The organism is Rhodococcus koreensis (genome assembly GCF_017068375.1).
GTDB lineage: Bacteria > Actinomycetota > Actinomycetes > Mycobacteriales > Mycobacteriaceae > Rhodococcus_F > Rhodococcus_F koreensis.
In genome coordinates, this window is the sequence record NZ_CP070610.1 from 805,870 (window position 1) to 863,540 (window position 57,671).

Sequence of the window (57,671 nt, forward strand, 5' to 3'; positions counted from 1 at the left end):
CGAGTGTCGATCCAGCCGCCCTCGACACCGGCAGCTACGCGACCAGCCCAGCCCCGGAGTTCGGGCGGGCCACCCAGGAAACCATCCTCGACGTCGACGGGCAGCGGCTCGCCGAGTTCACCGTCGTTCCCTTCGAGATCGACCCGGAACTGACCTCGGTGAAGATGCCCACGATGGTGATGCGCAGCGGCAAGAACCTCGGTGTCGTCCTCAGCGACGCCGCCGGGGACATCGCCCACAACCACCAGATGCTCTACGGCTACGTCTCGACCGCCGCCACCCCCACCACGAAGACGACCGATCCGTCCCGGTCCGTCGTCCAAGCAGTGATGCGGTTCAACAATCCTGAGGACGCCGCCGCGACCGCCCGCGAGATCCACCAGAACCTGCTCACCGTCGACGACGGCACCGGCCTCGAGACCGCCGAGAACATCGACATCCTGCCCAACACCCTGGTCTCGACCGGACAGACGAATTTCGATGCCGGACCCGAGGTCTCGGTCAACGCGTTCACCCCCCACGGGGACTACCTGCTCTACACCTGGGCGAAAGCCCCCGCCGCCGACAAGGACTGGACCGCGAAGGCCGTCGCGAAGTCCCTCCAACTGCAAGAACCGCTGATCGACCAGTTCCCGGCCACCCCGACCCGCGCCCAGAACGGTGGACAGTCCGCGCAGCTGCCCATGATCGACCAGGACAAGGTCCTGATCTACGCCCTCCCCGAAGAAGACGCCCAAGCCCAACTCGGCGACGACATGGCCGCCTACGGGCCCCGCGGGATGGCGCACCGCTCCACCAACCCGCCGCTGACCTACAAGATCCTGACCGACGCCGGATCCGACCACAACGCCGTCTACAAGACCACCGTCTACCGGGCCAAAGACGATGCCGGCGCCGAGACGATCCTCACCGAGTTCTACAACGACCTTCTCGCCGAAGGCTTCACCGCAGCCCCCACCCCGCAGGGCCTGCCCGACGCGAAATGCGCCACCAAGGACACCGTCAACGGCACCCAGGACTACTGCATGGTCGCCAACGGGCGTTACGTCGGCGAAGCCAGCGGCACCGACAACAAGAAGGACGTCGATCAGCAGATCTCCGCTCAGTACCTGATCCTCGAGCACGCCGACCAGAACGCCGAATAACCAACGCTGGATACAGCTGACACCGCACCCTGTGACTGTGGCCTCGCCGACAACGGCGAGGCCACAGCCACACTCATCCGACGGGCGTCGCGAAACAACGTCAAGATCCGCGATGGAGACCTCCGGATGCCGATCGCCGTCAAGGACGCCCACTGACCACGGTCTGCCCCCGGCAGGCCCGGACGCTGCAGAAGTGGGGCCCCACCCAGATGCCCCGGCACGTGTCCGTCAGTACCGTCGACCAGGACTGATCTCTCAACGTCTCTTGCTACCGTCTGACAGTGCGCTCATTTCTCAGCAGTCGTGGCCCGTTGTACTGGAACCGGATCCAGCAAGAAGCCAGCGACCGGTGGCTCACCGACGGCAGCCGCGGATTGCGCGGCATGACACGCACACCGCCACCGCTGAGCGACCATGAGTGCGCAACCCTGGTTGCGGCGCTGGTCGAAACAACGGGCGGCAGGTGGCCGGCCACGCAAGCTCGGATCGCCCGAGTCCTCACCAGGCTCGACATCGACGGCAACGCACCGGAAATGGCACGAACAATCCACACGTTGATCGCCGATCCCGACTGGCCCGCCCACGCTCTCGAGATCGAATCCAGCGCCACCGAGTGGTGGCTTCAGGCATCCCCGCTGATGTGACAGCCCGACCAGGATTCCCGATGGTGGGCATGTCCGTCGTCGTAGCGGACAATTGCGGGAATTCCCAGGTTGAGATCGGCGCACTACTGCATATAGGTGCGAGCCGAGTTCTTGCCGATGCACTCCCCCGCCATGGCTGAGACCATCCCCACTCAACGGTGTATCTGCAGTAGGAATTGTCGTCCGTGGCCGCGGGTCTGGCGCTGAATCGAGAACAGAAACAGGATGCAACCTGGTGATCACCCCAGCGATCGCACTGATCACCCTGCAGTGTTTCCGAGCAATAAGACACGGCCAGCCATCGGCAAGAGGGATCTGTTCCAGCAGCGCATCCCCCTACGTTTTATTCGATAATCCTGCTTTCTTGCAGAATCGTCAAACCGATTGACATACTTGAAATAATGACAAGTTCGAAGACGTGCAACGGTTTTCGGAAGGATGCGATATCAATGCGCGCCACCCAGTCCGCAGCCTCTCCCCTGCAGCTCTACCGCATTTTTCGGTGTCAACATCCTCGCACTGCGATCCCGGCCGCTACGTCACCGAAGACGGCTTCCGACTGGGGCGTTGGCAAGAGCGCCAGCGGGTTGCCCGAATGCTCGGCACCCTGCCGCCCAACGCATCCAGCAACTCGATGCGATCGGGTTCATGTGGAGCGATAACGACGATGTCCCAGTTCCGGCTGTGTCACGTGCCGACAGCAAGCGGCGGCGGATGCTCACCGAAATCGCTGCGTACCGCGAAGAGCACGGCAACGCGCTGGTGCCCGCGAACTATGTCACCGCCGACGGCGAACAGCCGCTCTCGGGGTCTCCCCCGGTCCACGGTCGCAGGGTCCACGAACGTCGGCACAGCACACCGGAGCGGGAGTCCATCGCCGCACCCGGCGGCTTTCGGCTCAGGCGCGGAGTTGAGCGCGAATCCGCTGGCTGCACATCCATTCCCGCAGATGAACTAGCGCTCTCCTACGTCGGGGGCAGCGATGGTGTCCACCACTGCCCCCGCGGCCCGAACCCAGGGGTGGGTGTCGTTAGCAGGAGTGCAGGACCTGGCTCATCGCGTCCTTCTCGGCCTGGGTTACCCACAGCCGGTACAGGGCCTTGACGTCGATCTGCCGCGAGACGTAGGTGCACCGGTAGCTCTTGTTCGGCGGCAACCAGGATGCGGCGTCGGAATCGGACTTCTGCGAATTCGTGGGCCCGTCGACCGCCTGCAGGTTCCGTGGGTCGTTGGCCAGGTCGCGGCGCTGCTCCGGGCTGAGTTGCTGGGCACCCTTCTGCCACGCATCCGAGAGTGCGACGACGTGGTATCCGGTACTAGGAGTGTTGTGCCGTTCACATCATCGACATGGGTGTAGTTCATTGGCCATCCTCGTCACTGGTACGCGTATCGGACATTGGCATGCGATGCCGACGACATCGCTGACACACCGGACGGCAATCCCGAGACCGAGGCGTTGAGCGCGTTAGCGTGGTCACGTCGAAGGAGACCAGATGGCGTCCACTCAACGTGTGATGACCGGTGGAGAGACGACGTGGACGGTGGTGTCCGATTCCCACACACTCGTCGAACCGATCGAGCAGTATCTGGAATTCGCTCGTCAATCGGAGTTCTCTCCAAACACCATCAAAACGTACGCGCGTGGTCTAGCGCTCTGGTGGTCCTACCTGGAGAAGTCCGATCGGCAGTGGGATACGGTCCAGCTCAGCGACTTCGGCCATTTCCTGATGGCCGTGCGCACCGGCCAGTTCGACCCGTTCGTCCGGCAACTTCATCCGGAAGCGACTGTCACAGAAGCGACCGTGGCGATCCGCATACGACCGGTGATGAGCTTCTACCGATACCATGCCGCGTTCGGCGTCGATGCCGCATCGTTCCTCTACGAGCACGTGCGATCACGACCGGCTAGGTATATGCCGATTCTCGAACATATTGCTCGTCGAAATGCTCAGCGACGGACAGCTATCCGCGTGAGACTCCGAAACCGGCAGACTCCACTGCTGGAGCCGGACTCCATCGATGCCCTGATCGCAGCCGAGGCATCTTGCGCGCCGACCGGCGACTGGTCAGGAGATCTGCGGTACCGATTTCTCTGGACCTTGCTGGCCGAGACCGGCATGCGAATCGGTGAAGCACTCTCACTTCAGCATCGAGACTGGAACACCAGCCGTGGAGACACGGCATCGGTTGCCATCGTGCCACGACCACACCCCCACGGACTGATACCGAAATCCGGCTACCGCAAGGTCTTCGTCGGCAGCCGCCTCGACCGCCTCTACGGCGATTTCGTGTGGTGGCTCTGCGAGCACGGCGCAGACGGTGTAATCGACGACTGGGACAGTGGATACATCTTTTGCAACACCCGACGCGAACCGCTCTACGCACCGCTGCGCGGCGAAAGTGTGTATGCGCACCTGCGGGCGATGAAACGGAAGGTGCCGCAGCTACCGGAGGCGATGACGCCGCATTGGTTCCGTCATTCCCACGCCACCGCACTGCTGCTCGCGGGAACACCTCTGCATGTGGTCAGCAGGCGCCTTGGGCACCGAGACGTGCAAACCACGATCAACAGGTATGGGCACGTCACCGAGGACGCTGAGCTGGAAGCGCTGGCGAACTGGCGCGACGTCGTATCGGGATGGGAGACGAAAACCGATGTCCCGTAGCCCAAGACGCGAGCCCAGGCCAGAACCTAAACGTCTCGAAGGCCGCGACCTGCGGCTGCCTGTCTCGGAGATGTTCGACCCCCTTCGGGCACGGCAGCTGTGGGATTCACTGCCCGAGCCATGCCGCAGCGATCATTTCGACAAGAAGAACATGCCCGACATCTACGCCCCCGCGGTCGCCGAGCGCAGTGTGGGAGGAGGACCATGGACGTCGGTAGCCCTGAACTTTCGCTCGCTGCCGGAACCGATGACCTGGGAGCTGGCCTGGCTGATCCACCGGGAGGTGGAATTGGGCAGAATTATCCACCCGACGCACTTCAACGCCACCACAGGAATCCTGCGCGCCGCTACTGGCTATGGCGGGAAGACTGCCCGGTCAGCGGAGTCATTGCTGCACCTCACCCCCGAACAGTGGCTGAGAGAGGCGCAGCGGGCGCAGTTGCGCGGCCTGCAGCGCGGGACCAGCAACGACAGCAAGGCTCTCCACCGTTTGCGTCGCCTGCAGGACATTCTCGTCTACCCCTACCATCAGGGCCCGTGGTGGCAGCTGAACCTGTGGAATCCACAACTCGACCCCCGCGTTCCCCAGCGTGAACACGAACCGATGAGCCACCACACCGCCAACTTCAGTCGACTGAGCAGTGACTGGCTCCGTGAGGGAGCCAAACTATGGCTCTCGGAGAACCTCGAGAACGGCCGCTACAGCTGGAGCACGATCAAATCGCGTCTCGACGCACTCAAATGGCTTCAACGCCATCTCGACACGGTCGGCGACGCCGGCCCCACCCTGACCAGCGACCCCTCCGCTTTCCGGCCGTTCGTGCGGGGATTCTGCGAGATGCTACGCACGCACACCGTCACCACCGGAAAGAACAAGAACCAGCTCCTGGGCAAGAATCCGCGCCGAAACATCATGACCGCAATCGAGCAGTTCTACCAATGGATGTTTGACCATCGCGACGAAGCGTCCCACACGCTGGGCCAACCCGAATGGCGGCTGCTGCGCCCCGAGCACTGCGTGTTGTTCCGGCCCGAAGACAAACCACGCCTGACCAACAAGCGACACGACGATGACATGGTCCTCGAAGACGCGGTGGTCACCAGAATCGCCGCCGGCGCCGAACTGCTCGCGAAGCCACGCACCGAGGGTGGCCTCGGTGACATTCAGGCCTTTCACATATTGATGCTCCTCATTCGCACCGGACGCCGAGTCAACGAGATCCTCATGATGGACTTTGACCCCTTGATCCCACTCCAGAGGACATCGAAGTCGCCTCCCGACACGGTCGACAGCGCAGACTTCGTGGCCCGCCTGCGCTACCAACAGACGAAGATCGAATCCGCACACCCCGCCTCGATCCCGGTCGACGCCGAAATCGTCACCGTCATCAGGGCTCAACAACAGGTCGCGCGAGAGCACATGGCGCGAGTCGGCAGACCAGATCAGACCCCCAGATACCTTTTCCTGAGACGTATTCAGAACCGCAACGGCACCGCGTCCTACCCGATGCCCACGTTGCATACGCACCTGGCCGCACTCGCGGATCGCTTGGCGATCACCGACAGTGCCGGACACCCGGTAATGATCAGTAAGACACACCGCTTCCGACACACGGCCGCCACCAACCTGCTCAACGCGGGCGTTCCATTGCACGTGGTGATGAGATACTTCGGACACGTCAGCCCGGAAATGACCATGCATTATGCGGTGACGCTGTCGGAAACCCAGGAGCGTGAATTCCTGCGCTACAAGAAGGTCACCAGCGACGGCCGAACCCCGGGGATCGACACCTCGGATCTCTACGACTTCCTCAAGCTCGACAGCCGGGCCGATCGCGTTCTGCCGAACGGTTGGTGCACCCTCCCACCGAGGCAATCCTGCGACAAGGGAAACGCGTGCTTGACCTGCCCGAAGTTCGTCACTGATGCCACCCACGCCGCCGAACTCTCCCGGCAACTCGAGGAAACCCAGCGGCTCATCGAGATCCGCAAGGAGACATTTGCGGCCCGCTACGGAACGCAGATGAGCGAGGACAACGTCTGGCTACAAGGCCGCACCGACGAGGTCACCTCACTCAACCAGATCCTGCTCGCGATCACCGACACCGCCGACCAACACGGAATCCGCGGCGCCGGAGTCCGAGACCAGACCGCCTGATAGGAGTCGACATGTCCGAACACCTCCAGCGAGCCGCGCGCCTCCGACACGACCAGGCCATGGCACGCGCCACCGACGCACTCCGCGAGCTCTCCGCCGCGGGCCAGCAAATCACCTTCGTGAGTGTCGCCCGCAGGGCCCATCTCTCGACCGACTTCCTCTACAAGCACAGCGACCTCCGCCGAAAGATCGAAGACCTTCGCACCTCGACCGGTCACCGCAGCACGGGCCCCGACGCAGCACCCGACGAGCAACCGACCACATCCTCCGCAGTCCGCGCACTGGCCACCCAGCTGAAGGAAATCCGCAGCCGCCACCACGCAGAAGTGCTAGCGCTCCGCCAAGCCCTCGCCGCCGCCCACGGCGAGAATCTCACACTCCGCCGCGAAATAGCCCAGCTCAGACCGCTCTAACTACACGGCGGTCATACGGCCCCCATCGGCCAGGGCAATGCCTCGATGCCGCGCTTACCTACGACCGGTTCCGGCGTCATCGGCATGTCGATGACACTATGACCTGGGCTTATTCGGGGATATATCGTCGAAGTGACGGATACGACGTGATCGATCTGCACCGCCGTGGAGGTGTCCTGACCCCGGACGAACGCGATCGTGGTGCCGGTGTAGGTGTCGTTGACTATGAAGCCGCATCCCCGTGTGTCAGGGTCCACGATGTCAGCTCAGTGTCACTTTAACGAAGGACGGGCACGACTACGCCGAGGCGGATCTGCCTCAGATCGATGGGGGTCGGAACCCGCGAATGTGTCAGGATTGTGATCGTGCCGTGCGGTCTCACAGGGGCTGGAACTTACTTGACGGATTCCGGGTCGTTCGAGCGTGCCCTCACCTAGCCGTCCGAATCTGGGCTGGCTGCATGGCCAGTCTTTCACGGAGTGCGCCTATGTGCTTGTTCTGCGCTTCGATGACAAGCGTCAATTCGGCGATCGTGTCGAGTAGTTCCTCGACCGCGCCGAGGGGGTCGATCTTGATTGGATCATCTGGCGTGTCGTCGGTGTTCGGCTCGGGGTTTGAAGGCTTCGCAGCTGCCTCCGCAATTCGCAGGGCGCGCGTGACCTCCGGGTAGTCGTTGACGATCCGGTAGAAGGTCTTGGCGGAGACACCGGCCGCAGCAATGATCCGGGCCTTCCGAGGCTTCGTTCCCTCGCACTCTCGGTAGACGAGTTCGATCGCGTTGAGAACTCGCTCGACGTTCTCCTCAAGCGCCATCAGCGTTGTCCTCTGTTCGTAGTTGGGCGTCGATCTGCCCGATGGCGCGCTCGAGAATCGCTGACTGGGTGGACGAGATGCCCGGAGTAGCCAACCACTGTCTCGTCTGTTCGCGGCGTGCTCGATAGACCGCTGAGTGTTCTGGTTCGAGGAGCACATTCGCGCACGTTTGCGGATGGCACATCCCGAGATTGGGCTCGGCGTTGTTGGTGCACTCCATCTGCTGGGTATAGCGAAGGCAGTGGCAGATCGTGCCTGGATGCAGGAGCACAGCTGTAGATCGAATGGCTGCGGCAAGCTCTGGAATCTGGACGACCTGGGTGGTGAACTGGTCGACCTGCGATTCTTCGCTGTGGGGGTCGTACTCGTCGAGCGGAAGATCGTCGAGGAGGTCGCGCACGGTGCGGGTCAACTCTCGCCCGGCATGACCAGCCAGTTCAGCTTCACCGGTCCAGACCCCCAGATGGAGGTCGAAGGCTTTGGCGCTTCGCTTGTCGGCCTCGGAGTCGAGGACCGTGTTGAGTATGTCGTTCCAGTTCCGTGTTCCCGAATTCGCCTGATACGAGTGGCTCATCGCGACTTTCGCGTGCTTTGCCTGCTGCTGGAAAGCTACGTCACCGAGTGCCACGAAGTTGCTGATGGATGCGAGCGTGAAGCGGAACCTGTGGGGACTGATTGTGGGCAGTTGGTCGTTCTTCTGCTGGTCCTTGTGCCCAGTCTTGCCCCACCCGGCGCGAACGGGGTTGAAGCCATGCAGCGAGGGATCGGTGTTCACCCGGCGCACGAATAGTTGGACACCGTCCCAGACAGCGCCGTCGATTTCCTTGCGTTTGCCCGGTTCGACGCCTTTCCTCACCCCTCGGTGGTCGAACAGGTAGTCACCTCGGGCGAGTTGCTCGAGGATCTCGCAGGCACGAATGACGGGCGGTGTGGCCCACCATTTCATCGGCTCACCCCACGCGTTTTTGACAAGCGGCGCGGTAATCGCGTCGGCGCCCATCCATGTTGTTCGCCAGCCGGAACGGGGAATCAGCTCCATCTCGGATACACGCATCGCCGTGAAGGCCATGATCACGATCTTGCAGGCGAAGCTCAGCGTCTGCGCCTCGATGTCGATTGAGTCCCAGCAGAACGGGTCTCGCCAAGGCCCGGATGTTCCGTCCGGGCGGTCGATGACCGCCACCGGCAGTGGTAGACCGCCGGGAACCAGTGGCGTGCCAGCGCGGAGTCTGGCGTCGATCAACGGTCGCGTGAAGTCCTGGCTGGCCCCACGGGACTTGGGATTGAGCCCGGCGGCAGCATGCAAGGTGCGTCGGCAGTATCCCCCGATGCCCCCGCCGCGTCCTGTGCTCGATGCGACTGTTGCCGTTGGGATTCCGCCGATTCGTTCGAGCGTGTCGTGCAGAATGAGGGCTCGTTGCGAGTTGACCTCGGGATGCTGCATCCGAACGGGGTGATCCAGCGCGAGTGCGCCGAGAGCCATGGTTGTGGGCGTGTAGGCGTCCTTCCAGCCGGCAGCTCTGAGGATGTCATCTGAGCATTTGTCGATATAGGTGAGGGCATTGCCAACGACTTGTTGAAAGACCTGCGGCTCCAGCGCTTTGGAGGTCCGGTCCCGGTTGATTGCGGTATCCCCGGACCATCGGGCTGTTCCCATCTCCAGTGTCGGATCATGGCTGAGCCCACCCAATGTGAGGACGTCCCGCATCTGATGCAGCACGCTGACGATGTTCCCGTAGTGGGCGTTTGGGACGTTGCCGCGGATGTAGTCGCGCAACATTTCAGTCTCGTTCGAGCCCCATCGTGACGGCAGCCCGATCCCGAGTGTCGCCGACATCTCGGCTACCCGACCGAGCATCATGCGCCAGGTGAAGATGGTTACAGCCTTGAACATGCGTTGCTGTGACCGCGGGGACCGGATGGTGAAGCGGTGCCGCGCCTTGTCGATGTTGGCTCGCCAGTAGATCACTTCACGGGCGATGAGACCCCATTCCGGGGTTAGATCTGTGAAGTCAATCCGCCACGTGGATCGAGTCTGGACGGGGTCGCGCCCAGTGAGGTTCCAGACGGCGTCGCCGAACCTCGGCTGTGGGTCTCGGCTGAACCACATCCCGGTGAACACGGGTTCGTAGTCGGAGATGGATTCGCTCTTGAGCCATCCGCCAGGTGCGGCGATGAGCGGTCTGGTGGCGTCCTGACGCATAGGTGTCGTCATGCTGGTGACGCCTCAAGGCCCAGGTCGAGTACTCCCGGCGCGGCGATCGCCGTGGCCTCCCAGTTCGAGTCCATCTGCGGCATCACGTGGTTGATCCAGCGAACGGTGCGCCCCCAATGCAGAGCCCACTCGGGTGGAGACATCGCCGCAGCCGCGCTCTCTGCCAGCAGCAGGAATGCTTTCATGAATGGGATGTCATCCGGCGAAACAACACTGTTCGGGCAGAAATAGCAACCTCGGTTAGCGGACTTGCAGAGTCGTCCGGTGGATTCTCCGGGCAACGGTGAGTCGTAAGGGTCCCGACAGCTGCTCATACCTACGCGCCGTTCGCCGCGTGTTACCGCCGCGACTTCATCGTCGTCGAGCTCGAGACCGCTGACGACAGCGCCGTCATTGTTGATTGCCGTCGGCCGGAGTCCACGAGCAACCTCCTCGGCCATCCCGGGGATGTCTTGCCAGGCTTCCGCGATATCACGCATGGCGACTTCGGAGTTGAGGTAGTGAGCAGCCAGTGTCTCGATCGTGTTGTCGTCCACCAACTCCGACAGGAGCATACCTTTGCCTGTGGCAGTGAACCGCGCCCATTTGGCGGCCGGACGTATCGCCCGGTAGTGCAACGGATCCGGCGATTCTCCACGAGTGAACTTCGTCGGAATCGAGAAATCCAGGCCCGGTTTGCGCGGATGCTGGCACCACGCCAGAAACGTCATCTTATTCTTGCCCTCATCGAATACAGCGCTGACCTTTACTGCTCTCCTGCTCGCCGTTCGCGCGACGACCAGCCCAGACACTGCTCCCACGCCACGTGGGTCGATCACGTCGGTACATATCCAGGGATGGGCACGCCACTCGGTCGGCGCGACCGATCGTGTAGCTGATGTGGCAGCGCGCAGGCGTCGCAGCAGTGAACCTGCGCGCCATTGTTTGTCAGCGAGGAACGTTTGGACGCCTTGGCGGCCCCCTCTGTTCTTGAACCATCGGACATCCACTCGTGGATGACCGTCGTGCCAATCGAGAACGGCGACAGGCTGACTGCTGTCGAAGGACAGCATCCGGATCACATCAGGAGACTGCCCCCACTCCATGCAGAGAAGCACGTAGAACGCAATAGTCTCGTGTCGACGGATGAACGCACCCAGGGGCGGCGGGGACTCACCGTCCCACGCTGCCTGTTCAATCCGGCGTTCGCACTGGGCGACATCGCGCATCGCCGCACGCAGAACATCCCGCAGCAAGGCTTGCGGAAGCGCCTCCGTGGGTACCACGCGCCGCTCGGCGACACGCGGATTGGACTGCACAAAGATGGCGACTTCCGCAGCCAACCGCCCATTGGTCGACGTGCCGGGAAGCGACCGCAGGACATCCCAGATGAACCGAGCTTGGCCGCGCTTCGTGCACTGACCTTCAAGCTCCTCCAGCGCGGCGATTGTCACGTGATCCCAGCAAGTGATACTGCGGTGGCGAACGATCACCGCCATCTTGTTGAAAGCAGTAAGCCCGAGCGACGCCGAACTCCAGCTTCCCTGATGGTGTTTCGCCTTCCATGCGTTCGCCACTTCTCGTCCCAGCGGTTCCGCTGGCCCCCACGTTGCGGGGTCGATCGTGAGCGCGATCAGATTCGGTCGCGACGTTCGCCTCACCATCGCGGTCACCGGCCCTATCTCCTGCCGGGATGGTTCCGGCTCCCGAACCCTGGTCGGGCTGCGGCGGCGGAGTTTGCCCGGCTGGCGTGCCGTCACGACGCGTCCGCGATGAACGACTCGATCCACGAATCGCCGGCCATGTATTGGACCTCCTCATCACGACTGATGTAGTTGATATAGAGCAGTGTTGTGTCCAGGCTCCTGTGACCGAGTATCTCCTTGATTCTCAGCAAGGGGTTGATGTGGCGGCGCCGCAGCCGCATGGTGTCACTGTTCTGCATCGCGCGCGCAAAATCGGCGTCATCACACGCGATTCGCTTCAGCTCGGTCGAGAGCCACTCTGTGGCGAAAGAATGCCGAAGCATGTGCGGGGTGATACGCCGAGGCTCAGGACGACCTGCCACAGAAGACGCAATCGCTACGCGCTCGTTGGCCTCGCGAAACGTCATCGACCACGCCTCGGGCGCCAGCATGGGAGACCTCACACCCGGGAATACAGCAAGGGGTACCAGCCAATCGTCCGGTGTCGATTCCAACGAGGCGCCCATTCCACGTTCACTACCGATCGTGCGCGCGACCTCTGGTGTACACACCAATCGGCGCCGCTGGCTCTTGCTGAGATTCAGCAGGTTGCGGGCACCATTGCGTCCATCGATCGTCAGCATTGTATTCAGACCGAACCTGTTGGAAAGCTTTGTGACCACGAGCAATTGGCCACGATGGCGCAATCGATGCAGATTTGGTTGTGCCTGTTCGACGAGCGCGAACCACTCGGTGTCGTGGTACATCGTGAGTCGCTGAGTCCATACCGCTCGTTCTTCGAGTTCGCGACCCGACCCCCATTTACAGATATTCGGCGGGAGGTAGCCGATGTTGACTGGTTTGCCGGCCCGTCGCTCGGGCAGGTCGAGCAGAGTCAGATGACAGGCTTCTGCTCGTCGTGCGCCGTGGAGCAGCAGGAAGTCTGCGAACAGGGCGTCACGAAGGGGCGTCCGCACGCTACCTGTTGCGGAGCCCGGTCGTCCCTGTAGCGTCATCGCCTGGAGCCCTACCGAGCGGAATCGCCTGTAGTCGTCCGATTCCACGACACTGGGCCATCGAACTGATGTGTCCCTCAGTCGTAAGGAGCGCCAATCCCGTTCTGGTACCGAATGCATGGCTCCAATCGACTCGGCAGTTTCTGCAAACCACTTCAGCGCGGACAGGTCACGGTTCCACGTTCTGTGCGATACCCCGTCGATATCGAACCGGACATCGTCACGGTATTCCAGCAGAGTGTCGTAACTCATCGCGAGGGGGTCTGCTCCTTGCGACGCGCAGGAATCCAACCACATGCGGAGAATGCCCGGGTACTGGTCCCGGGTACTGTCCGCCTTGTCCATCAATCTGCGTAACCACACGTTGCCGGGATGGAACGGCATTCCGCGCGCGCCGAGCAGTACTCGATCCAACTTCGTGGCCACGGCCCGGCCGGTGAATTCATCAACCGGAGTCGAAGCGAGCGCCGCTTCTACCCGGTCCCGAAGCGGCTCAGGAATCATCTCCAGGTTGCGGACCCGCCCACGCTTCACCTTCCGCACGAGGGGAGAAACAACATACTCGCGATCAGATGACACAACCTCGACGGTATCTATAACCGCGACAGACAACGGCGCGACACGCGCAGTGCATCTTCAGGACACAAACGAGCCTGACACAGTTCTGCGGACTACATAACGTGCAGGGTGCCGGTCGCCACGACACAGTCCCGCGTACTGGTTTTGTAGGTCAGGTCGACCAGGTCGCGGCGGAGGATGTCGTTGCGGGTGTCGCACCCGTTGTGGCCGCCCTCGACGCTGTTGTCGTCGGACCACGACGGGCCGAACTGTTCTCGCGTGTATCCGGTCTTGGGGGCGCGTCCCTTGACCGCCAGGGTGTCGAGCTTCGCCAACGCCGGCGCCGCATCGAACGCCGGTGCGGGGGTGGCCGGTGCGCCCCCGAGTGACCCGGTGCCCGGGTCAGCATCGGCGATGGCCGAGCACCCGGTCAGACCGAGGGCGGATACCGCAGCGAGAGCGAGGAACGCGGCCGGGGGGCGATGACGCATGTCTGTTCTCCTGTTACCTGTGGGGCTGGTGGGAATAAGTATTGCGGGTGCCTCCGACAACGGCGTGGGCGCGTTCTCCGGTGGGAACTCGACGCACACTCCGATGCCTGATCCCGGCCCAGTGTCGCCATGCCGACCAAACAAATCGTTAGCACTCCACCATGGAGAGTGCTAAATTCTCTGTCATTGGTGGCAGCGTCCCGCGAGAAACTGCTGGGCCCAGCCACAGTCACTGGTCACAGGTGCAGCGTTCTTGCTGCCGGGTCGGGCCAGTGGCTGACAGGTGATCCATTGGCACGGCCGGCTTCGCACCACCGACGACCGGGCCACGCAACGGGAGGAGGATCGTGACCGCTGCTACCTCGCGCCCATCAGATCTCACCAGCGACGGGTGTTCCTCCGGGCGCAAACGCCGGCGGAGGCCGCGTGGAGGATCGCGGCTGCCCACCGTGTCGATCGTCCTGGGGTCGTTGTCCATCGCGTCGTTCTGGGTGGTTGGGCTCGGGTTCGTCCTGGGTGTGACCGCCGTGGTGTGTGGCGCTTTCGCCACCTCCCGGTCCGGCGTGGAAGACGATGAGTCGGCATCGTTGCGGGCGTTGCTCGGAGTCGTCGCTGGAGTTGCGGGGATTACCGTGTCCGCGATCGCCCTCTTTCCGGTGCTGGAGTACCTATGACGCGTTCACCAGCCCCCCACCGACTGTCCTCGACTCTTGGAAGGATCCGCACCACCCGTGACCATCGTCCCCGGCCCACACCTGTCCGCCACACGTACCACCCTCGACACCGGTCGCGGCGACCCGACGGCGACCGACGCGGCGCTCCTCGAGTCCTGGGAAGCGGGTTTCGCCGTGACCATCGGCCTGGCGCTGCTGACAACCACCTTCGTGTGCACCGTCCTCGGATCCTTCCCGCTGGCCCTTCTCGCGCTCGTCGCGGTGGCGGGCATTGCCGGTCTGATCACCGCCGCCCTCTGACACTGCCTGCGCCCGGTCCGGTGGCAGGTGGGGTTCCGGTGGTGGCGTGATGTCACCACCCGTCCGGCGTTCGCCCGTGCCACTGCGGACTCCGAACAGACATGGCCCTGCTCGGCGACAGCACAGTTTCGGTCGGGTTGGCACCCCGAAGCTCGATTACCGGGCTGTAGGTTCGCACTCGAATCGTTTTGGCTGGGAGGGACTCTCAGGAAATTCACAGACACCGCGGGCCCGAGTGATGCGACGATGAAGCATGCGCCGCCATCGTTGGCCGGCCCTCGCGCCGCCCACCACCAGAGGAATCACCGTGCACGCGGGCATGCCGATCGTGGCCCAGAAAGACCTCATTCTCGATCTGTCCGACGCGACCGCGTTCGCGTCCGGGCTACTGCTGCGCTTCGCACTGTGCGTCACTGGTGTCCGCGCCGACTTCGCGCGCTACGAAACCCGGTCCCTGACCGACCCCCACGACTGGTCGGCGCAGTGGTCCTATCTGGCCGTGCGCATCCTCGCCGACGACTTCGGCGGCCTCGCTGACCCGTTCCACCCAGTCCCCGACTCCGGCCTGGAGGGATCCGGGCCGTACCGAACCACGCCGCAGTACTGGATCGGCACCTACCCGACCACCGGATCGCTGACCGTCACCACCAGTTGGCCTCAGGTCGGACTCCGCCCCACTTCGGTCACCCTCACGCTCGGTCCCAGCCCCTTCCCCACCACCTTCGGGTCCGATGCCCGCCGGTGACGGTGTCCGACCGCGCTCGGCGAGGGGATGTTCTGCCGCTGGTGACGATTCCTGGCTATCCGAACCTCCCCGGGTAATTTTTGCTAGCTAGGATTGCATTGGGTCAGATGTCGACGACAAGTTAGTGCACCGCACCCTGTGGCGAGCGTCCGCCGCCGATCCTTTGAGGACCTCCCATCTGCTCCAATGGCTTTCACCAGATGATCCCAACGCGCGCCGACTCTCGCCACTTTCGTCACGGTGATGCAATTCGAGCGCCGGCCGCCGTACCGCTCCTTCGGGCGCCCACGACGAACGGCCGACCCGTGGAGCCGCGGAAACACTCTCGACCTACGCGTGCGGCCGTAACGCCATCTCGCGCGCCGGAGCACGTGGAGCATGTGCCCACCTCCGCCTGTGTACACCACCACTCCCCCGCGCCGGATCCCGCTGGCGTAGTGCGGACCGGCTTTCAGGTGTGGGCGAACTCCCGCGGACCGGCCTCCAGGCCGTCGATGTCGCAAGAAGGGAAGGTGCTCACTCGGCGCGGCGCCGGCGGGGTTTGCGGATATCGGTGCGCGCGCCCTGCCCCGGTCTGTTGTTCGCCCACTCGACGATTTCCGAGCGCTTCCACAGCGGGGTGCGGCCGATCTTCTCCACCGGCGCCGGCGCTTGTCCCCGAGAGACGTACCCACGGAACGTCGAGACCGAAAGTTCGGTACCGGTTTCCTCCTTGATCAGGTCGATGACCTGATCGGTGGTCAGTCGATGCGGGTTGGCCATCTGGTGAGGGTCCTTCCTGTTCATCGCCCGTCGACGATGCGGGTGGTAGTCCGGTTGCTGCCCGGCGGTCGACCCGGCAGACGGGCTGCGATACGACGCCAGGCGGTGCGGGACTTTCCTCGGCATGACTCTACAACGGCGTGCTGTAATGCCCACGCACGCGTTCGGGGGTCCGGTGGCCGTTTCTTCGACCGGTTCCCGCTCGTGGGGGCGATGTTTCGTCGTCGCTACTACACGGGTGTGGCCCGGCATCGGGGGGTGATGCCGGGCCACAGGGGGTGTTCTGGAAACAAAATTGGGGGGATGTTCACCAGAACGCCCATCAGTCTAGTGACCGCCCGGGACGATCGCGTCACGGGGTCCGGCGGACCCGATCGGCTCGCTTCCCGAGGGGCCCGATCTCCCGGACGAGGAGATGGCAGGCATCTCGCGGCCCAAGTTCACGCCGGACTGCACCTTCGCGTGACTGTGGCCTCGATAGGCGAGCGCGTACGAACGCCGGTCGAGATGATCGAGTGAAACATTCCTGCAATATTTGCTGCCGTCGATGTCGAGTCGAGCCAGGAGCCGGTCGATTCGGATCCGAATGGCCCCGACGACGGTTTGCTTCGACCAGCGCGCCATACCTGGGTTGCGCCTACATTTTGTCCGATGTTGGGGGTCATTCATTCCCTGCAGTCCGCGGCGAGGCCGCGATCAGGAATAGGTCGCCGGCTTCTGCCTGGATCCGGGTGCAGCACATCGGGTCACGGGTTCCTCACGCAATGACCACCGCCAGGCAGTAGGAATGCAGCGGATGGGTCAGGCCTGGTCGGCGGCGGTGACGGCCGCTGCGGGGCACCAGTGCGTGACCTCGAGACTTCCCAACTTGTTGCCGGTAGGGATGGTGAAGGTGCACGATGCGAGCCATTCGCCGCGGGAGGTACGTGCCCAGGCATGGAGCAACCCGGGGACTTGGACGTCGAGGTCAAGCCCCTCGGCGCAAACTCGAAGGGGAAGGTCGTTCGCGGCGCGGCCACCGTGGTGAGCCATTGCGGCAGAGACGTCGATGGTCACCGGCCGCGGTGGGCACACTTCTCGCCACGGTTTCGGGTTGTACACAGCACTCCATCGTTCGAACACACATTCGACTCTAGTGTTACCCTTGATCACGCCGCCAGCGGTCGGCGAGGGAAGCGCCGACCGCTGGCGTCGCCCTACGACGGCGCCTACGTGAATGGCGCGATCTCATCCGAGGCCGGCCGTCTGGGCCGGTCAGAGCAGTAAGGAGTCCATTGATGGCATTGCCCGTTCTGACGCCCGAGCAGCGCGCTGAAGCATTGGAGAAGGCCGCTGTGGCCCGGAAGGCGCGCGGGGAGCTCCTCGCCGCGGTCAAGTCCGGTGAGCTCACGGTTTCCGATGTGCTCGCGAAGGCGGAAACCGACGAGGTTGCGAAGAAGACCAAGGTTTCGGCTCTGGTGAAGGCGCTTCCCGGTGTCGGTCCGGTGAAGGCGGCGCAGATCCTCGAGGATCTGTCGATCGCTGAGACCCGGAGGGTCGGCGGTCTTGGAACGAATCAGCGTCACGCGCTTCTGGGCATCATCGCCTGACTTGCTCGTGGTGGTCGGCCGCGGACGCCTGTGTTTCGGCGCTTTTGTCGGTGGGGCGATCTACTGTGACGATCGCGACGAGCAACAGGTCGCCACTCACTACCCAGACCGGTGACTCGTTCCCGGTCCTGATCTGCGGGGTTCCGCAGATTGGTGTGTGGCGGCCTGTTGCTCTTTGCTCTCAGCGGCGGATCGTGCGAGCCGAAGATCGACCTGCTGTCCCTGGCACCTACTCGGCCGCGCCTGACAAACCTGATCGGTAATGGCGGACCCTTCGGACACTTCCGGGGCCGATCCGCTGCGTGCGGGTCTATCTCAGCGGTTGCTGCGCCCATTCCCGGATGAGCCGGTCTGCCAGGCGGTACACCGCCACCTCGTCCGGAATCCCGACCCCTTCGCCACGATCCGGGAGCGGCTGATCGACACTCGCGCCAGCGATCGAACAACAACGATGTCGGCACAGCACAGAGCCTCGCCTTGGTGAAGATTTCGGCGTGACCGGCGAGCTGGGCGGCCGCGGGTCAGGCCTTGGCTGCTGCGGCGGCACTCTGCGCCGCGAGCTTCGCGACGCCGGCCGCGTACATCCGCCTCCCGACGAACAGTGCCACGATCGCCGGCAGGTACACCAGCGGGGCCAGTTGCAGCGCACCGAGCAGGCCACGATGGTCCGCGAGGATGCCGATGACGAACGGTCCGGTGGCCAGTCCCAGGATGTTGTTGGCGACGGTGAGGCTGCCGAGTGCGGAGGCCCGCACCGACTGGTGCGTCAGGCTGGCCACCATCGCCGCGGTGGGACCGGAGGAACCGGCGGAGAAGAAGGCGCCGATGCCGATCAGGGTCAGCTGCGCCGCACCGGTCTCCAATTGCAGTCCGATGCCGAGGGCGGCCAGCGAGATGACGCAGAACGCGATAGCGCTGGACTACTTCCCGGCCGGGTTGCGGCAGCTGACACGGTCGGTGATCATGCCGCACACCACCATGCCGGTGCCGATCAGCAGCACGAAGACCGAGGCGATCACGCCGGCCTTGTCCGGAGCCATGCCGTAGTAGCGGTTGAAGAAGCTGGGGGTCCAGGCGAGCAGCACGGCGGAGGTGAAAATCTGCAGTCCGCCGCCGAGGTACGCGCACCAGACGGCAGGGTTGGTGAACAGCGTCGAGACCGGGACCCGGATTGGGCGGCTGTCGGAGCGAGCGACCGGCGCGGCGTCCTGCTCGACCGCGTGCGCGGCCAGCCGGCGTTCGGTGACCACGGCCCGGAACATGGCGACGAGGATCAGGCCGAGCACCGCCATCGCCGCGAACGACCACCGCCAGCTCAGGTGCACAGCGATGACTCCGCCGAGTGAGACGCCGACGACCGAACCGAACGAGCCGCCGGCCATGAACGCACCGCTGAGAGTGGAGTGGACGCGGGGCGCGAAGACGCTGAGCATCACCGCGATACCGACGCTGCCGTAGGCGGCCTCGCCGACCCCGACGAGGAAGCGGGCGGCGAGCAGCTGCTCGTAGTTGGCCGCCACCGCGCAGAACAGGGTGGAGCGATGCTCCAGAGCACCGCCATCAGGATCAGCGACCGCACCCGGCCCCAACGGTCGGCGAGCAGCGACAACGGGAAGGTGAGCAGGCCGACCATCAGGGCGACGATGCTCGTGAGCGAGGCCAGCTGGGAATCGGACAGGGCCCATTCGGCTTTCAGGAACGGGAAGACTGCGCTGAGCACCTGGCGGGACATGTAGTCGGACAGCAGCAAGCCGAAGGTGAGCGCGAACACGAGCCACGGGTAGATCCGGCGGCGGGTCGCGGGTCGCTCGGCGGCGGTCCCGGTCAACTGGGGGTCGACGGCGGGTTCGGCCGGCTGATCGGTGGTGGTGGACAGTCCCATTGGGGCTCCTGGGGGGCGACTGGACCAAAGTGGGGTGATGGTGCGGACGTCGGGGATCAGGGGGCAATGCGCGGCGCGGCGATCTGGCGACGTTCGTGAGCGTCAAGTTCCTCCTCGAGGATGGGGACGCCGAGGTTGCAGGCATGGATACCCAGGACGCTGACCATCTGCAGAACGGTGAGGATCTCCTCGCGGGAGACACCGAGTTCGAGGGCCATCCGGATGTGCCGTCGCACGCCGGGTGCGTACATGTGGGTCGCGGCGGCGTCGATCGCGATGCTGAGGAGTTCGACGAACTCGGGAGTGAAGACCCCGCGTCGGACCGGGGTGGCGTTCATCGCCATGAATTGCTCGGTCCACTCCGGATCCCAGTCGGACAGGGTGTTCCACAGGGGGTTCCAGTTGCCGTCACGACGCATGGCGTCGAGGGTCGGCGTGGGGATCGGGTCGGGATTCGTCGGCACGCGGCACTCGTTTCACAGAGAAGGGGCAAATGGGGTGCGATGCAGGCTGTCCTTCACAGCGGATGTGGTGCGCATCACGTTAGCTCCGGCGCGCTCCGGGTAATTAACCCTCCGGGACGTCATTCTGTACATTTCGGGACAGCTTCCGCATGAACGGACCGTTCAGGTTCTCGGCGGCCTTGAACCGTTCGTTCACACACCGGCCCGGGCGATCGGTCAGCCCTCCGAGCGCCTGCGCCATTCGCGCGGGCTCATGCCGAACTGTTGATGGAACCAGCGGGAGAAGCTACTGGGTGCGGAGAACGCCAGCATCTCGGAGATCTCGGTGAACGTGTGGCGCCGGCCCGTCACCATGCGCCGGGCGAGTTCGGCGCGGGTCGCGTCGACGACCCCGGTGAAGGTCAGGTTCGACTTGGCCAGGTGTCGGTGTACCGTGCGCCGGTCCACACCGAGGCTCCGGGCTACCTGCTCGACCGAGCAGCGGCCGGTCGGCAGCAGGAGTTCGACGAGTTCACGGACCCGGATCGTGAGGGTGGGCTCCTCCGGCGCCGCCAGGTCATCGAGAAACTGCTGCGTGTAGTTGCGCAGCAGCGGATCGGAGAGTCGGTTCACCTGATCAAGATCGCTTGTGTAGGTGACGATCCCGGAGTAGTCGCCGCCGAAGGTCAGGGGTGCGTCGAAGATGCGGCGGTGGGTGCTGTCCTCGTCGGGTCGTCAGTGTTCGAAACACACCGACACGGGCTGCCATCGGTCCCCGAGAAGGTAATGCAGCAGTTGGTGGGTCACGGCGGTGGCGAGCTCGACGGACTGGCGAACGGGCATCGGTTCGCCGGGCTCGACGTGGAGCGCGATGGCGGAGAGACCGTCGCGTTCGGTTACCCGGATGTGTAGGGATTCGTTGTAGGTGTGCTGGTAGCGGATCAGCATCCGCAGCGCGCTGCGGGCATCCGGTTCCTCGCGGATGCTCACGCTCAGCGGGCCGAGGGTCGACAGGCGCCGACGTTCAGCGAGCCTGAGGGCGAAGTCCTGGCGACCGGACGCGGCGGCCGAGAGTTCGAGGAGGCGAGCAACGGCGGCGGCCGGCACCCAGCGGTCCTGGATCTCGAGGCCCGCCGGGTCGAGCTCGACGCTGCGCAGTAGCTGGACCGGGTCGATCGACAGCGAGCGTCCCAGCTCGACGTATCCGGTCAGTGCGGCGTAACGCGCCAGGGGCTTCGACACCGTGATTCCTCTCCGGCCCGCTGCGAGACCGGGATGTCCCTAAGAGTTAATAAATATGTCCCGCAAGGGTAAGTGTGTTGGGGGTCTCCTGACTACGGTCTTGTTAGCGAAGCCACAGAGAGAACGGCAAGGACCGGCAGCGCGACAGGCCTTCTAACCCTCCCTCACCTTCGTTCGCCCCCACCGAGAAATGGAGTCTCACAATGCATTTCCACGACGACGCGCTATTCCCCGAGAACCAGGAGAAGCTGGTCATCACCGCCGCTCCGTACGGGCCGGAGTGGGAGCCGGACGACTTCCGCGAAGACCTGCCGCTGACCATGGACGAGCACGTCCAGAAGGCGGTGGACTGCTACGAAGCCGGCGCGACGGTCCTGCACATCCACGTGCGCGAACTCGACGGCAAGGGCTCCAAGCGGCTCTCGAAGTTCAACGAGCTCCTCGCCGGGCTGCGTGAGGCGGTGCCGGAGATGATCCTGCAGGTCGGCGGCTCCATTTCGTTCGCGCCCGAAGGTGAGGGCGCCGATGCGAAGTGGCTTTCCGACGATACGCGGCACATGCTCGCCGACCTCGACCCCGCACCGGACCAGGTCACGATCGCCATCAACACCAGCCAGATGAACATCATGGAGTTGATGACCGCCGACGACATCGCCGGCACGTCGCTCGCGCGTCCGGAGCTGATGGAGACCTACCGGGAGATGACGGTACCGGCAGGCCCGACGTGGGTCGAGGAGCATCTGCGTCGCCTGCAGGCGGCCGGAATTCAGCCGCACTTCCAGCTGTCGAGCATCCCCCAGTTCGAGACCGTCGAGCGGCTCATCCGCCGCGGTGTGTACACCGGCCCACTAAATCTGACGTGGGTCGGCATCGGCGGCGGCTTCGACGGCCCCAACCCGTACAACATCATGAACTTCATCCAGCGGGTCCCGGACGGTGCGTGCCTGACGCTCGAGACGCTGATGCGGAGCGTGCTGCCGGTCAACGCGATGGCGATCGCGATGGGCCTGCACACCCGCTGCGGCAACGAAGACACCATCTGGGGCCGAAAGGGCGAGAAATTCACCTCCGTCCAGCAGATCCAGCAGCTGGTCCGGATCGCCGGCGAACTCGGCCGCGAGGTTGCCACCGGCAAGGAGGCCCGCGAGATCTACCGGATCGGCGAAACCTACCGCGACGCGGACGAGACCCTCGCCAATCTGGGCTTCGCGCCGAACCGCAAGCCCGGTCAGGTCGGCTTCACCCGGCACGCCTGACCTGAACCGCTGACCGAAGTCGGGGGCCGACGTGAACGTCGGGCCCCGCCGGTCATTTTTGTGAGAGAACATCTTTGGTAGAGCAATGAACAGCAACGGCTAACCGACCGTGGTCACGCGCCCGGCCTGCGTGACCACGTCGCCGAGCACTGGCAGATTCTGCTCGCCGATCCTTTCACCGGGTGCGCGTCGTTCCGCCGCTCGAGCACGACAAGCTGAGCCTGGCAGCCCGGATCGCCGCTCTCAACGCGGTCTTCGCCCAGGCCGAGGGGCCGGTGGTTTTTTGTGACGCACAGCGCCGGTGTCCTGATCGCCGTGCACCTGCGAACACCACGAGCAGGCCGGAGACCGGAGAACGTACCAAATATCCTGTCAGGCAGTCATTATCTAAGTGCCGAGATCTACCTTATGTCAACTATGCCGCCCCGGCACTGCATCAAATGACCGATCCGGCCCCCACGATTGGTTCCTTGGTGGGTGGCTGCGTTTCCGAGAGAATGATCGCGATGGCCAACCACATAGTCGGACCATCTGCCTTTGTGCGGTTTACCGGCACGACCAGCTCTCCGCAGCGAGCGTTGGCCAGCAGTGGCACCGGTTCCGGAGTCTTCGCGCAGGACCCCTCGACAAACTGCGCCGGCAGATGGTCCACGGTGGTCGGCGGCGAGCTGGAAGGCGAAACTCGAACATGCCCCGCTGGCGAGAACCACAGCAAAAGCCAGGACTGTGAACTGATTCAAATTTCGCATTGCGCCACCGGCTTCCCCGGGTTAGATCGGCTATTTACTGCAGGTGCCGGTAGAGCCGGCCGTGGTTGCTGAACCAGGCGACATTCCCATCGGACCCCCGAACGAAGTTGGATCGGGTGCCGGTGGGTTTGAGGTCGGGGCCAAGGTCGAGCCCATAGTCGGTCTTGTAAAGCGCAAGACCGAGATTCGGGACTGTCTGCTCATCCGGCAGGTAGGTGCCATCCGGGGCGTCGCTCATGTTGCCGACGAGCTGGCCGTCTTTGCCGCGGAAGTTGATCACGACGGTCCCCAGGGTGCCCGATTGATCGATGTCGTCAGTGGCATACACCCCCTCGTAGGGCGCCAACTCGGCCGTGCTCAACTTCTGGGGCGTCGCGGGCAGGTTACTGATTCCGGCGAAGCGGCGAAGCGACCAGTCCTCGGCGAACAGTTCGTTGAGCAGTTTCGCTCCACCCTCGGAATTGGTGAGCACGGTCATGGCGAAGTTGCGGCTGGGCACCATGAAGAACCCGGATCGTTGACCCGCCCAGGTCCCGCCATGTTGGACGATCGTCTCGTTCTCCGCGGACGGCCGCAGCATCCATGACACTCCCATGCCGGTGAGTTCGACCTGAAGCGTGCCGCCGACGCCTGGATTGGAACGCATGGCGATGAGCGAGTCTTTGCTCATCAACCGATCTCCCTTGGGTGTAGTGCCGTCGCCGAGGTGGAAGCGCGCGTAGCGCACCTGATCCCGCACGCTGGAAATCAACGATCCGGTCGGGTTGCAACTGCGCGAGAAGAACCAGAAACCCGGATCCACAACGGCTTTTCCGTCGTCGACGTTGTGGGAGGCGGCGATATTTCGGCCGACTATCTGGTCCGAGAAGAAGCGGGTGTGACTTAACTCGAGCGGGTCCAGCAGCATCTTCTGGACGGCGTCCTCGTAGACCGATCCGGTCACGACCTCGACAATCCGCCCCGCCACGACCAGCCCCGCATTGTTGTAGGCGAAGACCGTGCCCGGCGAGGTCTTTTGTGGGAGCCGGGTCATCGACGCCACAAACTTGGTTATCGCGTCGTCGCCTCGACCGAAGTCCTGGAGATCGTCACCGAGCCAACCCGACGTGTGGTTGAGCAGTTGTCGCACCGTCGCCGTGGCGCTGGCTTCTGGATCGGCGACCGCGAAATCGGGCAGATACTGGCGTATCGGTGCCTCCAGATCGACCTTGCCCTCGTCGACGAGGCGCATCACGGTCGTTCCGGTGAACGTCTTCGTCGTGGAGCCGATCCGGAACAGGGTGTCGCCGTCCACCGGTGTCGGGTGGTCGACATTGGTGACCCCATACCCCTTGATGTACTCCTCACCGTCGGCAATGACGCCAACCGCAACCCCGGGGATCGCGTAGTCCTTCATCGCCTTGTCGATCTTGGCGTCGAGCTCGTTGAACGCTTCCTTCGCGTTCGCCGGGACGCTCGGAGCTGTGGTGGTCGACTCCTTCGACGAACATGCCGGCAATACGAGCACCGCCAACCCGGCGACCGCCCCGCCAAGCACCGCCCGGCGCGACAACTCAGGGCCACCGACGGCGAACACCTCGGTCGTCATCGGCGTGGCGGGAGAATGTCGTATGCCGGCAGTTGCGTCGTGTCCGTGCAGGATGTGTCCGGCTTTTCCGGATTGTCGAAGAATGACGCGATTATCTCGGCTCCGCACGGTGGCTCTGCATACACACCGTGTGCAGCTCCGGGCACTACCGCGACTATGGATTGCGAGAGATCCTTCGCGATGTAGTCGCCCCACACCGCTCCGGTCTGCCCGTCGTAGGTTCCCGACAGCACAAGCGAAGGGATGTCACTCACGGTGATGTCTCGGATCGAGTCAGGGGCCTTCGGCACGTCCCACACTTCGCAGGCGTCGCGCAGGAACGGCAGCTGCGGCGCTTGAGCCCGAACGGACTCCGGCAGTTCAGGGAATTCCTTTTCCGCCTGTTGCATTGACTGCTCGACGGTCTCGAACGGGATCCATTCACGGCACCAAATGCTCAGGGTGAGACCCCAATGGAGGACGCCCCTCTCCGGATGCCCCCAAACCTCGGCCCAACGCGACGCAATGGGCTGAGCATTCCCGTGTGCGAGCTCATCGACCGTTGAAGGGAACTCTTTCGGTAGATGGGTAGCCACGGGGACAAACCAGTTCAGTAGCATTCCGCCGTCGACGACAACCTTCGTGTCTCCTACACCCTCAACGTTGACCGTCGTGGTGATGGGCTTCGCCTCGAGCTCATTGACCAGCCGGATGAACGTTGCCCCCAGGTCGGGATAGCGCTCTTTGCATGCCGGCTGGTCCTCGCACGCCTTGACCATGTTGTCGAATGCTTGGCGAGCGCTGGCCCAGGTCCACCCCAGGGCACCAACCGATGGAGGCGTCACTCCGTCGAACACGATCGACTCGATAGCGTCGGCGTCTTGACGCATGTAGATCAGCGCAAGGTCGGTACCGTACGAGTGGGAGAACACATTCCACTTCTCGAGGCCGAGTGCCTTGCGTAAATCGATCAGGTCATAGGTGCTCTCGGTCGAATTGAACGCCGAGAGGTCAACGGTGGGGGCCAGGCGGTCGTGGCACTCCTTCACCGCTTCTACGTACGCATCCCGTGTGGACTCAGCGTTCCACGCCATTCCGATCCTTTGGGCGAAGAACTCGAAAATCTCCGGGCAGGGCAACGGCGAGCTGGACGTGGCGTTGCCGCGCTGTCCCATCAGGATCAGATCGCGATCACGGTTCAGCGGGACGTCCGGGTTGATCGGGGGATCCGTGACCCCATCCTGACCGGGCCCGCCCATGAGAAAGACGATCGGAGCCTTGGTCGGCGGCTGCGTTTGCGACGGAACGATCGCTACCGCCAAGCGCAAGGTTCCGCTGTCTTCTTTGGTGCGGTTCACCGGTACCAACAAGTCCCCGCAGCGAGCATTCTCCAGCAGTGGGACCGGATGCGGCGTCTTCGCGCACGGACCCTCGGCAAACTCCGCCGGCGGATGAGCCACAGTCGTCGGTGGCGAACTGGACGGATCGGAATTGTTGCTACACGCTGAGCTGACGAGAATCGAGACAAACGCAATCGCCGTTATCTGGTTCACAAACCGCATGTCGACCACCCTGAATGGCGACCGCCCGAACCTTGTGTTCGGGCTCGGCCCGAGTATTTACCCAGATAAATCCTGGCACACCCCGAATACCGGAAGTTTGAGAACCGATGAAATCCGGCGATCCTTATGCGGACGCTCGGTGATGAATCGAATCGTGCGGTCGGCCAGCTCGGTTGAGAAGGCATTCCATAGGCGGCGCGAGATCACCGCCGCAAAACGAGATAGTCGGTGCGATAGATTCCCCGATTGGCGTCAGGGACGGGCCAGTTGCCCGCTGTGGTCATGATGAAAGGCAGCCCGTCCAGTCGATTGTCCATACACGCGCCCAGCGTCCCGCTCGCGATCCTCTTACAGGACACTCAAAACGCTCACTCGCTCGAACGGCCACCAACGTGGAATCTGACGCGGCTCCCCAACATCGACGCGGTCTACTCGGCCGCGACGGTCCACGCATTCCGTTGAGCGATGCGCTACGTCTTGGGGTGAAGATGGCCGGCGCCGTGGAGTCGGCGCACCGGCTCGGCATCCTGCACCGCGACGTCAAGCCCGCGAACAAGGGATCCTCGGTGGCCCTGCTCGGCCGAAACGGCGCTCTCGGTGCCACCCTGTTCAGTGGCGCGATGCCGAAGTCGGCCAGCTCGGGCTCGCCGTACTCGGTGATGAGGAATTGCGACAACTTCAGCAACACCACGGCTTCGCGGTCGACGAGATGGCCCTCCGCGTAGAGCCCGGTGGTGGGGTCACTGACCGTGGACCGGTGTCGCGTTCGCGCATGCCCGTGCTCGTCGTAGCCGGTGGCCTGGGCGCGGCGGCGGATCGACGCATGCACCGACGCCCCGGACAACGCGGTGTCGGAGAGGTTGCCGTTCTTGGCGATCGCCCGGAACAACGGTGCCCGGGCTCGCATGCGCGGCAACGCCGCCCGGACACATGGTGTTCGAACGGCGTGGCGGTGCGCAGCAACCGGATCACCCCCAGTCGACCGGCGGTATCGTATGCGGCGACGACCTGCGCCCACCGCGCATACGCGCACGGCGGGCAGCTGTGATGGCTGGTGGTGAACGGCAACGCCCGCACCGTGCCGGTGCCTTCCTGGTCGGTCTTCGACCGCCGCAACCGCACATGCCGCCATCCAGCCGGTGCACGGTCACGTCCCCACAGTGCAAGGCGACGAGCTGCGCCGGCTATCCGCCGGCGAACGGTGGCAGTACATCCACGTTCCCTGAAATCGGGTGGGTCGGATCGCGGGTGAGTTCTCCCCCGACGAGAAAGGCCGATACCGACAGTAGTTGGGCGATTCTTTGGCCGTACTCCTGCAGAAGTTGCTCGTGCAGATCGCCGAGTGATGGTGTACCAGTGAAAATGATCGTTTCTTCGGCTCGCCCGATGATGTCCGCAGCGGCGGCGAAATAACGGATGAGTACTTGATTATCAGCCACCGATCGCTCCCATACTTCTCACGGGTGGTGAGAATCCGTCGTTTCCGATTTCATGTCCGAACGGTTTGCGCCACATCGCATCACGCCAGGACTGTGCGAGTTCTTCGTCGCTGGCACCAGCACGCAGGGCGGATCGCAGGTCGGTCTCGATGTCACTGAACAGGCAGGGGCGAATCGTGCCTTCCGCGGTTAGTCTCGTGCGATCGCAGTCTGCGCAGAATGTGCGCGTGACCGAGGCGATGGTGCCGACCCGAGCTGGGCCGCCGTCGACAGCCCACTCCTCCGCCGGGGCAGAGGGATCGATCCGGCCATGAGGGGTCAACCGGAAGCGCTGCCGTAGGACACTGAGGAGGTCTTCCGCGGTGACCGCGTTGGTGCGGTTCCAGGTGCGGTCCGCGTCGAGCGGCATCTGCTCGATGAAGCGTAGGTGCACGTTCTCGTTCAGGCACCACTGCAGTAGTTCCTCCGCTGTGGCGAGGGTGTCGGCGTTGAGTACCGCGTTGACTTTTACTGGCGTGAAGCCGTGGAGTCGGGCTGCCCGGATGCCGGCTAGGACGGATGGCAGGCGGTCCCGTCGGGTGAGTTTGACGAATACATCGCGGTCGATTGTGTCCAGCGAGATGTTCACTCGATCGAGTCCGGCGTTGGCGAGGCCTTCTGCGCGTCTGTCGAGTCCGATCGCGTTCGTTGTCATCGCCAGTGGAAGTTTCGGATGCAATTTGCGGCAACCCGCGATGATCTTCTCGAGATCGCGGCGTACGAGTGGTTCACCGCCGGTGAATCGCACTTCTCGTATCCCGAGGTGGCGCACCGCGATGTCGACGAGCCGAACGATCTCCGATGCAGTCAGCAAAGCATGCGACTCGATCGGGGGTAATCCCTCTTCGGGCATGCAGTAGGTGCATCGCAACGTACACTTCTCGGTTATCGAAACCCTGAGGTCGCGTGCGACTCGGCCGAATTCGTCGATCAGATCGGGGTTCGGTGGACGTCCGGATTGAGCACGATGACTGCGAATCGTTGGGAAACCCAGGCCGACCGATGTCACTTGGCCGGCGCTTCGAGGTTGGTAGCCGGTGCCCCGACCCACTCGATGGTGCCATCGGCGAAGGTTTGGTGTTTCCAGATCGGTACGCAGACCTTGATCCGATCGACTAGCAGCGTGGAGACGGTGAAGGCGTCGGCTCGGTGCGGAGCGGCGACGGCTGTCACCAAGGCAAGATCACCCACACGTAGTGTGCCGACACGGTGTACCGCGGCGACGGAGAGACCGAACTGCTGTGCGACACCTTCGCAGCAGTCGCGTAGAAATCGTGCGGCGTCGGGGTGAAATCGGTACTCGAGGCCGGTAACTATCTGGCCGTTGTCGAGGTTTCGCACGACGCCGGAGAACAGGACCGTGGCGCCGTTCGCCGGGCCGGCGACCGCGGCGTTGACCGCGACGGGATCGATCGGTTCCGTGGTGATGCGGGCGAGTACTTCGGTCATGCCGTTTCTCCTCGTCATCCTGGGAAGGAGGGCTCTGGGCCGGAGGCGACTTCCGCCTGGGTCCCGGAGGTGCGCTGTGTTGAGGAGTTTTCGTGCTCGTGGACAGGGCATTCGTGGGCGGGCTCGGTGCCGATGCGGTTGATCTCGGCGGCCGCTTCTTCGACGGCGTCGACGATTCCGACGTATCCGGTGCATCGGCAGATGTTGCCCGACATTTCTTCGCGGATCCGCTCCCGGGTGGGCTCGACTTCCCGGTGTAGGAGGTCGAGTGCTGACATGAGCATTCCGGGGGTGCAGAACCCGCACTGCAACCCGTGTCGGTCGCAGAAGGCCCGTTGCAAGGGGTGCAGGGTGCCGTCGTCGGCGGCCATCCCTTCGACGGTGGTGATCGACGATCCATCGGCTTGGACGGCGAACATCAGGCATGCTCGCACGGGCCCGCCGTCGACCAGGATGGTGCAGGCTCCGCAGACGCCGTGCTCGCATCCGAGGTGGGTGCCGGTGAGCCCGAGATCTTCGCGCAGTGCATCTGCGAGGGTCTTGCGGGGCTCGATGTCGATGGTGGCGCGTTCTCCGTTGACGGTGAGTTCGATTCGCATCAGTGGACTCCTGCCTTGTTTCCTATCGCTTGGTTCAGTGCGCGGAGTGTGAACTCCTCGGTCATTGCGACTCGGTAGTCGGCTGATGCGTGAAGATCTGACGCTGCCGTGATTGCGGTCGCAGCGAGGCGTGCGGCTTCGGCGATCTTCTCGTCGGTCATCGGCCCGTCCGCGAGAATTTCTTCGGCGGCGTGAGGGCGTATGGGTATGGCGCCGACACCGCCGATCGAAATCCGCACAGTTCCGGCCACCTCGGCTACGGCGACGGTGACGAGACCGAAGTCGCCGTGTCGGCGAGCGAATTCCGCGAAACCGGCCCGATCCGGGATCGGGAAATCCACTGCGGTGACGATCTCGTTCTCGTCCAGACAGGTCTCGAGGGGGCCGACGAAGAGATCGTCAGCAGGTACCGTGCGGGTACCGCCGGGCCCGTGGACGTGTACGAGCGCGCCCAACGCAGTCGCTACGACGGGGAGTTCCGCGGAGGGGTCGGCGTGGGCGATGCTGCCTCCGGTGGTTCCCCGGGTGCGGATGGCGCTGTGGCCGATCCACTTCGCTGCCTCCGACAGCAGGGGCAGGTGGGTCTGCTCGATCAGCATGGAGTGACGGACCAGTGCACCTACTCGCACGGTGGTGTCGTCGATCTTCTCGATCGCGTCAAGTCCGGGCACTCGGTTGATGTCGACCAGGATCGTCGGACGCCCGAGGCGCATCGCCAGCACCGGCACGAGGCTCTGTCCGCCGGCGATAACCTTGCCGTCGCCGTCTGCGGATTCGAGGGTCTTGACTGCCTCGGCGATGCTGGGGGGACGGCTGTAGTCGAATGGTGCAGCCTTCATGGGTGCATCCTCACTTTCCCACGAATTTCGGCAGACGGTTCTCGGCTCGGGCGAGTTGGCTCTCGGCGAAGTCCGCGCTCGCCCAGCACTGATCGAACTCGGCGTCGAGCCGGTCGTCCCAGGTGTCGGGTTCGGTCAGCGCCTGCAACGCGCGCTTGGAATACATCAGCGAGAGTGGGGCATAGGAGGCGATCTGCTGCGCGAGTGCCCGTGCGTCGTCAACGGTGCCGATGCGGTCCGCGAGACCACGGGCGAGGGCAGCGGTTGCGTCGAGGGTGTCGCAGGCGAGCAACACCGAGCGGGCGGTCGCTCCCCCGGCCAGTGTCGCGAGCCGGCGGATTGTCCACGGGTCGACGGCCAGTCCGTTGCGGGCCGTCGGGATCGCGAACTTCGCGCCGGGTGCAGCAATGCGCAGATCGCACGCGATGGCCAGTTGTGTGCCAGCGCCGATCGCGGGTCCGTTGACTGCAGCGATCACGGGAATCGGAGCCGAGGTGATCGCGTGCAGTGCGGTGTAGAGGGCGGTGCGGAAGCCGTCGCCGTAGACGCCGCTGAAGTCCGCACCGGCGCTGAACGCGCTCCCGGCACCGGTGATGAGCAGGACTCGCCGCCCCGCCGCGACGCACCCGCCGACCGCCGCGGTGAGATCGTGCAGATGAGCGATGTCGAGGGCGTTGCGCTTATCGTGGCGATCGAGGGTGATCTCTGCGATGTCGCCGTGCTCGGTGAGGGTGATCATCGCAGTGCCTCCCACAGGGTGGCCGGTGTGATCGGTAGGTGATGGATCTCAATCCCGAGCGCGTTGTGCACAGCGCCGGCGAGCACGGCGTTGGGCCCGAGCGTGCCGCCCTCGCCGACGCCGCGGACCCCGAGAGGGTTGTCCGCCGGCACGGAGATGTGCTCGATGATCATCTCCGGTACCTCGTGGCTGGTCGGCATCAGGTAGTCCATCAGGGTGCCGGTCGACAGGTTGCCGGCGTCGTCGTAGACGAGGTGTTCGTACATGGCGCCGCCGATGCCCTGCGCGATGGACCCGACGATCTGCCCCTCGACGACCATCGGGTTGATCACCCGGCCGGCGTCCTCGGTGCAGACCCATTTGAGGATTGTCAGGTCGCCGGTCTTGCGGTCGATCTCGATGGTGGCCGCCTGGGCGCCCGCGGCGAAGGCGCCGCGGATCGGGTCGAAGAATCGGGTGGCCTGAAGGCCGGGTTCGATTCCTTCGGGGAGTTTGTTCGACTCCAGGTAAGCGATTCGTGCCAGCTCGGCGAGGGTGGCCAGGGGTTTGGTGTCGTCCGGGCCCCAGATTTCGCCGTCCCTGCAGTCGAGATCCGCCTCGTCGACTTCGTGGAGGGCGGCGGCGAGTGTGAGCACCTTGGCTTTGACTGCCTCCCCGGTTCGGTGCGCGGCACCGCCACCGATGACCGCCTGACGTGAGGAGAAGGCGCCGAATCCCCACAGGGATTCGTTGGTGTCACCGATCCGCACGTTGACATCGTCGTAGGGGACGCCGACCGCGTCGGCGACGATCTGCGCGATGGTGGTCTCCGAGCCTTGCCCTTGCGTGGTCACCCCGCTGAGCACGGTCACCTTGCCGTCGGGGTCGACGCGCACGGTGCACGCGTCGTGGCCGGTGCGAAACGGCATCCGCGGGCCGGCCGCCGCGGCACGGCCGAGGCCGGTGAGTTCGTTGTAGCAGGCGAATCCGATGCCGATCGGGTTCTCACCTGTCTGTCGCCGGCGTTGCTGTTCGGCGAGGAATTCCTCGTAGCCGATCGCGTTGACGCACTTGTCCAGACATGCCCCGTACCAGCCGGAGTCGTCGACGAGCCGGCTCGGCATGCGGTACGGGATCTCCTCCGGGGTGACGAGGTTCTTCCGTCTGATCTCGAGGTCGGTCATGCCCAATTCGTCGGCGGCCGCGGTCAGCAAACATTCCATCGCGAACACCGTTGCGGGCCGGGCCACACCCCGGTACGGGCCCGCGTAGGAGGTGTTGGTGGTGACACCGCGGGTCACGCAACGGTAGTTGTCGAGCCGGTACGGTCCGGACAGCAGACCACCGGCCATGAGCGGTTCGATACCCGCGGTCCACGGATATACCGAGTAGGCGCCGACGTTGCAGGTGACGTCCGCGTCGAGGGCGAGCAGCGTTCCGTCCTCCGCGAAACCAGCTTTGACGAGGTACCGGTGGTCGCGGGCGTGAGCGGCAGCCTGCAGATGCTCGGCCCGGTCCTCCACCCACTTGAGCGGATATCCCCGCATTTCGCGGGCCATCACGCATAACGCCAGATCTTCCGGGTAGAGCACGGCCTTGGTGCCGAACCCGCCGCCGACGTCGGGGGCGATGACACGCACATTGGACTCGGCCAGGCCGAGCAGTTCGGCGAGCATGTTCCGCACCAGATGCGGAATCTGTGTTCCCGACCAGAAGGTGAGCTTGTCGTCGACCGGATCCCACAAGGCCACTCCCGCACGGCATTCCATCGGGTTTCCGGCATGCCGGTTCGTGGTGAGTTCGCGTTCGACGACGACATGCGACCGCGCGAACGCGGCCTCGACGTCCCCGGCATCGAACTTCCGCTCGAGCAGGACATTGTCGGGTGCCTCAACATGGACCGGCACCACGGGCGGTTTCCAGGCCACCACCGTGGCGGGTAGCTGGTCGTAGTCGATGTCGATCCGTTCGATCGCATCCTCCGCGACGTAGCGGCTTTCCGCGACGACCGCTGCCACCGCCTCACCGGCGAATCGAGCCTTCTGCCACGCGAGGATCGGTTGCGCGGTCTCGACGTAGGACGGGAGCGCGGACTGCGCGCGCAGCGCGATCGACCGAAATGCGGACATTCCGCCGGCGAACGCGCCGTACACGCCCGGCACGGCCTGCGCCGCGGTGACGTCGACGTGGGTGATGGTGGCGTGACCGTAGGGGCTGCGGAGGAAGGCCACGTGCCTCATCCGCGGCAGGTCGAGGTCGGAGACGTATCGGCCGTGGCCGGTGATCAGCCGGGCGTCTTCCTTGCGGCGGACTGACCGGCCGACCGCACCGGTGACGGGTGCTGCAGCGTGATCGTGTGTCATGGCATCGAGTACCCACCATTGACGGACACGATCTGGCCGGTGGTCCAGGACGATTTCGGCGAGGACAGCAGCAAGATCGTCGGAGTGACGTCGTCGGGAGTGCCGAAGCGGCGCAGCGGATATGCCGAGAGGATGCGCTTCATCTTGGCGTCGTCGGCGTTGCCGGTGTGGGCGTCGAGGCTGCCGGTCTGCACGAGTGCGATCGAAACGGCGTTCGCGCGGATCTTGTGGCGTGCGAGTTCCTTTGCCAGGGACTTCGTCAGCCCGACCGTGGTCGCCCTGGTGGTTGCGGTGACGAGGAGTCGGGATTCGCCCACGCGGCCGGAGTCGCCCATCAGGTTGACGATCGAGCCCTCGACGTTGCAGTCGACCATCTGCTGGGCCACGGCCTGGGTGACGCGCAGCGTGCCGGTTACGGTGATCTCGACTTGGGGAGCCCAGTCTTCCTCTGTGGTTTCCAGGAACGGCTTGCTCTGGGTGACGGCGGAGTTGTTGATCAGGATGTCGATCGGTCCGAGTTCGGACTTGACGGCGTCGACCGCCGCTTTCACCGCGGCCCCGTCCGCGAGGTCGGCGCCCACGGCGATGGCACGGACGCCGAGAGCGGCGGCTTCCTTCGCGGCTTCCTCGGCGCCGTGGGCCGAGGAGTTGAAATGGAAGGCCACATTGGCACCCTCGGCCGCATAGGCCATACCGATCGCGCGGCCGAGGCCCTTGCCTGCTCCGGTGACGAGGACGGTCTTGTCTGCCAGATCGAGGTTCATATGTCAGTTCTCCTTGGTGTAGACCCAGCGCGTCGCACCGTCAGTGGTGGTCAGTCGTCCGGCTTGCATGCCGGGGAAATGGGCGGCGAGGATGTCGGTGTCGGTGTCGGTGAATTCTCGGACGAAATCGGCGCGGACGGTGGCGGCCGCGACGGAGTCGAAGTCGAAGGCGAAATGCCAGTGCGATTCGATGAGTTCGACTGGGGTGTGGGCGAGGTCGCCGATCAGCGCGGCACGCTGCCCCTCGCTGGAGACGATGAAGGTGGTCGATCCCGGGGTGTGGCCGGGGGTGTGCCGGGCATCCAGTCCGGGAGCGAGGGTCTGGTCACCGGCGAAGAGTTCGAGCCGGCTTTCGAGCGGCTTGAGCTTGCGCACTGCGCCCGGTTCGGCGCCGGGGCTTTCGACGAAGTGCTCCCAGTCGAGTTTGTGTACGCGGTACGTGGCGTTCTCGAAGACGACGGCGCCCTTCTTGGTGGCCCATCCGACGTGGTCGAAGTGCAGGTGCGTGAAGACCACATCGGTGATGTCGGCCGGATCCAGCCCGTGGGACTTCAGGCTTTCGAGGAATTGTCCGCCGCGGTACTTGCCGTTGTCGATCGTCCCGACACCGGCGTCGACGAGAATGTTGCGATCACCGGTACGGATCAGATAGCCGCCGACGGAGAGTTCGAGGTTTCCCTCGGCAGTGAGCAGTTCCGTGTGATCGTCCCAAGGGTCTCCCGGGATCTCCGGCCGGAACAGGACCTCACGGGGGTCCTCGTGGCCGGCGCCGTCGACGAGGGACTCCAGAAGCAGCGAACCTATCTTCATCGGATCTCCTCGGCGGTGGCGGCGTAGGGAGCGAAGACCCGGTCGGCATCGACGAACGGCCGCTCCGGACGCGCGCCGGTGGGAAAGACGAGATTGATCGCCAACGGCAGGCCGATACCCGCCGACGGATAACCGCTACCGAACGCGGCCGGTGAGAAGGCGGCCGGTGCGGGTCCACGCCCCTTTCGGGTGAGGAGCACGATCAGCGCGATCACCGCTGCCAGCACACCGGCGCCGGGCAACGCGTACTTCATCACGGTGCCGCTCATGCTGCCCATGACATCGAGCGGTTCGACCTCGTCGATGGTCTTGGGACGCTGCGATGCGCCGGTGGAGCCGTTCGCTGCGCCACCCACAATTTCGGCCTCGAGGTTCTTCGCGAACTGCCCGAGAATCTTGTTCGATACGTCGGCGATGACACCGCGCCCGAAACTGGCCGCACGCCCGGAGAGCGCAAGATCGGTGAGCACGTGAACGGTGGTGCCCGAGCCCTGTTCCGACAGGGTGGCCGTGATGGTGGCCTTGGCGCCGCCTTGGCCACCCACATCCTTTCCCTCGGCCGCGATGACGGCCCGGTAGCTGGCGGGGTCCTTCTCGACGAAACGGCCGGCGCCCTTGTACTGGGCCGAGACCGGGCCGACCTTGATTTTGACGGCGCCTTCGAACTCGTCGCCATCGAGGCTCAGGACCGCAGCACCGGGCAGGCAGGGGATCACCCGTCCGAGATCGAGGAGGGCATCCCAGGTCTTGGCCACGGGAAGGTCCACGGAGAAGGTGTTGGTGAGTTCCACAAGAACCATCCTAACTAATAATCGTTAGTATTGAGAGTACGGAGCGTGTCGAACCGTGTCAATCCTGACCGGAACCCCGCGTCCGGCGTTGCGTCGACCGAACCAGGAAGGCACGATTGCTGTTCAATCATTCTTTGTTGCAAACACTTTGATTCATCCCCCACCCTCGTCCGCAACTCGCGGGGACCGAAATGACAGGAGAAATGAAGATGAGCGCTGAAGCGGTCGATGTACGCGAAAGTCCTACCGTGGCAGACTTCACGGTGCGCCGCGCGGCCACCACACGGTGGTCCGACAACGACATGTACGGCCACCTGAACAATGCCGTGTACTACCAGCTCTTCGATGCAGCGATCAACGGCTGGATCATCGAGCACTCCGGACTCGACCCGGTCGCCGCCCCATCCGTGGGCGTCGTCGCCGAGTCCGGATGCCGATACTTCGAGCAGGTGCAGTTCCCGCAAGCCCTCGAGGTGGGAATCCGTGTCGCCAGGCTGGGCCGCACCAGCGTCACCTATGACCTCGGACTCTTTCCGGCCGGGCTGCCCGAGACGGCGGCGGTCGCCGCGCGGGGCCGGTGGGTGCACGTCTATGTCGACCGTGACACCCGGCGCCCGGTGCCGATCCCGGACGAGTTGCGGCGACTGTTCGAATCGGCCACCGGATAACCGCGGCGATCCCAGGTCGGGAAGGTTCGTGGCTACGGCAATCGCCGCAGCCACGAATCCTTGACCTAGGATTCTTCCGCGCCGAGCCCGACCTGAGAGCGCACCCGCAGTTCGGTGAAGGCATTGCCCTGCCGGGGGTCGGGCTTGCCGATCATGGTCCCGATCCAGCAGCCCAGGAATCCGACAGGAATCGACACCAGCACCGGGAAGGTCAGCGGGAAGGGGGCATTCTCCGCGCCGCCCGGCCACACCTGAGGGCCGAGGATGATCAGGACGACGGAGGTGACCAGGCCTGCTCCGATTCCGGTCACCGCGCCGAGAGTGTTGAAACGTTTCCAACCCAGACTCAGCGCAAGCGCCGGGAAGTTCGCGCTCGCCGCGATCGACAACGCCAAACCGACGAGCAGCGCGACATTGATTCCCGATCCGAGCAGCAGAGTCAACGCAATCGCCACTACTCCGACCCCGGCGGCGGCGATTCTGGCGACGACTGCACCTTCGCGTTCGGTCGCAGTCCGCCGCTTGACGACGTTAAACCACAGGTCGTGAGACAGCGCGCCCGATGCCGACAACACCAACCCCGCCACCACCGCGAGAATGGTGGCGAACGCGACGGCACTGACCAACGCGATGAAGACGTCACCGCCGAAGCTACCCTCGCCGCCACCGAGGTACTGCGCGAGCAGCGGAGCGGTCAGATTCCCTCCCGCAGTGGCTTTTTCCGATACGGCGGGCAGAATTGCGCGAGCGCCGTACCCGATGATCGAGGTCATCACGAAGAAGACACCGATGATCCCGACGGCCCATCCCACCGAACGTCGCGCGGCGCGTGCATCGGGAACGGTGAAGAACCGGATCAGGATGTGCGGTAGAGCGGCCGTGCCGATGGCGTAGGCCACCGCCGAGGACAGGGTGTTGAGCGGGTTCGCGCTCGATCCGCCCGGGGCAAGGTAAGCATCGCCGTTGGGATGGTTGTCGGCCGCTGCCTCGAACATGCTCAGGGGGTTGAAGTTGAACTTCCACAGGACACCGATGCACATGGCGCCGCCGACGATCAGCAGCAGCGCGGCCTTGATGATCTGGACCCAGGTGGTCGCGAGCATGCCCCCGAAGACGACATAGAACAGCATCGCGATGCCCGTGATGATCACCGCGGGGGTGAAGTTCATCCCGGTGAGAGCCCGGATCAGCACGCCGGCACCGACGAGTTGCGCGATGAGGTAGAAGACGACCACCACCAGCGTGGCCAGCGAGGTGGCGGCCCGCACGGGGCGCTTGCTGAAGCGGAACGAGAGCACGTCGGCGATGGTGTACTCGCCGGCATTGCGCATCTTTTCCGCGAAGAGCAGCAGAATCAGCAAGAAGGCGAAGATCGCGGCCGTGGCCAGCACCCACCCGTCGAACCCGGTGAGAAAGATCAAACCGGTGAAGCCGAGGAAGGTGGCCGCCGACATCAGGTCCCCGGAGATCGCGAATCCGTTCTGGACCCCGGTAACGCTGCGCCCGGCAGCGTAGAAGTCCGACTGGGTGCTCGTACGACGAGCAGCCCAGAACGTCACGATGACAGTGATGGCGAGCACTGCGGCGAAGAAGATCAATCGCGTGAGGTTCATGCGGAGCCTCCCGGCATCGAGTGATCCGAGATCGTTTCCAGTGCTTGCTTTTCGAGGGGAACGAACACGCGTGTCGAGGCACGGAGGTACGCCGCGGTGACAATCCATACCAGCGCAAACTGCGACAGACCGAGCAGATAAGCGACGGTGACGCCGGGCGCGACGAGATGTCCCATGAAGTCGTGGGCGTAGGCAGTCAGCATGAGGAACGCACCGAACCACAGGCTCGCGCCGGCGAGGGCCAGGCGGACGAATCGGGACCGGCGTTCGATCAGTTCCGCGAAATAGGTTGACGATGCGACCTTTTGGATGTCCGGGTCGATGGGCGCGTTGAGGGTACGCCCGACCGTGAAGTGATCTACTTCCATGATTTCCTCTCGAACTGACCGCCGAGGTGGCGTCGTCACATGAGCTAACTAATATGCGTTAGTATGTAGTTGTGATCGCGCTCACGTCAAGACGTCCAGCAGGAGGCTGGCGACAATTCGGCCAGCCCGCAGCAGCGTTACAACAGGAAGTCCCGAAGAGAGGCCCGGCCGCTCGTGCGACCGAGACCCTCCCCGACCCCTTCCCGGCCAACACCCGGACGGCTACACTAACTAACAATCATTAGTCTTCTCATGGAGGTATTGTGCTGCACACCGACGTGATCGTGCCCATCCCCCAACTACTGGGCAAGCACGCCGCCGAACGGCCGGATCAGGTCGCTTTCCGCGACCCGAACAAAGCGGTGACGTACGCGGAGCTCGAGTCTCGGACTGCGCGCCTTGCCGGTCACCTCCGCGACCTCGGCCTGAACTCCGGCGACCGGCTCCTGATGTATCTGGACAACTGCGTCGAAGTGGCGGAGGGATACCTGGTCGCCCCCCGGGCCGACATCGTCACCGTCTGCGCCAATCCGGGCGGGACGAGACACGAATTCGTCCACATCCTCGCCGACTCCGGCGCCACCGCCGTTCTCACCGACATGGCTCATCTGCCGACCGTCGTCGCGCTGATCGACGACGGCGGAACGGACCTCGCACACGTGAAGTTCGTCGTGGTCACCGGAGCACCCACCGATGTCGGACATTCGGGCAGGGTGAAGGTGGTCTTCTATGACGACCTGGTCGCGGCGACCCCCTCCGGCAGCGCACCCGATTCCACTGATCTCGATGCCTGGTGCTGGATGCTCTACACCTCGGGCACCACCGGCCGGCCGAAAGGGGTGCACCTCACCCAGCGCAGCTGCCTGTGGGTGGTGGGCGCGTGCTGGGTGCCGATCGCCGGCCTGAGCAGTTCCGACGTGGTGCTCTCCGCGCTTCCGCTGTTCCACTCCTATGCCCTGGTGCTGTGTGTACTGGGAGTCGCCGCGACCGGGGCCACCGAGCACCTCCTGCCGAAGTTCTCCCCCACCCAGGTACTGCACGCTCTGTCCGAAGACGGCGTCACGTTCCTGCCTGGGGTGCCGACGATGTTCCGGTACCTGATGGACTCGGCGACCGACACCCGCCTCGCTGCGCCCTCACTGCGCCTGTGCGTGTCCGCCGGCGCCCTGATGGCAACAGCGCTCAACGAAGCGTTCGAAGAATTCGCCGACGTGCCGTTACTGGACGGATACGGCATCACCGAAACCTCCACGATGGTGACGATGAACTCGCCGACCGGCGGCCGGATTCCCGGCTCGTGCGGTCTGCCGCTGCCCGGACTAACCGTCCGCCTGATCGACCCCGCGACCGGAACGGACGCCGCTCCCGGCGATGAGGGGGAGCTATGGGTCCAGGGCCCCAACGTGATGCGGGGCTACCACAACCTGCCTGAGGCAACCACAGAGGTACTGACCCATGGTTGGTACCGAACCGGGGATCTAGCCCGACGGGACGAGAACGGGTTCATCCGCATCAGCGGGCGCATCAAGGAGCTGATCATCCGCGGCGGTGAGAACATCTATCCCGCAGAGATCGAGGACGTCCTCATCGCATGCGAGAGCGTGACCGACGCGGCCGTCGTCGCAGCGCCACACGACGCGCTCGGAGAGGTCCCCATCGCGTTCGTGGTCGCCGCAGACGACAACGGCATCGATGAGGACGATCTGCGAAGCCGCTGCGCTGCGACGTTGTCCTACTTCAAAGTGCCGGCGGAATTCATTGCGGTGACTGCAATTCCACGTACCGGCTCGGGAAAGATCCAACGCCACCGGCTGCACCGACCCGAGTCAGCCGCCACCACGTAGTCCCCGCCCCCGCACCCGCGCACCCTGGTGTCCCGGGGTGGGGTCGCAGCCAGTGCTGTCAGACGCCGAAGAAGGGAAATATCACTATGAAGATTCGCGGAGCCGTTCTCGAGGCGAGCGGCCGTCCCCGGCCGTACACGGAATCGACACCCATTTCGATCGCCGAGCTCGAACTCGACCCGCCGGGACCCGGTGAGGTCCTCGTCCGGATCGAGGCGGCGGGAATTTGCCATTCCGACCTGTCGGTCGTCGACGGCAACCGGTCGCGACCGATCCCGATGCTGCTCGGTCACGAGGCGGCAGGCCGGGTCGAACAGCTCGGCGACGGCGTATCGGACCTGGCGGTCGGCCAGCGGGTAGTCATGGCGTTCCTGCCTCGCTGCAACGACTGCGCCGAATGCCGAACCGACGGCAAACTGCCCTGCAGTCCCGGCAGCGCGGCGAACACCGCCGGCACCCTCCTCGGTGGCGACATCCGCCTGCACCGCGACGGCACCGACGTCAAACACCACCTCGGCGTCTCCGGTTTCGCCACGCACGCCGTCGTCGACCAGCATTCGGTCGTACCCGTCGGGGACGACGTTCCACCCGAGATCGCCGCCGTACTCGGATGTGCCGTGCTGACCGGGGGCGGCGCGGTGATCAACGCAGGCCGCCCGGCGCCGGGGCAAGCCGTCATGGTCGTCGGGCTCGGCGGCGTCGGTATGGCAGCACTGATCACCGCGCTGTCCCTCGGTCAAGGTGAGGTGATCGGAGTCGACTCGAATCTTGACAAGCTCACCCAGGCAACGAAGTTGGGCGCCACCTCTACCTACACCCCCCAAGAAGTCACGGAACGGAACATTCAGGCCCCGATCGTCATCGAGGCAGCGGGGCACCCGCGCGCCTTCGAGACCGCCGTCGCGGCCACCGCTCCCGGCGGCACCACCGTCACCGTGGGGCTTCCGGCCCCGGACGCCCGGTCCTCGATCTCGCCGCTTGCTCTGGTGGCCGGCGCGCGGACCGTCATCGGCAGCTACCTCGGCTCCGCGGTACCGGCCCGCGATATCCCGGTGTACGCGCAGCTGTGGCGCGACGGAAAACTCCCGGTCGAGAAGCTGATCTCGTCCCGGATCGCACTGTCGGACATCAACTCCGCCATGGACCAACTCGCCGACGGCAACGCCATCCGGCAAGTCATCATCTTCGATGAGAAGTGAGGAAGCCTTGACCAGCACCCAGACAACCCAGCAGGCGGTACTCGAAGCGGTCCCGACCGGACTGTACATCGGCGGGCAGTGGCGCCCCTCCGACACGGCGAACACCTTCCCCGTGCACGACCCGGCGACCGGCCGAGAGCTCGCCGTCGTAGCCGACGCCACCATCGCCGACGGATCCGCCGCCCTCGACGCCGCGGCAACCGCCCAGAAGGCATGGGCACGAACAGCTCCCCGCGAGCGTGCCGAACTTCTGCGCTCGGCGTTCGACGCCGTCATCGCCCGATCCGACGACTTCGCGATGCTGATGACTTTAGAAATGGGCAAACCGCTCGCGGAGGCGCGGGGCGAGGTGACCTACGGCGCCGAGTTCCTTAGGTGGTTCTCCGAGGAGGCCGTCCGCGTGTCGGGCCGATACGCAGCGGCACCCGATGGCAAGACCCGGCTGCTGGTCCACAGACGGCCCGTGGGTCCCTGCCTGTTCATCACACCGTGGAACTTCCCGCTGGCCATGGCGACCCGCAAGATCGCCCCCGCGATCGCGGCCGGCTGCACCATGGTGGTCAAACCCGCCACACTGACGCCCCTGACCACGCTGTTGTTGGCGCAGGTGTTCGAGGAGGTCGGGTTGCCGGCCGGGGTGCTCAATGTCATCCCCACCTCGCGTGCCGGAGCGGTGACCGGCCCCCTCATCGCGGACCCCCGGCTGCGGAAGCTGTCGTTCACCGGATCGACCGAGGTCGGCCGGCGGCTACTTGCGGATTCGGCGCAGCAAGTTTTGCGCACCTCCATGGAACTCGGCGGCAACGCGCCGTTCCTCGTGTTCGCCGATGCCGACATCGACGCAGCCGTCGACGGTGCCATGATCGCCAAACTCCGGAACATGGGCGAAGCCTGCACCGCGGCGAATCGGTTCATCGTGCACGAAGCCGTCGCGGACGAGTTCGCGACCAAGCTCGCCGGCAAGATGGCGCGCCTGGTCGTCGGACCCGGTATCGAGGCGGACTCCGAACTCGGCCCACTGATCGACGAAGAGTCCCGGACGAAGGTTCATTCCCTGGTCGAGGACGCCGCCGCACACGGCGCCGCGATCGTCACCGGCGGTCAGCCCGTGCCGGGCGATGGCTACTTCTATTCCCCGACGGTGCTGACCGGAGTCACCGCGGATGCGCGCATCCTCCGCGAAGAAATCTTCGGACCCGTGGCCCCGATCACGACCTTCCGGGACGAAGAGCATGCCGTCGACATCGCCAACAACACCGAATACGGACTCGTCGCCTACGTCTACACCCGCGATACCGCGCGCACCCTCCGCATGAGCGAGGAACTCGAGACCGGGATGCTGGGGATCAACGTCGGCGTCGTGTCCAACCCTGCCGCACCGTTCGGCGGAGTCAAGCAATCGGGTCTCGGCCGCGAAGGCGGCTTCGAAGGAATCGACGAGTACCTCGATATCCGGTACGTCGGACTCGCAGACCCCTATGCCTGAACAGGTGCGACACCCGAAGCCGGTCGCCGCGACCGAGCCGTCAGCGCGCGGCGGCCGGCTTCCGTGCCCGGCCTCGGCGACTACCCGACGCCCGTTTGGCGCCCACCATGCTCAAGGCGTACTCGCTGTACTGCCGGGCCACGTCCTCCGCCGTCAGCTCACCGCCATCGTGAAACCAGCGGGCGATACTGACACACATCTCCCGAATCGCGAACGACGCCAGCTTCGGCGTCTCGACGACGAAGACACCCGCCTCCTCGCCGTCGATGATGATCTGCCGGAACGCACGCTCATGGTCCCGGCGAATCTGCTGCGCCGAGGTGCGCTCCGGCTCATCGAGGCTCGCGGAATCCTGATTGACCACCAACGCTTCCCGGGGATGGGTGGCATGATGCAACGCATACACCTCGGTGGCGACCCGCAGCCGCTCGACCGGATCGTCGACCTCGACGATCACCCGGTCGAAGTCCGCGACGACGCGGTCAAGGGTGCCCAGGACGATCTCACTCAACAGCGAACTCTTCGACTCCATGTGGTTGTACAGACTCGGCGTCCGAATGTTGAGCCGCTCCGCCACCTGCTTGAGCGACGTGCCGTGATATCCACGTTCAGCGAACAGCGTCAATGCGGCATCGAACACGTCCGCCCGCGTCACCGACGGTCCGGGGGCCGAACGCTTGTCGATGTAGTCAGTCATGATCCCCACCTTCTCAGCTTCCGAACCGAACGTGCGCCGCCGCATCAGGACAAACGTTCATTGTAACGAATGTTAATTAGCCTACCTCAGCAGGCCACCGAAAGAAGGTGCCACATGCGTGAAATCCTCGACCAACTCGTGAGCTGGAACCACGAGAACATCACCTACGCGGTCGCCACCGTGGTCCAGACATTCGGCAGCGCACCACTCGGCCCGGGCACCGCGATGGCCGTCTCCGAACACGGCGCTGTGGTCGGCAGCATTTCGGGCGGATGCATCGAAGCAGCCGTCGTCGACATCGCCCACGACGTCATCTCGACCGGTCAGCCGTCCTACCAGCGGTTCGGCGTGTCCGACGACGACGCCTTCGCCGTCGGACTGACATGCGGCGGCACCATCGAGGTCCTCATCAGCCCACAGACACCCGCGCTCGCACAGATGCTCGACAAAGTGCAACAATCCGTGGCCACACAGGCACCCGTCGCACTCGCCACCACACTCGACAGCACAAACGCGACGCACCTGCTCTTAGGTGACGTGCTCCACGGATCCACCGGCGACACCGACCTCGACCGCGCCATCGAGATCCGGATGGCCGGGATGCTGGACGCCGGATCCACCGGTATCGCCGAATGTAGCGCCGGGGACCACTGCCAGTCGGCCGTTCGCCTCTTCGTGAGCAGCTTCGCACCGCCTCCACGCATGATCGTGTTCGGAGCGATCGACTTCGCCCGCGCGGTGATTCAAGTGGGAAAGCTCATGGGTTACTTCGTGACACTCTGTGACGCTCGGCCGGTGTTTGCCACCCGCGCACGGTTCCCGGAGGCGGACGAGATAGTCATCGACTGGCCCCACCGATATCTGCAGTCCCAGCAGCTTGATGGGGGGTCGGCGCTGTGCGTCCTCACGCACGACGAGAAGTTCGACCTGCCGCTACTCGAGCGGGCGCTGCGACTCGAGGTGGGGTATGTGGGCGCGATGGGATCGCGCCGGACATGTCTGAACCGCGAACGGGACCTGCGACGGCTCGGTCTCGGTGACACCGAACTCGGCCGATTGCACGCGCCGATTGGACTCGACATCGGGGGCCGAACGCCCGCGGAAACCGCGATTTCCATTGCCGCGGAGATTATCGCCACTCGCGAAGGCCGGACGGGCAATCCGCTCCGTGAGAGTCAGTCACCAATCCATGCTCGCATCCGCGAAGCGATGCCAGCAGCCGCGCGCCACGTGTGAGAGCTCAACAACCCTTGTCCCCGGTGAGGGCCGAGTAAAGGTGTCATCGGAGAGCCCGTGAAAGAATGCCGACATGCCCGGCCGCTCACCAAACGCGGCACAGATGCAACGGCACAGGCGCGTTGCACCCGGGAACTGGGCCCTACCACGATCACTACCGGCTCCGAACCGTGCCCGAAATCCTCAGACCGACCGAAGCGGCGTGCCGCCAAAAACCGACGGTGTAAACGGAGTCGACAGGCGTGGCGCTGCACCCTCGGCACCGACAATGCCCAACGCGAACGCGCTGTACTGGTCCGCGACGTCGGCTGCCGACAATGGGCCATCGCTGCGGAACCATCGCGCGACCGACACGCACATCTCACGAATCGCGAAGGACGCCACTTTCGGAGACTCGACTGAGAAAACCCCCGCCGTCTGTCCATCGACAATCAACTGACGGAAACCGTGTTCGTGTTGGCGCCGAGTCTGCTGCGCCACAGTCCAATCAGGCTCCTCCAGATGTATTGCCTCTTGATTGACAACCAATGCCTCGCGCCGATGGGTAGCGTGCCGGTACGCATACACTGCGGTAGCCGCCCGCAGTCGGTCGGCCGGGTCGCTCGTCTCCGCCAGCACACGCTCGAAATCTCCGACCACATGATGGAGTGTCTGGAGAACGATCTCCCTCAACAGGGAACCCTTCGACTCCATGTGGTTGTAGAGGCTCGGGGTCCGTATCCCCAGTTCTTGAGCTATTTCCTTCAACGACGTCCCGTGGTAACCACGTTCGGCAAACAACGTTAGCGCCACCTCGCGAAGGTCAGACTTCGTGACCGACCGGACAGGGGCGGACTGTCCTTCAACGTGCCGTTTCATTGGCTTCATCTCTCTCGTCCCCGACTTCACTCGTCCCACCGACACGCGATCTGAACGTTGCTTGCAATCGCACGACCTCGGCGTACACAACATGAAAGCCGTAGCGGAGCCCGTCCGACGACGGCGGTGGCGTTGGCGATGTCGAATGTGCAACTCGGACGACTCGACTCAGAGAGCGTTGACCTTGGCGTGAAGTTTCATCTGCATGTGGCGATTCACTTCATCGACCGCGCCGGAGGCGTGGACCGCGATGAGCAGGTCCGAGTAGTAATCGAGCAGCGGCGCTGTTTCCTCGGCATACACGTTCAACCGGTTGCGGATGACCACCTCGGAATCGTCGGCACGACCTCGAGCAAGCATGCGCTCGATGACCATCTCCTCGTCAATGACGAAGGACAGGACGGCGTTCAGCTTCACGCCGCGCTGGTCGAGACTGTGGGCCAATGCCTCTGCCTGAGCTATCGAACGCGGAAACCCGTCCAATAGAAATCCATTCTCGGTGTCCGGCTGAGCGAGGCGGTCACGGACCATATCGATTGTCAGGGCGCTCGGAACGAGTTCACCGGCATCCAAGAAACGACTTGCTTCCTTGCCGAGCGAGGTGTTCTGGGTGATGTGGGTCCGGAATAGATCGCCAGTCGAGATGTGCGGTATACCCATGCTCTCCGATAGCAACTGTGCTTGCGTGCCTTTTCCGGCGCCCGGCGGGCCTAGGAGGACAAGTCGCATGAGCCGACCCTTCGTGAATGGGAATGGCGGTGAGCCATTGAAGAGCCACCACCGGATGGGCGTATCAACGATACATACTAACGATAATTAGTACCTCGTCTATTGTCCAGCCGCGCGGCTGAATGTCGCCGTCGTCCGCGGCCGGTCCTGCCGTGACCCTCAGATGAGTACCTGAACGAGATCTCGTCGGACGTCCAAGGCCACCCCACCCGCGGTCGGGCGTGTCGACGGTAGGACACCGACTTTCTCACGCGCTGTTCGGTACTCGCGGATCAGCCGCTGTATGTAGGGCAGCCTTCGCGTCTACCGCAAGAACTCCAGTGTTATAGGCCACATTTTTGGGACACAAGTGGTCGGCATCATACGATTTGTTCCGCACCGGCTGATCCTATGTGCAGGTTGTCGGTGTCCCGCCGTCAGCTGGACCCTAGTAGCTGACTTGGTTCGCACTGCGCAACCGATAGTCGACTGCCGGTGTAGCGGCCCCGCCGTCCGCCAGCTCCGGCGGGGTTTCGCAGTCCGTCCTCATCTATACCGATCCCAGCCCGGGCTACTCGAAGTGGATGGCGCTAAGCGAGCGACCAGGAACGGGCACTGGGTGCGATGGGTGACAACAACTTTGGCGTTCTATGCGTCTGTGTACTGAAGGCACTTGCCGAGCCTTGACTACGCCCCGACTCACCCATTGATCGGCTGCGCTCATGCCGAATCGGCTACCTCTAGGTCCAGGGTGAAAGGTCGGGCCTGCGGTTGTAGGACTTGTCCTGCACTAATCAGCCGCCTCAATATTTGCAAGTTTCTTACTGCACAAGGTTATTCGACCACACCCCTTTGGATCCGACACTATTACCGACGGGTAACCACGAAGGTGGCGTGAGATATTGACGGCTCGTGAGGGTCTCGAGACCTTGACGAGTGGTACCTGACCGATGAGGCTCACTCTCTGCCGCCGATCCGCGACGACCCCGAGGGGCTGACAATTCCCCACTCAGCACTCAATCGGCGGAGTGACCTCGAATCGTCACCCCGTGGAACATCACTCGGGCAAAGCGGCGGCATGTACGGATCTGCCGTTGTACCCCGCCGGTCGGGGAAATCGGGTGGCCGATAGTCGACTTTCTCGGCGACGACAGTATTTGCACCAACAAATTCTGCCCGTCATCTCTCCGAATCTGCGCGTCAGGTATCAAGGGTGCACGTTGTTCTCATCTTCCGTACGGATAGACCGAAGGTTTGGAGCGCGCCGCCCCGCCCTGTGGCACCTCCACAGTGACCCCGAAGCCACGTGAAGACGAGCGGGAACAGCTTCCAAACTACATCTCCCAGTGGAACGACTCTTTGCTCGGATTGAAGTGACGCGTGTACCTACGCAAGGGGTGGCCTCCCGCGTGCCGAACCAGTGTTGGTGGGCAACACCATGAGGCGACCGCACCTCCCAATGGCCTGCTCCCGCAATCACACTGACTCTGGTGTAGTTGTCACCTACATCGCCACCAGATACCTCCCTTGGGTGATGCACGGTGCATCACCTACTTCCGGGTGATGCACCGTGCATCACCGTTCCCATTCCCCTTCGGTGCAGTCATTCTCATCGCCGAGGCAGGTATCACGCACGGTGTCGCGGAGGTCGTCGAACGTGTTGCCGATGCCCGGCTCGACAGCGTCGCAGCGACGTCTCACCCGCGCCGCAACTCCAATTGGGCATAGTTGCTCTGGTATCGCCGCCCCATTTTGGCGGCCAGAGTTCGTCGGGTGGGTGCGCACTACGCCACGACTGCGACTGCTCCTCTTCGGGCCGATGATTTAGTGGCCACCGGGTATCCGGACGGGGTAGATTTCGGGACACGGAATCCTTCAGCGCGTCGACCGATCGCAACACGGCGGTCGATCTCCACATGGACGAACCCTCTTGCTCGACATCAGGCGAAAGTGTCAGTTGCGTTTGTACGCCGGGCGACCCCGGCATCCGGTCAGGCGCTGACAGTCACCGCTCCCATCGCACGGCCGCCATCAACTCCGCGTTCCCAAAACGCACGGCGTTGCAGACGACGTCGGTGCCGAGGTCTCAGCCTCTTGGGACGTGCGGCACGGAGGCACCCAAGCGATGACCGCAACCCTGTGGCTCCGCCCTCGACCATCTGCCGTCGAGGGCAGATTCTTCTTTTCAACGTCCGTGAGGTGGAGTGGGCCTCACCTTGCTTCGACCTGTGGTGATGCACGGTGCATCACCGGTTTCCGCGTGTGATGCACCGTGCATCACACGGCGCGGGTTGCAGATCAGCGCGGCCAAGAGGTCACCGCTTCAGATCCTCGGATCGTGAAATCTCATGCTCTTGCGCGACATCTCCACTGCATCTGTTGCGTGTGCACAAATTGGTCGATGCTCGCACGATTCACTTACGGACGCATGACCTTATGGGTCTGAACGCGACCGGACTTTCCGCAGTGCCCTTCCGCGACTACCTTCCCTTGAGTCGAATGTTGCGCGGGTGAGGTCGGGTGCTCGTCCAAGTGAGAGGGGAGGATTGTTAGATGTATCGACCAAGTGGATCTCTCGGTTGCGAAGTGAAATTCATCAATCTCCGGAGCGTCGGTACGCACACTCCCCTCCGACCAAATGACACACTCAGTTTCTCGCACGCCTCCCTCGGCGGCACGGCTTCTCGGTGCACCGTTACGGCAAGTTCAACACGAGCGCTGGGTTCATTGGAATGATGTTCGTCATGAGGGGTTGAGGCAGTCCGCACCCGGTAGTCACGAGACCCGACAGCGATGTGGCGCTGCTTCTCGAAATGCCGGCGAGCTCAGTCATTGAGAGGTTTCCGAATCCGATGCATCTCATGTTCTGATTCCAGCCGTAGTTGTGAGTGCGGATTTCCCTGGCTTCGCATAGCGTGCGCATCCCTTGCAGTCCGGCAAAAAGTCTGATTCAGTACGTTCTTCGATAGCGGATCGATCGTCGCGACGGGGTAATTGGGCCGGACCCGTTGGGCGGACATCTCGACTGGTTCGGTTGATGGTGATCTTGTGGCGACTGTGGTTCTCATTCGGTATGCGCGGGAACCCTAAAAGTGACCTGCGTAGGACCAAGAATGGATTTGCAGGGACAGTTCCCATCGGACCGAATACGCCCGCTTGGTCTACACATTTTGGTACAAACGCCTGCGAACCCCTCAAGAGTCTTGTGGCGGCGGGTGAGGTGTCGTTTATTCGCAGTCGGCGGGCTTTGCTGGTTGCTCCTGTCAGGCGGTGCCGAGGTGTTGGTTGTGCGAGTGCGCGCATTGCCCCAGGGCGTATGAGGCACCCGCTCTTGTCGTCTGGGCGCGGGGTTTCGGGGTTCAGCCGGTGTGCGAATGCGCAGGCCCGCCCTAGACTGCGCCGCAGAACTGACGTCGATCGATGTTCGCTGGAGTGTCGGATAACCCGGGGCGCTTCGACCTGCAGTTTTCCGAGATGGGTCAACTGTCGTATGGACTTTGCGCACTCCGGCCTCAGTGCGGATGAACTTCTTGAGGCATTTCAATACCTTCCCACCGCACTCAGTCCGGGTGCGGAAAAGCGACGCTGTTTATTCATCGGACAGGCTCTGACCGACAGGTTCTGCGACGGGGCTTGCTCTCTGTGTAGCCGCTCCCCACCCCGGTTCTAATGGCGTAACTCTGTGTCTCACATAGATTTTGATTCATCACGTGACGTTTCTGGGGTGGTGTGATTGCCTATGCGAACTGCGTTTCGCTTGATCAAATATTTTCGCTGATTGCCGGCGGTCGTTCGCATACGATTCGGAGCCAGATTCGTGTCCAGAGGAGGCTCTCTGGGGCACTTTTCGAGTTTTATTTAACTCGGCGTGTCGCTGCGCGGTTTAGTTAAACCCAAAGAGCAGGATTTAAGGCATGACAACTCGGAAAAGTCGGGGCGGGCGCCCAGCCCGCGACGTCGCCGTTCGCCATATCGGGGTTGAGTTCCCCGCGGAGATCGCCGATCGGATTCTCGCACCGGTTGACGATGGTCGGGTCAAGACAATCACCGATCGAATGATCGCGCTTGTTCAGCTGGCACTCGAGAACGAGCCAGCGATTCCGGCGCAAGCCAGACAGGAAGAGTTGCCAATGACGGGCTGAACAGAGCCCAGAAAAGGCGAAACCCCCCTTCGCTCGCCAGCTCCGGGGGTTCCGCTCGTCGTACAAACCACCACGCAAGGGAGGAGGTCTGCCTTCTATGAGTATAGAACGCGCGATTCGTCGTGCGCACGCGACACGGCGTGATATTGGTGTTCGCGACCTCTCATTTTTGCGCCAACGTGACGATTCCGTATGCGCTGACCTCATGTCGCCGGCTCTTCCGGCGTTCAGGCATGCCGTGAGGAGGTGCCCACTCCACTAGCGAAAACGTCGGTGGGTCCCACCCTTTACGGATGAGACCCACCGAACATATCTGGCCGTTCCAACACGACCGCTCCTGTGATTGGCAGTCCCGCGAGCAGTCGTGTCGATACCGTGCGCTCTTGTCAGGGTAAGCCATGTCCCGCTGGTGATGCCAGCGACTCACGGCAACATCTTGGTGAAGGGCGCGTGAAAGGCGCGTCATGCACCCCGAATCCGCCGCGAATGCGGCCGAATTTTTCGACAACGATGTTCCGATTGCCCCAGTCGGTGAGGTTTCTTCTACCGATGACACCGAGTGGGATGCTCTGGTCTCGGCCGCTGTCGAGCGAGTCAATCGTGTCGAACGGCTCAACGCCGAGAGCGATCAGCGAGGCCGTTCCTGGTCGTTACCCGTAGATCCGAGCGAGCAGGCTTCGACGCCAGCATGGACCGGGCGCGCTGCCTGGCAGCGACAGGTCCGCGAAGTGTTGAATTCCCCCACCGGTCGAGGGGTGTGCCGATGGTTCAAGGTCAGCACGGAGTTCGTCTTTGCCGTGGCTGTGACGATGGCCTCGTTCGCTGAGCGGTCAACAGGCCGTCGTGTGTGCGCCTCCAGAGAGACGATCGCCCACCGCAGCGGAGTCAGTGTGTCGGTGGTGAAACGCGCGAGGAGGGCGCTTCACACGCTCTCGGTAGCTTGCGAGATGGTGCGTGGGAGGTACTTGAGAGCTGAAGAATCTCAGGCTGCGGAATCCCACCATGGGCGGATTCAACGTCGTGCTGCGTCAGTGTGGGCGCTGACATCCCCGAAATCCCTCGTCATCGAGGCACAGGTGGTGACGAAGAAGCTGGCGAAGAAGGTTCGTCGCTCCAAGGATGGTGCTCTCTCGAGTTATCCCCAGTTGCGTTCTCGTGGCCCCCTATCCCCTTCTAGGGGATTTAAGTTGTTATCTCTTGTTAGAGAGTTATCACCAACGCGCGCGCGAACGCGCACGGGCGAGGACTCGAAAAATCCTAAGACGACGCCGCTGCAGCCTCGGGCAATCGAACTGCAACGGACAGCCGCTGAGCTGCTTGTTCATGCCCCAGTCTTCGCTTCGGCCGGGCATGTGGGGTTGATTTGCGAGGCACTCGCAAATGCCGGCATCGATGAGACCCGGTGGCGTGGTCGTGACATCGCCGCTGAACTGACGCGGGATACCCAGCAGCGAGGCTGGACGTGGCCGACTCACATCGAGCGACCTGTCGGGTTTCTCCGTTGGAGGCTGGCGCACATCGATTGGACTCAACCCTCACCGACCGAGATGGCTCAAAAAGCGGCCCAGGAGGCCCGTCAGCGCATTATCGACCGCGATGCGCGTCTCAGCCGCCAGGATGCCCTGATTGCGTCTGCAGAGCACCGTCAGCGGTGCCGACAAGCGCTTGCAGCAACGCTGAACCGGCGTCAGCAGGCGGTCGCCCAGATGTGACCAGGTACTTGTCGGTTGCCAACCTGGCACCAGCGTTAAGGGCGTTCGAGCTCAACGGAGCTGGCTTCGACTATCGAGCGAGCGCCGCAGGGTGGGTCGCCCGAATGTCTTCGGTGATGAATCGAGCCCTACGGCTGAGGACGAGGGCGTAAAAGGAATGTCGCGCGACCGGGTCGGAGCAGTGGATCTCAGCCTCGAATGTTGGTGCAGGCTAGCTTGGTTGCGGGTGTAGTGCCGCTACCTCGCTGAGCAACTGTCGGCGAAGCCGTCCGTGCACGACCCGACTCCGAAGGTTCGCCGACGCGCGGCAACAGAGCAATTCTGTACGCGGTCGGGATCATGTCGTTATGTGAACGCGTCGAGGGTCGCGTTCGCCAGCATGTCGACGAAAGGTGGAACTTTGCGGTAGAAACTCGACGCGGGATAGCGGTGTACGTCAGAATGCCTCCGACCGTAGTGGCGGGGAGCGAAAAGGGGCGGCGGGCTTTCGCGTGAATGAAACGGCAATGGTGCCGCTCGCAAGGGTAAGGGTGTGCCTGACCAGGTTTCAGTGGGTCGTCCGCGGGTGCCCTGCATGCGAGGCGCACTAGGTGATACGGCCCGGGGCGGGAAGTGGATCGGGAGTCGCACGCGAGTGGCGGGCGATCGACGTTGCTGGCATCCGTCAATGGCGCGGTCCGAGGTTCATGAGGGTGCACCATCGGGATAGGTGCTCGGCTGCGGGACGCCGAGAAGCTCACACCTCTGTTTCTCCGACCGTCGCCGGGGTTTCGAGGATCCGGGACTTGTCCCCACATGTGCCGGCGATGGGCCGCAGGGGCATGATGCGCCGGTTGACTCGCCCCTCATTCCCACCCCCTTCAGTACGTCGACAGATGCACCCACGAAGGTGCCGACGGATTCACTCGCCGATCCACTCACCACTCCTGCACATACCTGCCGCGTCGCGGGAGTTGCCGGTAGGGCTCCGTCGGGAACGTGATGACGCCGCCCCGGCAAGTGTCTGTATCTCCCCACCCCGATCTGCCGACACACGCAGTGCGAGGGAGACCGGGGCCCGATCACCTAGGAAACCCGCTGCCGATTCGGGGCACCGGTCCGCTAGCCGCCGAAGTCTTCTACCTCACCAGTTCTTGAGGGTGGCCGCGCCATCGAATGCGCGGAGCTTCACGCGGTGGCGAGGCGATGAGATCAGCTGGTCGTCGACCGCTTCCTCGAGTTCGAATTTCGGCGTGTAGGTGTCTGACTGCACACTCCCATCGAGCTGAGCCTGGGGCTGATGCACCGCGCATCACCACCCGGGGGGGCATCGATACCGTGGGACGGCGGTAGCGTTCGAGTGCCGACCTGGTAGTTGGCACACGCGCTCGCGCCTGCGTCGCCTGCATGTAGTCCCAGGCACGTTCGGGCTGGCCGAGCAGGCGATCCGCCCGTCTCCAGTCGAAGTTGCCGGAAGGCGCAAACCCGCTGCCAGTGCTGTCGCGCCAGCGCTGCGAGCCCCGGCGCCGTTGCATCGACGCACACGCCGTCCTGGCTGACTGCCGCGCTTTCGCTCAAATGTTGCACAACGGATTGAACATGCATAAAGGGCGGACCCAACCCCCGTCGCGGTGACTACATAGGGGGCTGCATCGATCGCGTGCACCGATGTGTATGTCAGGAGAACGCGGAATAGTTGGGTTCTGACGTTTGCAGCAAAGCAGGATCGCCTCGCCGACTCGGCATGATCACCCGCTCTCAGCGGTCGTGTCCGCTGACCATTGCCGTCCGAGCGCGATACGGGCTGGATGTTTGGAGGCCCGCCAAATATGAATTTTGATGTCGAATACGGCGACGATAGGCATCAGCGTCGGCCGAGGCTCGCTAGATGGCCGTGCTCACGTCAGGTGGCCGATCCGGGCATGGATCGTCCCACGGGTGATGCACCGTGCATCACCCGTGGTGTCACGTGGAGGTGATGCACCGTGCATCACCCGTGGTGTCACGTGGAGGTGATGCACCGTGCATCACCCGTGGACTCACCCCCGTGGCGATCCGCCCGGGCCGGATCAGTGAATCGCCCACGTGAAGAATGCCGGGTTGCGCTCGCATGAGCGCTACGGGACCGTTGGTGACCGTATGGCCAGCTAGTGGCGACATTGCGCTTGCCCGCGGGCGGACCTTTCGGGTGATGCACGGTTCATCACCCCGATCGCGACACGCCGCCGGAGATATCAAAGGAGGCAGATCGATCCCAGTACGCTCCATCTAAATACATGCAAAGCATGCGCAGAATGGAGGATGATGAACGCCGGAGTGACATCCGAAATGGTGGCCGCCAGTCCATCGACCGGTCCGGCCGCGACCAAGCGAAAGCCAGCCGCGCGCAAACCGGCAGGCAGGAAGACAGCGAGTCGGTTCCGAAAGTTCGCTGGCGGCGAAGAGAGTGAGGAACTCGCGGCCGCCGCCTCCGGTGATGTAACTACTACGCAGGCGAATGGTGATGCAAACTCGGGCGGCATCACCGCCGCGCTGGCCGGATTGGCTGCAGCCGACGGTCAGACCGTTGTGCAGGTTCCGGTTCTCCAGACCGCCCCGCACCCGTTCAATGACCCGGACAGGTCCAAGCCTCAGACTGGCGACCCAAAGTGGGATGAACTAGTCAATGGGGCCAGGGCAAACGGCATCAAGGTTCCCGCACTGCTGGTAACGCGCGAGGGATTCCTCGCGGAGCGGCCTGACCTCGCTCACGCTATCGGTGACGATGCCGAGTATGTAGTCATCTATGGGCACCGTCGTCGTGCGGCCGCCATCGCAGCCGGCCTGGCAACGATTCCTGCGGTAATTGACGACGCCGTGATGGACGATCACGGCGACCTCGACGCCATGACGCTGGAGAATCTCGGACGCCAGGACCTTTCGGAGATCGCCGAGGCCCAGATGTTCGCTCGGTACTCCGAGTTGGGAATGGGCCAGCGTGCCATCGCGGACAAGCTGGGCGTCGATCAGGCAACGGTGTCCAGGCGGCTGTCGCTGTTACTCCTTGCCCCCGAGGTCCAGGCTGCGATTGCCGAGGACGCGATTCGAAGCGCCGAGGGCGCCGCTTTGGCGGGCGCGCTCCCCTACGGCCCCGCACGGAGCTGGCAGAAGAAGCCAGACCCGGCACAAAGCTCGGATACCCGTCGTTCCGAGCAGCTCGCGGCGTTCACGCTGATTGCTGATCGCGGAATGAGCCCGACGCGCGCGGCTGAACGTGTGCTGACGGAACGGAAGTCCCGAGAGCAGGCATCGGCCGCGGGACTCGATATCGTGGATCCGCGCGAGCGGTTCGGTGAGAGCTTCCATGAGCATCGACTGTTCGAGGTGTCCGATATCGATCTCGCGAGCACCAAAGTCGTCGGCGCGATCGACCCCGGGCAAGGAACGCTTGTCTACTACGCCGTCGACAAACCCGCTCGAGCCGAAGACAATGCCGACGAGTTGGCCGCGAAGCGGGAAGCCGAAGCAGGGGCGGCGGCAGCGAAGGCGCGTCGAGAAGCGGGCAAGAAGCTCGCGGCCTCCGTTCCGTCACGGGAGAAGTTGGTGACCTTCTTTATCGACCAATACGCCTATGGCATCTCCGCTCTGGCGACGAGCAAGGAGGGGTGGAGGCTGGCCCAGGCATTTGTTGGATTGGAAGGCCTCGACTCCACCGAATTCCGGGTGAGTGTCGAGAACAGCGACGAGAAACGCCGCAGTGAGATCGCCTGGGCATGCGCGGTTGCAGGTTACGAACTCGCGGCAGCCGATTCCTCCCGGGAGTGGGGCCGTTCTGATCTCGCGTACTTGGACTTGCTGTCCGAGCGTGCCGGATACAAGCCGACCGCATGGGAGGAAGCCCGCCTCGACGCCGCGCGCCGCGCACTGTCTCTCGCCGATTGACGTCGGTGATGCACCGTGCATCACCGAGTTCGCCCCCGCCGCGGGGTGATGCACCGTGCATCACCCCTAAGCGGACACCAACGAATCCAGAACCTTCAAACCGCAAGGAGTTCCCGTGGCTACCTACGCAGTAGCAACCCTGTCCGGCAGCGCCGGCAAAACCACAACGGTCACGTCGATCGCCACGCTGCTCGCCCAGGACGGATACCGCGTCCGAGTTCTCGACATGGACAGTCAGGCAAACGCAAGCACCTGGCTCGGATACCCGGAAGCCTCCGGCAAGACCGCCGCCGACGTCCTCCGGCGCAACGCTTCGATCAAAGAAGTCGAACGCCCAGCGCGGGTGCTGCGGGGATACGACGAAGCCGACCAACCCGTGTACGAGGAGATCCCCAACCTCACAATCGTCCCCGCCGCTCGTGACACACTCGACAAGCTGATCGTGGAGCTGCCCGCAGTAACCGGTGGTGTCCTTCATCTGCGTGACGCCCTCGAGGAAGCGGATCCTGTCGACGTCACCTTGATCGACTCCCCCGGCTCCTTGAATGTTCTGGTGATCGCCGGCATCCTCGCGACAACCGTCGATGAGGAAGGGCCATACGGATCATGGGGCCTGATCACATGCACGAAGCCATCCGGCAAGGAGAACGAAGGCATCCCGGCGTTGGAGCAGGAACTGCGGAAGATCAAGCGGACCTACCGCGTCGACGTTCCGCTGCTGTCCATCGTCCCCTGCGCAGTCCCCCCGATCGGCGACGTTTACCGTGAGCAGATGGACGATCTGCTGAGCGAATACGAGGACAGGGTGACGCCCCCGATCCGTCGCGCGAGCATCGTGGATGAGGCCTACACGAACTATGTTCCGGTGCCGATCT

Annotated in this window: 45 protein-coding genes and 8 pseudogenes (2 of these 53 only partly in view); 22 read left to right on the forward strand and 31 right to left on the reverse strand. The window is 63.8% G+C overall.

Annotation, left to right across the window (positions count from 1 at the left end; all coding sequences use genetic code 11):
• The 3 genes and pseudogenes from JWS14_RS44640 to JWS14_RS50790 form a co-directional block, all read left to right on the forward strand.
• Nucleotides 1–1,145: the 3' portion of a DUF7373 family lipoprotein gene (locus JWS14_RS44640; protein WP_241031801.1), read on the forward strand. It extends 124 nt beyond the left edge of the window; only the last 1,145 of its 1,269 coding nucleotides appear in the window; its start codon lies beyond the left edge, outside the window; it ends in the stop codon at nucleotides 1,143–1,145.
• Nucleotides 1,146–1,426: 281 nt separating this feature from the next.
• Complete coding sequence (locus tag JWS14_RS44645) at nucleotides 1,427–1,789, forward strand: hypothetical protein (RefSeq protein ID WP_241031802.1); 363 nt, start codon at nucleotides 1,427–1,429, stop codon at nucleotides 1,787–1,789.
• Nucleotides 1,790–2,238: 449 nt separating this feature from the next.
• Nucleotides 2,239–2,703: pseudogene (locus JWS14_RS50790) on the forward strand (helicase associated domain-containing protein).
• A gap of 119 nt (nucleotides 2,704–2,822) precedes the next feature.
• Here the strand turns inward: JWS14_RS50790 and JWS14_RS44650 are convergent.
• Nucleotides 2,823–3,095: pseudogene (locus JWS14_RS44650) on the reverse strand (HNH endonuclease family protein); the annotation flags it as partial.
• A gap of 235 nt (nucleotides 3,096–3,330) precedes the next feature.
• Between JWS14_RS44650 and JWS14_RS44655 the strand changes: the two are divergent.
• From JWS14_RS44655 to JWS14_RS44665, 3 genes are all read left to right on the forward strand, one after another.
• A complete protein-coding gene (locus JWS14_RS44655) occupies nucleotides 3,331–4,455 on the forward strand; it encodes a tyrosine-type recombinase/integrase (RefSeq protein ID WP_206016678.1) in 1,125 nt (374 codons plus the stop codon).
• Between the two features lie 70 nt (nucleotides 4,456–4,525).
• Entirely contained in the window at nucleotides 4,526–6,613 is a 2,088-nt protein-coding gene (locus tag JWS14_RS44660) for a tyrosine-type recombinase/integrase (protein WP_181450652.1), read from the forward strand.
• 11 nt (nucleotides 6,614–6,624) lie between these two features.
• Nucleotides 6,625–7,026, forward strand: a complete 402-nt coding sequence (locus JWS14_RS44665) for a DUF6262 family protein (protein ID WP_061042815.1) — start codon at nucleotides 6,625–6,627, stop codon at nucleotides 7,024–7,026.
• Nucleotides 7,027–7,157: 131 nt separating this feature from the next.
• Here JWS14_RS44665 and JWS14_RS50795 read toward each other — a convergent pair.
• The 6 genes and pseudogenes from JWS14_RS50795 to JWS14_RS44690 all read right to left on the reverse strand — a co-directional run.
• Nucleotides 7,158–7,244: pseudogene (locus JWS14_RS50795) on the reverse strand (HNH endonuclease); the annotation flags it as partial.
• Nucleotides 7,245–7,455: 211 nt separating this feature from the next.
• Nucleotides 7,456–7,839 (reverse strand): hypothetical protein, encoded by a 384-nt coding sequence (locus JWS14_RS44670; RefSeq protein ID WP_206004380.1) that lies wholly within the window; start codon nucleotides 7,837–7,839, stop codon nucleotides 7,456–7,458.
• Nucleotides 7,829–10,054 carry a hypothetical protein gene (locus JWS14_RS44675; RefSeq protein ID WP_206016679.1) on the reverse strand — a complete coding sequence of 742 codons (2,226 nt, stop codon included), beginning with the start codon at nucleotides 10,052–10,054 and terminating at the stop codon, nucleotides 7,829–7,831. Before JWS14_RS44675 ends, JWS14_RS44670 begins: the two co-directional genes overlap by 11 nt.
• A complete protein-coding gene (locus tag JWS14_RS44680; protein WP_206016680.1) occupies nucleotides 10,051–11,706 on the reverse strand; it encodes a hypothetical protein in 1,656 nt (551 codons plus the stop codon). The genes JWS14_RS44675 and JWS14_RS44680 overlap by 4 nt, the downstream gene beginning before the upstream one ends.
• Before the next feature lie 83 nt (nucleotides 11,707–11,789).
• Nucleotides 11,790–13,313 carry a site-specific integrase gene (locus tag JWS14_RS44685; protein WP_206016681.1) on the reverse strand — a complete coding sequence of 508 codons (1,524 nt, stop codon included), beginning with the start codon at nucleotides 13,311–13,313 and terminating at the stop codon, nucleotides 11,790–11,792.
• Between the two features lie 101 nt (nucleotides 13,314–13,414).
• A pseudogene (locus tag JWS14_RS44690) lies at nucleotides 13,415–13,783 on the reverse strand (HNH endonuclease); the annotation flags it as partial.
• Between the two features lie 449 nt (nucleotides 13,784–14,232).
• Here JWS14_RS44690 and JWS14_RS44695 point away from each other — a divergent pair.
• The 3 genes from JWS14_RS44695 (at nucleotide 14,233) to JWS14_RS44705 (ending at nucleotide 15,502) form a co-directional block, all read left to right on the forward strand.
• Nucleotides 14,233–14,457, forward strand: a complete 225-nt coding sequence (locus JWS14_RS44695; protein WP_061045259.1) for a hypothetical protein — start codon at nucleotides 14,233–14,235, stop codon at nucleotides 14,455–14,457.
• A gap of 57 nt (nucleotides 14,458–14,514) precedes the next feature.
• Nucleotides 14,515–14,757 (forward strand): hypothetical protein, encoded by a 243-nt coding sequence (locus tag JWS14_RS44700; RefSeq protein ID WP_061045258.1) that lies wholly within the window; start codon nucleotides 14,515–14,517, stop codon nucleotides 14,755–14,757.
• Between the two features lie 253 nt (nucleotides 14,758–15,010).
• Complete coding sequence (locus tag JWS14_RS44705; protein ID WP_206016682.1) at nucleotides 15,011–15,502, forward strand: hypothetical protein; 492 nt, start codon at nucleotides 15,011–15,013, stop codon at nucleotides 15,500–15,502.
• A 516-nt stretch (nucleotides 15,503–16,018) separates the two neighbouring features.
• On the opposite strand, the gene JWS14_RS44710 is transcribed toward JWS14_RS44705, so the two are convergent.
• Both JWS14_RS44710 and JWS14_RS44715 read right to left on the reverse strand, forming a co-directional pair.
• Nucleotides 16,019–16,264 (reverse strand): helix-turn-helix transcriptional regulator, encoded by a 246-nt coding sequence (locus JWS14_RS44710; RefSeq protein ID WP_037235132.1) that lies wholly within the window; start codon nucleotides 16,262–16,264, stop codon nucleotides 16,019–16,021.
• A gap of 801 nt (nucleotides 16,265–17,065) precedes the next feature.
• Nucleotides 17,066–17,320, reverse strand: coding sequence for a hypothetical protein (locus JWS14_RS44715; protein WP_241031803.1), 255 nt, complete (start codon nucleotides 17,318–17,320; stop codon nucleotides 17,066–17,068).
• Nucleotides 17,321–17,541: 221 nt separating this feature from the next.
• Here JWS14_RS44715 and mihF point away from each other — a divergent pair, with 221 nt between their 5' ends.
• The gene (gene mihF, locus JWS14_RS44720) at nucleotides 17,542–17,853 is read left to right on the forward strand and encodes an integration host factor, actinobacterial type (RefSeq protein WP_061045255.1); all 312 of its coding nucleotides are present in this window, start codon (nucleotides 17,542–17,544) and stop codon (nucleotides 17,851–17,853) included.
• A 521-nt stretch (nucleotides 17,854–18,374) separates the two neighbouring features.
• Here mihF and JWS14_RS44725 read toward each other — a convergent pair.
• The 3 genes and pseudogenes from JWS14_RS44725 to JWS14_RS44735 all read right to left on the reverse strand — a co-directional run bounded on the left by JWS14_RS44725 (nucleotide 18,375) and on the right by JWS14_RS44735 (nucleotide 21,420).
• Nucleotides 18,375–19,735 (reverse strand): annotated as a pseudogene (locus JWS14_RS44725) (MFS transporter).
• Between the two features lie 56 nt (nucleotides 19,736–19,791).
• Nucleotides 19,792–20,199 (reverse strand): carboxymuconolactone decarboxylase family protein, encoded by a 408-nt coding sequence (locus JWS14_RS44730; RefSeq protein WP_061045254.1) that lies wholly within the window; start codon nucleotides 20,197–20,199, stop codon nucleotides 19,792–19,794.
• A 216-nt stretch (nucleotides 20,200–20,415) separates the two neighbouring features.
• A pseudogene (locus JWS14_RS44735) lies at nucleotides 20,416–21,420 on the reverse strand (AraC family transcriptional regulator).
• 203 nt (nucleotides 21,421–21,623) lie between these two features.
• On the opposite strand from JWS14_RS44735, the gene JWS14_RS44740 reads away from it, so the two are divergent.
• Together JWS14_RS44740 and JWS14_RS50800 are read left to right on the forward strand one after the other, a co-directional pair.
• Nucleotides 21,624–22,676 (forward strand): beta-keto acid cleavage family enzyme, encoded by a 1,053-nt coding sequence (locus tag JWS14_RS44740; RefSeq protein ID WP_061045252.1) that lies wholly within the window; start codon nucleotides 21,624–21,626, stop codon nucleotides 22,674–22,676.
• 126 nt (nucleotides 22,677–22,802) lie between these two features.
• A pseudogene (locus JWS14_RS50800) lies at nucleotides 22,803–22,997 on the forward strand (alpha/beta hydrolase); the annotation flags it as partial.
• A gap of 462 nt (nucleotides 22,998–23,459) precedes the next feature.
• Here JWS14_RS50800 and JWS14_RS44745 read toward each other — a convergent pair.
• Both JWS14_RS44745 and JWS14_RS44750 read right to left on the reverse strand, forming a co-directional pair.
• Nucleotides 23,460–25,013, reverse strand: a complete 1,554-nt coding sequence (locus tag JWS14_RS44745; protein WP_206016683.1) for a serine hydrolase domain-containing protein — start codon at nucleotides 25,011–25,013, stop codon at nucleotides 23,460–23,462.
• A complete protein-coding gene (locus JWS14_RS44750) occupies nucleotides 25,010–26,554 on the reverse strand; it encodes an alpha/beta hydrolase (protein ID WP_061045264.1) in 1,545 nt (514 codons plus the stop codon). The genes JWS14_RS44745 and JWS14_RS44750 overlap by 4 nt, the downstream gene beginning before the upstream one ends.
• Nucleotides 26,555–27,042: 488 nt before the next feature.
• Between JWS14_RS44750 and JWS14_RS44755 the strand changes: the two genes are divergently transcribed.
• Nucleotides 27,043–27,279, forward strand: a complete 237-nt coding sequence (locus JWS14_RS44755; RefSeq protein WP_197436345.1) for a hypothetical protein — start codon at nucleotides 27,043–27,045, stop codon at nucleotides 27,277–27,279.
• Nucleotides 27,280–27,338: 59 nt separating this feature from the next.
• On the opposite strand, the pseudogene JWS14_RS50805 reads toward JWS14_RS44755, so the two are convergent.
• From JWS14_RS50805 to JWS14_RS44805, 11 genes and pseudogenes are all read right to left on the reverse strand, one after another.
• Nucleotides 27,339–27,735, reverse strand: a pseudogene (locus tag JWS14_RS50805) (site-specific integrase); the annotation flags it as partial.
• Between the two features lie 3 nt (nucleotides 27,736–27,738).
• Complete coding sequence (locus JWS14_RS44760; protein ID WP_061045250.1) at nucleotides 27,739–27,993, reverse strand: MoaD/ThiS family protein; 255 nt, start codon at nucleotides 27,991–27,993, stop codon at nucleotides 27,739–27,741.
• Complete coding sequence (gene moaA, locus JWS14_RS44765; protein ID WP_061045249.1) at nucleotides 27,986–29,041, reverse strand: GTP 3',8-cyclase MoaA; 1,056 nt, start codon at nucleotides 29,039–29,041, stop codon at nucleotides 27,986–27,988. The genes JWS14_RS44760 and moaA overlap by 8 nt, the downstream gene beginning before the upstream one ends.
• Nucleotides 29,038–29,481 carry a molybdenum cofactor biosynthesis protein MoaE gene (locus JWS14_RS44770; RefSeq protein ID WP_061700426.1) on the reverse strand — a complete coding sequence of 148 codons (444 nt, stop codon included), beginning with the start codon at nucleotides 29,479–29,481 and terminating at the stop codon, nucleotides 29,038–29,040. The genes moaA and JWS14_RS44770 overlap by 4 nt, the downstream gene beginning before the upstream one ends.
• Nucleotides 29,482–29,495: 14 nt before the next feature.
• Complete coding sequence (locus tag JWS14_RS44775) at nucleotides 29,496–30,080, reverse strand: (2Fe-2S)-binding protein (RefSeq protein WP_082764866.1); 585 nt, start codon at nucleotides 30,078–30,080, stop codon at nucleotides 29,496–29,498.
• Nucleotides 30,080–30,919: an FAD binding domain-containing protein gene (locus tag JWS14_RS44780; RefSeq protein ID WP_061045247.1), complete on the reverse strand. Its 840-nt coding sequence runs from the start codon at nucleotides 30,917–30,919 to the stop codon at nucleotides 30,080–30,082. Before JWS14_RS44780 ends, JWS14_RS44775 begins: the two co-directional genes overlap by 1 nt.
• A 10-nt stretch (nucleotides 30,920–30,929) precedes the next feature.
• Entirely contained in the window at nucleotides 30,930–31,658 is a 729-nt protein-coding gene (locus tag JWS14_RS44785) for an enoyl-CoA hydratase (RefSeq protein ID WP_206016684.1), read from the reverse strand.
• A complete protein-coding gene (locus JWS14_RS44790; protein WP_206016685.1) occupies nucleotides 31,655–34,000 on the reverse strand; it encodes a xanthine dehydrogenase family protein molybdopterin-binding subunit in 2,346 nt (781 codons plus the stop codon). The genes JWS14_RS44785 and JWS14_RS44790 overlap by 4 nt, the downstream gene beginning before the upstream one ends.
• Entirely contained in the window at nucleotides 33,997–34,764 is a 768-nt protein-coding gene (locus tag JWS14_RS44795; protein ID WP_206016686.1) for an SDR family NAD(P)-dependent oxidoreductase, read from the reverse strand. Before JWS14_RS44795 ends, JWS14_RS44790 begins: the two co-directional genes overlap by 4 nt.
• A gap of 3 nt (nucleotides 34,765–34,767) precedes the next feature.
• Nucleotides 34,768–35,574 (reverse strand): MBL fold metallo-hydrolase, encoded by an 807-nt coding sequence (locus JWS14_RS44800; protein ID WP_206016687.1) that lies wholly within the window; start codon nucleotides 35,572–35,574, stop codon nucleotides 34,768–34,770.
• Nucleotides 35,571–36,374, reverse strand: a complete 804-nt coding sequence (locus JWS14_RS44805; RefSeq protein ID WP_241031804.1) for an SRPBCC family protein — start codon at nucleotides 36,372–36,374, stop codon at nucleotides 35,571–35,573. Before JWS14_RS44805 ends, JWS14_RS44800 begins: the two co-directional genes overlap by 4 nt.
• Before the next feature lie 200 nt (nucleotides 36,375–36,574).
• Here JWS14_RS44805 and JWS14_RS44810 point away from each other — a divergent pair, with 200 nt between their 5' ends.
• Entirely contained in the window at nucleotides 36,575–37,033 is a 459-nt protein-coding gene (locus JWS14_RS44810; RefSeq protein WP_061700431.1) for an acyl-CoA thioesterase, read from the forward strand.
• A 65-nt stretch (nucleotides 37,034–37,098) separates the two neighbouring features.
• On the opposite strand, the gene JWS14_RS44815 is transcribed toward JWS14_RS44810, so the two are convergent.
• Nucleotides 37,099–38,646: a solute symporter family protein gene (locus JWS14_RS44815; RefSeq protein ID WP_206016688.1), complete on the reverse strand. Its 1,548-nt coding sequence runs from the start codon at nucleotides 38,644–38,646 to the stop codon at nucleotides 37,099–37,101.
• Nucleotides 38,643–39,014, reverse strand: a complete 372-nt coding sequence (locus tag JWS14_RS44820; protein WP_061700421.1) for a DUF485 domain-containing protein — start codon at nucleotides 39,012–39,014, stop codon at nucleotides 38,643–38,645. Before JWS14_RS44820 ends, JWS14_RS44815 begins: the two co-directional genes overlap by 4 nt.
• Before the next feature lie 263 nt (nucleotides 39,015–39,277).
• Between JWS14_RS44820 and JWS14_RS44825 the strand changes: the two genes are divergently transcribed.
• The 3 genes from JWS14_RS44825 to JWS14_RS44835 all read left to right on the forward strand — a co-directional run bounded on the left by JWS14_RS44825 (nucleotide 39,278) and on the right by JWS14_RS44835 (nucleotide 43,543).
• On the forward strand, nucleotides 39,278–40,858 hold the full coding sequence (locus JWS14_RS44825; RefSeq protein WP_206016689.1) for a class I adenylate-forming enzyme family protein: 1,581 nt from the start codon (nucleotides 39,278–39,280) through the stop codon (nucleotides 40,856–40,858).
• Nucleotides 40,859–40,944: 86 nt separating this feature from the next.
• Entirely contained in the window at nucleotides 40,945–42,057 is a 1,113-nt protein-coding gene (locus tag JWS14_RS44830) for an alcohol dehydrogenase catalytic domain-containing protein (RefSeq protein ID WP_206016690.1), read from the forward strand.
• Nucleotides 42,047–43,543, forward strand: a complete 1,497-nt coding sequence (locus tag JWS14_RS44835) for an NAD-dependent succinate-semialdehyde dehydrogenase (protein WP_206016691.1) — start codon at nucleotides 42,047–42,049, stop codon at nucleotides 43,541–43,543. Before JWS14_RS44830 ends, JWS14_RS44835 begins: the two co-directional genes overlap by 11 nt.
• Before the next feature lie 40 nt (nucleotides 43,544–43,583).
• On the opposite strand, the gene JWS14_RS44840 is transcribed toward JWS14_RS44835, so the two are convergent.
• Nucleotides 43,584–44,240 carry a TetR/AcrR family transcriptional regulator gene (locus tag JWS14_RS44840; RefSeq protein ID WP_206016692.1) on the reverse strand — a complete coding sequence of 219 codons (657 nt, stop codon included), beginning with the start codon at nucleotides 44,238–44,240 and terminating at the stop codon, nucleotides 43,584–43,586.
• Between the two features lie 114 nt (nucleotides 44,241–44,354).
• On the opposite strand from JWS14_RS44840, the gene JWS14_RS44845 reads away from it, so the two are divergent.
• Nucleotides 44,355–45,476: an XdhC family protein gene (locus JWS14_RS44845; RefSeq protein ID WP_206016693.1), complete on the forward strand. Its 1,122-nt coding sequence runs from the start codon at nucleotides 44,355–44,357 to the stop codon at nucleotides 45,474–45,476.
• A 183-nt stretch (nucleotides 45,477–45,659) separates the two neighbouring features.
• Here JWS14_RS44845 and JWS14_RS44850 read toward each other — a convergent pair whose 3' ends face one another.
• A complete protein-coding gene (locus tag JWS14_RS44850; RefSeq protein ID WP_197436344.1) occupies nucleotides 45,660–46,268 on the reverse strand; it encodes a TetR/AcrR family transcriptional regulator in 609 nt (202 codons plus the stop codon).
• Between the two features lie 234 nt (nucleotides 46,269–46,502).
• The gene (locus tag JWS14_RS44855) at nucleotides 46,503–47,063 is read right to left on the reverse strand and encodes an adenylate kinase (RefSeq protein WP_206016694.1); all 561 of its coding nucleotides are present in this window, start codon (nucleotides 47,061–47,063) and stop codon (nucleotides 46,503–46,505) included.
• Nucleotides 47,064–50,956: 3,893 nt separating this feature from the next.
• Between JWS14_RS44855 and JWS14_RS44860 the strand changes: the two genes are divergently transcribed.
• Together JWS14_RS44860 and JWS14_RS44865 are read left to right on the forward strand one after the other, a co-directional pair.
• Nucleotides 50,957–51,184, forward strand: a complete 228-nt coding sequence (locus tag JWS14_RS44860; protein ID WP_005262432.1) for a hypothetical protein — start codon at nucleotides 50,957–50,959, stop codon at nucleotides 51,182–51,184.
• A 464-nt stretch (nucleotides 51,185–51,648) separates the two neighbouring features.
• The gene (locus JWS14_RS44865) at nucleotides 51,649–52,896 is read left to right on the forward strand and encodes a replication protein (protein WP_241031805.1); all 1,248 of its coding nucleotides are present in this window, start codon (nucleotides 51,649–51,651) and stop codon (nucleotides 52,894–52,896) included.
• 1,123 nt (nucleotides 52,897–54,019) lie between these two features.
• Here the strand turns inward: JWS14_RS44865 and JWS14_RS51335 are convergent.
• Nucleotides 54,020–54,148: a hypothetical protein gene (locus JWS14_RS51335; protein WP_259376152.1), complete on the reverse strand. Its 129-nt coding sequence runs from the start codon at nucleotides 54,146–54,148 to the stop codon at nucleotides 54,020–54,022.
• A 1,028-nt stretch (nucleotides 54,149–55,176) separates the two neighbouring features.
• Between JWS14_RS51335 and JWS14_RS44870 the strand changes: the two genes are divergently transcribed.
• Both JWS14_RS44870 and JWS14_RS44875 read left to right on the forward strand, forming a co-directional pair.
• Nucleotides 55,177–56,796 (forward strand): ParB/RepB/Spo0J family partition protein, encoded by a 1,620-nt coding sequence (locus JWS14_RS44870; RefSeq protein ID WP_241031806.1) that lies wholly within the window; start codon nucleotides 55,177–55,179, stop codon nucleotides 56,794–56,796.
• 115 nt (nucleotides 56,797–56,911) lie between these two features.
• Nucleotides 56,912–57,671 carry the 5' portion of a ParA family protein gene (locus tag JWS14_RS44875; protein ID WP_206016695.1) on the forward strand. Its footprint extends 98 nt past the window's final position, so only the first 760 of its 858 coding nucleotides appear in the window; the start codon lies at nucleotides 56,912–56,914; the stop codon falls past the right edge of the window.

Bases quoted from the DNA above. Each gene is read 5' to 3' on its own strand.
- JWS14_RS44660 (WP_181450652.1), top strand. From the start codon at position 4,526: ATGTTCGACCCCCTTCGGGCACGGCAGCTGTGGGATTCACTGCCCGAG.
- JWS14_RS44665 (WP_061042815.1), top strand. From the start codon at position 6,625: ATGTCCGAACACCTCCAGCGAGCCGCGCGCCTCCGACACGACCAGGCC.
- JWS14_RS44670 (WP_206004380.1), bottom strand. From the start codon at position 7,839: ATGGCGCTTGAGGAGAACGTCGAGCGAGTTCTCAACGCGATCGAACTC.
- JWS14_RS44675 (WP_206016679.1), bottom strand. From the start codon at position 10,054: ATGACGACACCTATGCGTCAGGACGCCACCAGACCGCTCATCGCCGCA.
- JWS14_RS44705 (WP_206016682.1), top strand. From the start codon at position 15,011: ATGCGCCGCCATCGTTGGCCGGCCCTCGCGCCGCCCACCACCAGAGGA.
- JWS14_RS44710 (WP_037235132.1), bottom strand. From the start codon at position 16,264: ATGGCCAACCCGCATCGACTGACCACCGATCAGGTCATCGACCTGATC.
- mihF (WP_061045255.1), top strand. From the start codon at position 17,542: ATGGCATTGCCCGTTCTGACGCCCGAGCAGCGCGCTGAAGCATTGGAG.
- JWS14_RS44740 (WP_061045252.1), top strand. From the start codon at position 21,624: ATGCATTTCCACGACGACGCGCTATTCCCCGAGAACCAGGAGAAGCTG.
- JWS14_RS44745 (WP_206016683.1), bottom strand. From the start codon at position 25,013: ATGACGACCGAGGTGTTCGCCGTCGGTGGCCCTGAGTTGTCGCGCCGG.
- JWS14_RS44750 (WP_061045264.1), bottom strand. From the start codon at position 26,554: ATGCGGTTTGTGAACCAGATAACGGCGATTGCGTTTGTCTCGATTCTC.
- JWS14_RS44755 (WP_197436345.1), top strand. From the start codon at position 27,043: ATGGCCGGCGCCGTGGAGTCGGCGCACCGGCTCGGCATCCTGCACCGC.
- JWS14_RS44770 (WP_061700426.1), bottom strand. From the start codon at position 29,481: ATGACCGAAGTACTCGCCCGCATCACCACGGAACCGATCGATCCCGTC.
- JWS14_RS44775 (WP_082764866.1), bottom strand. From the start codon at position 30,080: ATGCGAATCGAACTCACCGTCAACGGAGAACGCGCCACCATCGACATC.
- JWS14_RS44780 (WP_061045247.1), bottom strand. From the start codon at position 30,919: ATGAAGGCTGCACCATTCGACTACAGCCGTCCCCCCAGCATCGCCGAG.
- JWS14_RS44785 (WP_206016684.1), bottom strand. From the start codon at position 31,658: ATGATCACCCTCACCGAGCACGGCGACATCGCAGAGATCACCCTCGAT.
- JWS14_RS44790 (WP_206016685.1), bottom strand. From the start codon at position 34,000: ATGACACACGATCACGCTGCAGCACCCGTCACCGGTGCGGTCGGCCGG.
- JWS14_RS44795 (WP_206016686.1), bottom strand. From the start codon at position 34,764: ATGAACCTCGATCTGGCAGACAAGACCGTCCTCGTCACCGGAGCAGGC.
- JWS14_RS44800 (WP_206016687.1), bottom strand. From the start codon at position 35,574: ATGAAGATAGGTTCGCTGCTTCTGGAGTCCCTCGTCGACGGCGCCGGC.
- JWS14_RS44805 (WP_241031804.1), bottom strand. From the start codon at position 36,374: ATGGTTCTTGTGGAACTCACCAACACCTTCTCCGTGGACCTTCCCGTG.
- JWS14_RS44810 (WP_061700431.1), top strand. From the start codon at position 36,575: ATGAGCGCTGAAGCGGTCGATGTACGCGAAAGTCCTACCGTGGCAGAC.
- JWS14_RS44815 (WP_206016688.1), bottom strand. From the start codon at position 38,646: ATGAACCTCACGCGATTGATCTTCTTCGCCGCAGTGCTCGCCATCACT.
- JWS14_RS44820 (WP_061700421.1), bottom strand. From the start codon at position 39,014: ATGGAAGTAGATCACTTCACGGTCGGGCGTACCCTCAACGCGCCCATC.
- JWS14_RS44830 (WP_206016690.1), top strand. From the start codon at position 40,945: ATGAAGATTCGCGGAGCCGTTCTCGAGGCGAGCGGCCGTCCCCGGCCG.
- JWS14_RS44835 (WP_206016691.1), top strand. From the start codon at position 42,047: ATGAGAAGTGAGGAAGCCTTGACCAGCACCCAGACAACCCAGCAGGCG.
- JWS14_RS44840 (WP_206016692.1), bottom strand. From the start codon at position 44,240: ATGACTGACTACATCGACAAGCGTTCGGCCCCCGGACCGTCGGTGACG.
- JWS14_RS44845 (WP_206016693.1), top strand. From the start codon at position 44,355: ATGCGTGAAATCCTCGACCAACTCGTGAGCTGGAACCACGAGAACATC.
- JWS14_RS44855 (WP_206016694.1), bottom strand. From the start codon at position 47,063: ATGCGACTTGTCCTCCTAGGCCCGCCGGGCGCCGGAAAAGGCACGCAA.
- JWS14_RS44860 (WP_005262432.1), top strand. From the start codon at position 50,957: ATGACAACTCGGAAAAGTCGGGGCGGGCGCCCAGCCCGCGACGTCGCC.
- JWS14_RS44865 (WP_241031805.1), top strand. From the start codon at position 51,649: ATGCACCCCGAATCCGCCGCGAATGCGGCCGAATTTTTCGACAACGAT.
- JWS14_RS44870 (WP_241031806.1), top strand. From the start codon at position 55,177: ATGATGAACGCCGGAGTGACATCCGAAATGGTGGCCGCCAGTCCATCG.